This is a genomic window from Amycolatopsis sp. NPDC058340, from assembly GCF_042723975.1.
Taxonomy (GTDB): Bacteria; Actinomycetota; Actinomycetes; order Mycobacteriales; family Pseudonocardiaceae; genus Amycolatopsis.
In genome coordinates this window covers 329,402-384,340 of sequence record NZ_JBHXIB010000001.1, presented here as the reverse complement: position 1 = coordinate 384,340, position 54,939 = coordinate 329,402, and the positions used below count along the sequence as shown (strand labels likewise).

59 protein-coding genes and 2 tRNA genes (1 of these 61 running past the window's edge) are annotated in these 54,939 nt (G+C 68.4%); 29 read left to right on the top strand and 32 right to left on the bottom strand.

The genetic code is table 11. From position 1 onward, the window contains the following. The 7 genes from ACFWIW_RS01865 to pknB all read left to right on the top strand — a co-directional run. On the top strand, positions 1–798 hold the 3' portion of the coding sequence (locus ACFWIW_RS01865; protein ID WP_378366652.1) for a DUF3662 and FHA domain-containing protein. The gene continues 456 nt to the left of window position 1, outside the view; 798 of the gene's 1,254 nt are visible here — the last part of the coding sequence; the start codon falls outside the window, past its left edge; it ends in the stop codon at positions 796–798. A 160-nt stretch (positions 799–958) separates the two neighbouring features. Beyond that, positions 959–1,426 (top strand): FHA domain-containing protein, encoded by a 468-nt coding sequence (locus ACFWIW_RS01860; RefSeq protein ID WP_007030429.1) that lies wholly within the window; start codon positions 959–961, stop codon positions 1,424–1,426. Then, positions 1,423–2,811: a PP2C family protein-serine/threonine phosphatase gene (locus ACFWIW_RS01855; protein ID WP_378366651.1), complete on the top strand. Its 1,389-nt coding sequence runs from the start codon at positions 1,423–1,425 to the stop codon at positions 2,809–2,811. The genes ACFWIW_RS01860 and ACFWIW_RS01855 overlap by 4 nt, the downstream gene beginning before the upstream one ends. Beyond that, on the top strand, positions 2,811–4,289 hold the full coding sequence (locus ACFWIW_RS01850; protein ID WP_378366650.1) for an FtsW/RodA/SpoVE family cell cycle protein: 1,479 nt from the start codon (positions 2,811–2,813) through the stop codon (positions 4,287–4,289). The genes ACFWIW_RS01855 and ACFWIW_RS01850 overlap by 1 nt, the downstream gene beginning before the upstream one ends. Continuing rightward, the gene (locus ACFWIW_RS01845) at positions 4,286–5,749 is read left to right on the top strand and encodes a peptidoglycan D,D-transpeptidase FtsI family protein (protein WP_378366649.1); all 1,464 of its coding nucleotides are present in this window, start codon (positions 4,286–4,288) and stop codon (positions 5,747–5,749) included. The genes ACFWIW_RS01850 and ACFWIW_RS01845 overlap by 4 nt, the downstream gene beginning before the upstream one ends. Positions 5,750–5,752: 3 nt before the next feature. After that, positions 5,753–7,048, top strand: a complete 1,296-nt coding sequence (locus tag ACFWIW_RS01840; RefSeq protein WP_378366648.1) for a protein kinase — start codon at positions 5,753–5,755, stop codon at positions 7,046–7,048. Further along, positions 7,045–9,006, top strand: a complete 1,962-nt coding sequence (gene pknB / locus ACFWIW_RS01835; RefSeq protein ID WP_378366647.1) for a Stk1 family PASTA domain-containing Ser/Thr kinase — start codon at positions 7,045–7,047, stop codon at positions 9,004–9,006. Before ACFWIW_RS01840 ends, pknB begins: the two co-directional genes overlap by 4 nt. A gap of 154 nt (positions 9,007–9,160) precedes the next feature. On the opposite strand, the gene ACFWIW_RS01830 is transcribed toward pknB, so the two are convergent. The 4 genes from ACFWIW_RS01830 to ACFWIW_RS01815 are packed head-to-tail and all read right to left on the bottom strand — an operon-like array spanning position 9,161 to position 11,782. Then, a complete protein-coding gene (locus tag ACFWIW_RS01830) occupies positions 9,161–9,703 on the bottom strand; it encodes an AAA family ATPase (protein WP_378366646.1) in 543 nt (180 codons plus the stop codon). Further along, positions 9,703–10,347, bottom strand: coding sequence for a hypothetical protein (locus ACFWIW_RS01825; RefSeq protein WP_378366645.1), 645 nt, complete (start codon positions 10,345–10,347; stop codon positions 9,703–9,705). The genes ACFWIW_RS01830 and ACFWIW_RS01825 overlap by 1 nt, the downstream gene beginning before the upstream one ends. Continuing rightward, positions 10,335–11,141 (bottom strand): ABC transporter ATP-binding protein, encoded by an 807-nt coding sequence (locus ACFWIW_RS01820; RefSeq protein WP_378366644.1) that lies wholly within the window; start codon positions 11,139–11,141, stop codon positions 10,335–10,337. The genes ACFWIW_RS01825 and ACFWIW_RS01820 overlap by 13 nt, the downstream gene beginning before the upstream one ends. Next, positions 11,138–11,782 carry an aminodeoxychorismate/anthranilate synthase component II gene (locus tag ACFWIW_RS01815; RefSeq protein WP_378366643.1) on the bottom strand — a complete coding sequence of 215 codons (645 nt, stop codon included), beginning with the start codon at positions 11,780–11,782 and terminating at the stop codon, positions 11,138–11,140. Before ACFWIW_RS01815 ends, ACFWIW_RS01820 begins: the two co-directional genes overlap by 4 nt. 111 nt (positions 11,783–11,893) lie before the next feature. Between ACFWIW_RS01815 and ACFWIW_RS01810 the strand changes: the two genes are divergently transcribed. Beyond that, on the top strand, positions 11,894–13,213 hold the full coding sequence (locus ACFWIW_RS01810; protein ID WP_378366908.1) for an FAD-dependent oxidoreductase: 1,320 nt from the start codon (positions 11,894–11,896) through the stop codon (positions 13,211–13,213). A 53-nt stretch (positions 13,214–13,266) separates the two neighbouring features. Here ACFWIW_RS01810 and ACFWIW_RS01805 read toward each other — a convergent pair whose 3' ends face one another. Together ACFWIW_RS01805 and ACFWIW_RS01800 are read right to left on the bottom strand one after the other, a co-directional pair. Further along, positions 13,267–13,923, bottom strand: a complete 657-nt coding sequence (locus tag ACFWIW_RS01805; protein ID WP_378366642.1) for a response regulator — start codon at positions 13,921–13,923, stop codon at positions 13,267–13,269. Further along, on the bottom strand, positions 13,863–15,638 hold the full coding sequence (locus tag ACFWIW_RS01800; RefSeq protein ID WP_378366641.1) for a sensor domain-containing protein: 1,776 nt from the start codon (positions 15,636–15,638) through the stop codon (positions 13,863–13,865). Before ACFWIW_RS01800 ends, ACFWIW_RS01805 begins: the two co-directional genes overlap by 61 nt. 133 nt (positions 15,639–15,771) lie before the next feature. On the opposite strand from ACFWIW_RS01800, the gene ACFWIW_RS01795 reads away from it, so the two are divergent. The 3 genes from ACFWIW_RS01795 (at position 15,772) to ACFWIW_RS01785 (ending at position 17,735) form a co-directional block, all read left to right on the top strand. Then, entirely contained in the window at positions 15,772–16,482 is a 711-nt protein-coding gene (locus ACFWIW_RS01795; protein ID WP_378366640.1) for an ABC transporter ATP-binding protein, read from the top strand. A 15-nt stretch (positions 16,483–16,497) separates the two neighbouring features. Further along, positions 16,498–17,232: an ABC transporter permease gene (locus tag ACFWIW_RS01790; protein ID WP_378366639.1), complete on the top strand. Its 735-nt coding sequence runs from the start codon at positions 16,498–16,500 to the stop codon at positions 17,230–17,232. 110 nt (positions 17,233–17,342) lie between these two features. Beyond that, entirely contained in the window at positions 17,343–17,735 is a 393-nt protein-coding gene (locus ACFWIW_RS01785) for an SCO5389 family protein (RefSeq protein ID WP_378366638.1), read from the top strand. Here ACFWIW_RS01785 and ACFWIW_RS01780 read toward each other — a convergent pair. The 3 genes from ACFWIW_RS01780 to ACFWIW_RS01770 are packed head-to-tail and all read right to left on the bottom strand — an operon-like array spanning position 17,732 to position 19,763. Then, complete coding sequence (locus tag ACFWIW_RS01780) at positions 17,732–18,709, bottom strand: LLM class flavin-dependent oxidoreductase (protein ID WP_378366637.1); 978 nt, start codon at positions 18,707–18,709, stop codon at positions 17,732–17,734. The genes ACFWIW_RS01785 and ACFWIW_RS01780 overlap by 4 nt on opposite strands. A gap of 2 nt (positions 18,710–18,711) precedes the next feature. Continuing rightward, positions 18,712–18,867, bottom strand: a complete 156-nt coding sequence (locus tag ACFWIW_RS01775; RefSeq protein WP_005161850.1) for a hypothetical protein — start codon at positions 18,865–18,867, stop codon at positions 18,712–18,714. After that, positions 18,867–19,763, bottom strand: a complete 897-nt coding sequence (locus ACFWIW_RS01770; RefSeq protein ID WP_378366636.1) for a class E sortase — start codon at positions 19,761–19,763, stop codon at positions 18,867–18,869. Before ACFWIW_RS01770 ends, ACFWIW_RS01775 begins: the two co-directional genes overlap by 1 nt. Positions 19,764–20,172: 409 nt before the next feature. Here ACFWIW_RS01770 and crgA point away from each other — a divergent pair, with 409 nt between their 5' ends. Both crgA and ACFWIW_RS01760 read left to right on the top strand, forming a co-directional pair. Continuing rightward, positions 20,173–20,439, top strand: coding sequence for a cell division protein CrgA (gene crgA / locus ACFWIW_RS01765; protein ID WP_005161856.1), 267 nt, complete (start codon positions 20,173–20,175; stop codon positions 20,437–20,439). A gap of 118 nt (positions 20,440–20,557) precedes the next feature. After that, positions 20,558–20,935, top strand: a complete 378-nt coding sequence (locus tag ACFWIW_RS01760) for a PH domain-containing protein (RefSeq protein ID WP_378366635.1) — start codon at positions 20,558–20,560, stop codon at positions 20,933–20,935. Positions 20,936–20,973: 38 nt separating this feature from the next. On the opposite strand, the gene ACFWIW_RS01755 is transcribed toward ACFWIW_RS01760, so the two are convergent. Next, positions 20,974–21,936: a rhomboid family intramembrane serine protease gene (locus ACFWIW_RS01755; protein WP_378366634.1), complete on the bottom strand. Its 963-nt coding sequence runs from the start codon at positions 21,934–21,936 to the stop codon at positions 20,974–20,976. 43 nt (positions 21,937–21,979) lie between these two features. Next, entirely contained in the window at positions 21,980–22,534 is a 555-nt protein-coding gene (locus ACFWIW_RS01750) for a peptidylprolyl isomerase (RefSeq protein ID WP_037333946.1), read from the bottom strand. A gap of 89 nt (positions 22,535–22,623) precedes the next feature. On the opposite strand from ACFWIW_RS01750, the gene ACFWIW_RS01745 reads away from it, so the two are divergent. Continuing rightward, complete coding sequence (locus ACFWIW_RS01745; protein WP_378366633.1) at positions 22,624–23,331, top strand: hypothetical protein; 708 nt, start codon at positions 22,624–22,626, stop codon at positions 23,329–23,331. Between the two features lie 67 nt (positions 23,332–23,398). Here the strand turns inward: ACFWIW_RS01745 and ACFWIW_RS01740 are convergent, their stop codons facing one another. Together ACFWIW_RS01740 and ACFWIW_RS01735 are read right to left on the bottom strand one after the other, a co-directional pair. Then, positions 23,399–23,608: a heavy-metal-associated domain-containing protein gene (locus ACFWIW_RS01740; protein ID WP_378366632.1), complete on the bottom strand. Its 210-nt coding sequence runs from the start codon at positions 23,606–23,608 to the stop codon at positions 23,399–23,401. After that, positions 23,605–24,006 carry a nuclear transport factor 2 family protein gene (locus ACFWIW_RS01735; RefSeq protein ID WP_378366631.1) on the bottom strand — a complete coding sequence of 134 codons (402 nt, stop codon included), beginning with the start codon at positions 24,004–24,006 and terminating at the stop codon, positions 23,605–23,607. The genes ACFWIW_RS01740 and ACFWIW_RS01735 overlap by 4 nt, the downstream gene beginning before the upstream one ends. A gap of 79 nt (positions 24,007–24,085) precedes the next feature. Between ACFWIW_RS01735 and ACFWIW_RS01730 the strand changes: the two genes are divergently transcribed. After that, positions 24,086–24,673 (top strand): TetR/AcrR family transcriptional regulator, encoded by a 588-nt coding sequence (locus ACFWIW_RS01730; RefSeq protein ID WP_378366630.1) that lies wholly within the window; start codon positions 24,086–24,088, stop codon positions 24,671–24,673. Positions 24,674–24,755: 82 nt separating this feature from the next. On the opposite strand, the gene ACFWIW_RS01725 is transcribed toward ACFWIW_RS01730, so the two are convergent. Both ACFWIW_RS01725 and ACFWIW_RS01720 read right to left on the bottom strand, forming a co-directional pair. Beyond that, complete coding sequence (locus ACFWIW_RS01725; RefSeq protein WP_378366629.1) at positions 24,756–25,208, bottom strand: DUF6918 family protein; 453 nt, start codon at positions 25,206–25,208, stop codon at positions 24,756–24,758. A 167-nt stretch (positions 25,209–25,375) separates the two neighbouring features. Then, positions 25,376–25,900, bottom strand: coding sequence for a DUF2020 domain-containing protein (locus ACFWIW_RS01720; RefSeq protein ID WP_037333956.1), 525 nt, complete (start codon positions 25,898–25,900; stop codon positions 25,376–25,378). A gap of 49 nt (positions 25,901–25,949) precedes the next feature. Here ACFWIW_RS01720 and ACFWIW_RS01715 point away from each other — a divergent pair, with 49 nt between their 5' ends. From ACFWIW_RS01715 to ACFWIW_RS01705, 3 genes are all read left to right on the top strand, one after another. Further along, positions 25,950–26,699 carry a hypothetical protein gene (locus ACFWIW_RS01715; RefSeq protein ID WP_378366628.1) on the top strand — a complete coding sequence of 250 codons (750 nt, stop codon included), beginning with the start codon at positions 25,950–25,952 and terminating at the stop codon, positions 26,697–26,699. Beyond that, positions 26,699–27,340, top strand: coding sequence for a pyridoxal 5'-phosphate synthase (locus ACFWIW_RS01710; RefSeq protein ID WP_378366627.1), 642 nt, complete (start codon positions 26,699–26,701; stop codon positions 27,338–27,340). Before ACFWIW_RS01715 ends, ACFWIW_RS01710 begins: the two co-directional genes overlap by 1 nt. 94 nt (positions 27,341–27,434) lie before the next feature. Then, a complete protein-coding gene (locus tag ACFWIW_RS01705) occupies positions 27,435–28,712 on the top strand; it encodes a M14 family metallopeptidase (RefSeq protein ID WP_378366626.1) in 1,278 nt (425 codons plus the stop codon). Here ACFWIW_RS01705 and ACFWIW_RS01700 read toward each other — a convergent pair. Next, positions 28,693–29,886: a DNA glycosylase AlkZ-like family protein gene (locus ACFWIW_RS01700; RefSeq protein WP_378366625.1), complete on the bottom strand. Its 1,194-nt coding sequence runs from the start codon at positions 29,884–29,886 to the stop codon at positions 28,693–28,695. The two genes, ACFWIW_RS01705 and ACFWIW_RS01700, sit on opposite strands and share 20 nt — an antisense overlap. Before the next feature lie 53 nt (positions 29,887–29,939). Here ACFWIW_RS01700 and ACFWIW_RS01695 point away from each other — a divergent pair, with 53 nt between their 5' ends. The 6 genes from ACFWIW_RS01695 to ACFWIW_RS01670 all read left to right on the top strand — a co-directional run bounded on the left by ACFWIW_RS01695 (position 29,940) and on the right by ACFWIW_RS01670 (position 34,972). Further along, entirely contained in the window at positions 29,940–30,938 is a 999-nt protein-coding gene (locus tag ACFWIW_RS01695; protein ID WP_378366624.1) for an AraC family transcriptional regulator, read from the top strand. 10 nt (positions 30,939–30,948) lie between these two features. Beyond that, positions 30,949–31,800, top strand: coding sequence for an ADP-ribosylglycohydrolase family protein (locus ACFWIW_RS01690; protein WP_378366623.1), 852 nt, complete (start codon positions 30,949–30,951; stop codon positions 31,798–31,800). A gap of 60 nt (positions 31,801–31,860) precedes the next feature. Further along, positions 31,861–32,922, top strand: coding sequence for a sensor histidine kinase (locus ACFWIW_RS01685; protein WP_378366622.1), 1,062 nt, complete (start codon positions 31,861–31,863; stop codon positions 32,920–32,922). Then, a complete protein-coding gene (locus tag ACFWIW_RS01680) occupies positions 32,913–33,572 on the top strand; it encodes a response regulator (protein ID WP_378366621.1) in 660 nt (219 codons plus the stop codon). Before ACFWIW_RS01685 ends, ACFWIW_RS01680 begins: the two co-directional genes overlap by 10 nt. A gap of 64 nt (positions 33,573–33,636) precedes the next feature. Beyond that, on the top strand, positions 33,637–34,560 hold the full coding sequence (locus tag ACFWIW_RS01675) for an alpha/beta hydrolase (RefSeq protein ID WP_378366620.1): 924 nt from the start codon (positions 33,637–33,639) through the stop codon (positions 34,558–34,560). 19 nt (positions 34,561–34,579) lie between these two features. Continuing rightward, positions 34,580–34,972: a MerR family transcriptional regulator gene (locus ACFWIW_RS01670; RefSeq protein ID WP_378366619.1), complete on the top strand. Its 393-nt coding sequence runs from the start codon at positions 34,580–34,582 to the stop codon at positions 34,970–34,972. Here the strand turns inward: ACFWIW_RS01670 and ACFWIW_RS01665 are convergent. The 16 genes from ACFWIW_RS01665 to dnaA form a co-directional block, all read right to left on the bottom strand. Further along, positions 34,893–36,353: a DHA2 family efflux MFS transporter permease subunit gene (locus tag ACFWIW_RS01665; RefSeq protein WP_378366618.1), complete on the bottom strand. Its 1,461-nt coding sequence runs from the start codon at positions 36,351–36,353 to the stop codon at positions 34,893–34,895. The two genes, ACFWIW_RS01670 and ACFWIW_RS01665, sit on opposite strands and share 80 nt — an antisense overlap. Before the next feature lie 88 nt (positions 36,354–36,441). Beyond that, a complete protein-coding gene (locus tag ACFWIW_RS01660; protein WP_378366617.1) occupies positions 36,442–36,939 on the bottom strand; it encodes a YbaB/EbfC family nucleoid-associated protein in 498 nt (165 codons plus the stop codon). 2 nt (positions 36,940–36,941) lie between these two features. Further along, positions 36,942–37,970: a hypothetical protein gene (locus tag ACFWIW_RS01655; RefSeq protein ID WP_378366616.1), complete on the bottom strand. Its 1,029-nt coding sequence runs from the start codon at positions 37,968–37,970 to the stop codon at positions 36,942–36,944. A 4-nt stretch (positions 37,971–37,974) separates the two neighbouring features. After that, positions 37,975–38,346 carry a hypothetical protein gene (locus tag ACFWIW_RS01650; RefSeq protein WP_378366615.1) on the bottom strand — a complete coding sequence of 124 codons (372 nt, stop codon included), beginning with the start codon at positions 38,344–38,346 and terminating at the stop codon, positions 37,975–37,977. A 97-nt stretch (positions 38,347–38,443) separates the two neighbouring features. Then, positions 38,444–38,884 (bottom strand): hypothetical protein, encoded by a 441-nt coding sequence (locus tag ACFWIW_RS01645; RefSeq protein WP_378366614.1) that lies wholly within the window; start codon positions 38,882–38,884, stop codon positions 38,444–38,446. A gap of 65 nt (positions 38,885–38,949) precedes the next feature. Next, positions 38,950–39,022: transfer RNA gene (locus ACFWIW_RS01640), tRNA-Ala, on the bottom strand. A gap of 37 nt (positions 39,023–39,059) precedes the next feature. Beyond that, positions 39,060–39,248 carry a DLW-39 family protein gene (locus ACFWIW_RS01635; protein ID WP_034321928.1) on the bottom strand — a complete coding sequence of 63 codons (189 nt, stop codon included), beginning with the start codon at positions 39,246–39,248 and terminating at the stop codon, positions 39,060–39,062. A 153-nt stretch (positions 39,249–39,401) separates the two neighbouring features. Continuing rightward, positions 39,402–39,475: transfer RNA gene (locus ACFWIW_RS01630), tRNA-Ile, on the bottom strand. A 47-nt stretch (positions 39,476–39,522) separates the two neighbouring features. After that, positions 39,523–40,209, bottom strand: coding sequence for a DUF3566 domain-containing protein (locus ACFWIW_RS01625; RefSeq protein ID WP_378366613.1), 687 nt, complete (start codon positions 40,207–40,209; stop codon positions 39,523–39,525). Positions 40,210–40,245: 36 nt separating this feature from the next. After that, positions 40,246–42,771 carry a DNA gyrase subunit A gene (gene gyrA / locus ACFWIW_RS01620; RefSeq protein WP_378366612.1) on the bottom strand — a complete coding sequence of 842 codons (2,526 nt, stop codon included), beginning with the start codon at positions 42,769–42,771 and terminating at the stop codon, positions 40,246–40,248. A 50-nt stretch (positions 42,772–42,821) separates the two neighbouring features. Further along, positions 42,822–44,789 carry a DNA topoisomerase (ATP-hydrolyzing) subunit B gene (gene gyrB, locus ACFWIW_RS01615; protein WP_378366611.1) on the bottom strand — a complete coding sequence of 656 codons (1,968 nt, stop codon included), beginning with the start codon at positions 44,787–44,789 and terminating at the stop codon, positions 42,822–42,824. Between the two features lie 206 nt (positions 44,790–44,995). Further along, entirely contained in the window at positions 44,996–45,502 is a 507-nt protein-coding gene (locus tag ACFWIW_RS01610) for a DciA family protein (protein ID WP_378366907.1), read from the bottom strand. Between the two features lie 259 nt (positions 45,503–45,761). Then, entirely contained in the window at positions 45,762–46,916 is a 1,155-nt protein-coding gene (gene recF / locus ACFWIW_RS01605; RefSeq protein ID WP_378366610.1) for a DNA replication/repair protein RecF, read from the bottom strand. 9 nt (positions 46,917–46,925) lie between these two features. Continuing rightward, positions 46,926–47,816 (bottom strand): phosphogluconate dehydrogenase (NAD(+)-dependent, decarboxylating), encoded by an 891-nt coding sequence (gnd, locus tag ACFWIW_RS01600; protein WP_016330461.1) that lies wholly within the window; start codon positions 47,814–47,816, stop codon positions 46,926–46,928. A 37-nt stretch (positions 47,817–47,853) separates the two neighbouring features. Then, the gene (dnaN, locus tag ACFWIW_RS01595) at positions 47,854–48,987 is read right to left on the bottom strand and encodes a DNA polymerase III subunit beta (RefSeq protein WP_020632653.1); all 1,134 of its coding nucleotides are present in this window, start codon (positions 48,985–48,987) and stop codon (positions 47,854–47,856) included. A gap of 1,055 nt (positions 48,988–50,042) precedes the next feature. Continuing rightward, positions 50,043–51,677: a chromosomal replication initiator protein DnaA gene (dnaA, locus tag ACFWIW_RS01590; protein ID WP_072029365.1), complete on the bottom strand. Its 1,635-nt coding sequence runs from the start codon at positions 51,675–51,677 to the stop codon at positions 50,043–50,045. 602 nt (positions 51,678–52,279) lie between these two features. On the opposite strand from dnaA, the gene rpmH reads away from it, so the two are divergent. From rpmH to ACFWIW_RS01565, 5 genes are read left to right on the top strand one after another with little or no spacing between them, the layout of a single operon-like run. Continuing rightward, positions 52,280–52,423, top strand: coding sequence for a 50S ribosomal protein L34 (rpmH, locus tag ACFWIW_RS01585; protein ID WP_005154511.1), 144 nt, complete (start codon positions 52,280–52,282; stop codon positions 52,421–52,423). A gap of 23 nt (positions 52,424–52,446) precedes the next feature. Further along, positions 52,447–52,830: a ribonuclease P protein component gene (rnpA, locus tag ACFWIW_RS01580; RefSeq protein ID WP_037333978.1), complete on the top strand. Its 384-nt coding sequence runs from the start codon at positions 52,447–52,449 to the stop codon at positions 52,828–52,830. 4 nt (positions 52,831–52,834) lie between these two features. Further along, positions 52,835–53,140 carry a membrane protein insertion efficiency factor YidD gene (yidD, locus tag ACFWIW_RS01575; RefSeq protein ID WP_378366609.1) on the top strand — a complete coding sequence of 102 codons (306 nt, stop codon included), beginning with the start codon at positions 52,835–52,837 and terminating at the stop codon, positions 53,138–53,140. Positions 53,141–53,144: 4 nt separating this feature from the next. After that, on the top strand, positions 53,145–54,248 hold the full coding sequence (gene yidC / locus ACFWIW_RS01570; protein ID WP_378366608.1) for a membrane protein insertase YidC: 1,104 nt from the start codon (positions 53,145–53,147) through the stop codon (positions 54,246–54,248). A 30-nt stretch (positions 54,249–54,278) separates the two neighbouring features. After that, positions 54,279–54,836: a R3H domain-containing nucleic acid-binding protein gene (locus ACFWIW_RS01565; protein ID WP_007032243.1), complete on the top strand. Its 558-nt coding sequence runs from the start codon at positions 54,279–54,281 to the stop codon at positions 54,834–54,836. The last annotated feature ends 103 nt before the right edge of the window (positions 54,837–54,939 follow it).

Here is a 54,939-nt window from a genome sequence, read left to right as displayed (position 1 = left end):
TACGGCCAATACGACCAGGGTGACCCGTACGGCCAGCAGGGCCAGTACGGCTACGGACAGCAGGCTGGCCAGCAGCAGCCCGGGTACGACCAGGGTTATGGCGGCCAGCAGCAGGGCGGCTACGACCAGGGTTACGGCGGCGCGCAGCAGCCCGGCTACGACCAGTACGGCGGCCAGCAGCAAGGCGGCTACGACCAGGGCTATGGCGGTCAGCAGCCTGGTTACGACCAGTACGGCGGTGGCCAGCAGCAGCCCGGGTACGACCAGGGCTATGGCGGCGGCGCACAGCAGCCCGGCTACGACCAGTACGGCGGTGGCCAGCAGCAGCCCGGGTACGACCAGGGTTACGGCGGCGGCGCACAGCAGCCGGGTTACGACCAGTACGGCGGCCAGCCGCAGCAGGGCGGCTACGACCAGTACGGCGGCGGCCAGCAGCAGTACGGCCAGCCCGCCGCGGATCCGTACGCGCAGGGTGGCGGCTACGGCGGCCAGCCGGCGGCGGGCCGTGCGCTCACCGCGAGCCTCCAGCTTGACGACGGCTCGAACCGCTCGTACTCGCTCAAGCAGGGCGGGAACGTCGTGGGCCGCGGCCAGGACGCCGACTTCCGGCTCCCGGACACCGGTGTCTCCCGCCGTCATCTGGAGATCACCTGGGACGGCCAGAGCGCGACGCTCGCGGACATCGGTTCGACGAACGGCACCACCGTCAACGGCACCCCGGTGCAGACGTGGCAGCTGGCCGACGGCGACGTGATCCGCGTTGGCCACTCGTCTCTCGTGTTCCGTACGCAGGGCTGACCGGCGGCGTCCGGAGGGGGTATCGCAGAATTGCGGTGCGGGACCTGTGGTGGATCGGCACCGCGGGTCGTACGCGGAGAGCAAGGCCGTTCGGAGCCGACCATCCCGGACGGCACGGGCTCTCCGCGGCGTACAGGAGAAACGGGAGCGGACACAACAAGTGCCAGAGCTGGTCGTTCAACTCACCAGGGTGGGCTTTCTCGTGCTGCTCTGGCTCTTCGTGTTCGCCGCGTTGCGTGTCGTCCGTTCGGATCTTTACGCGGCCTCCGGGCTGCGCGTGGCCGTCCCGACGTTCGGCCGCAAGAAGAAGGAAAACAAGAAGCCGCGCGGCGGGAAGTCGCCGCAGCAGCTGCTGGTGACCCATGGTGCGCTGGCGGGAACCAGGATCGCCTTGGACGGCAGGCCGATCCTGATCGGCCGCGCCGACGACTCGACTCTGGTGCTGGACGACGACTACGCGTCGACCCGGCACGCCCGGATCGCCCTGCGCGGGGAGGATTGGTACGTGGAAGATCTGGGTTCGACGAACGGGACGTACCTCGACCGGGCTAAGGTCACGGCACCCCTCCGGGTCCCGCTCGGAGTCCCCATCCGGATCGGCAAAACGGTGATCGAGCTTCGCCCATGACTCTCGTCCTCCGCTACGCGGCTCGCAGCGACCGGGGCCTGGTGCGTTCCAGCAACCAGGACTCCGTGTACGCAGGTCCCCGCCTGCTCGCCCTCGCCGACGGCATGGGTGGGCACGCAGCGGGTGAGGTGGCCAGCAAGGTCGTCATCGCCTCCCTCGCGCCCCTAGACGACGACGATCCCAGCGACGATCTTCTCGCTCAGCTGCGTGAGGCCGTCCAGAACGGCAACGCCGCCATCGCCGAGCTCGTCCAGCAGGACCCGGACCTCGACGGGATGGGCACGACCCTGACCGCCGTGCTGTTCGCCGGTTCGCGGATGGGTGTCGTGCATGTCGGCGACTCGCGGGCGTATCTGATGCGCGGCGGTCAGTTCTCGCAGATCACGCGGGACGACAGCTTCGTCAACGAACTTCTCGAACAGGGCCGGATCACGCCGGAAGAGGCCGCGGTGCACCCGCAGCGGTCGCTGCTGCTGAAGGCGCTGACCGGACACGAGGTCGAGCCGAGCCTGACCGTGCGCGAGGCCCGCGCCGGCGACCGGTACCTGATCTGCTCGGACGGCCTGTCCGGCATGGTCAGCGACGAAACGCTGTCCGAGGCGATCCAGATCCCGGATCCGCAGGCCTGCGCGGACCGGATGATCGAGCTGGCGCTCAAGGGCGGCGGCACGGACAACGTCACGGTGATCATCGCCGACGTCGTCGACGTCGACTTCGGTGAGGACGCGCCCATCGTCGGCGGCGCAGCCGGGGACGGCAGTGACGAATTCCACCAGGGCGACTCCCCCGCCGCCCGCGCTCGTGCGCTGACCCAGCCCGCGCCGCAGCCGCGGCCGGAGGTCCAGCCCCAACAGGAGGACCCGAAGGTCAAGCGCCGGAGGCGATTTCGCTGGCTGGCGGGAGCGGTGGTCGTCCTGATCGTGCTGGCCGCGGCGGCGATCGCCACGCGGTACTTCGTGCTGAGCCAGTACTACGTCGGCGAGGGGCCCGGCGAGGAGGTCGTGATCTACCGCGGCGTCCCCGGCAGCATCCTCGGCATCGACCTGCACGCCTACGAGCAGGGCTCGTGCCCGCCGGGCGGGCTGTGCACCGACAAGCTCCTGGTGCCGGCGCTGCAGGAGGACGCGCGGATCGCGGTGAAGAACGGCGTCAAGAAGGACAACCTCGACGACGCCCGCAAATACATCGACGACTTCCTGCGGCCGCACAAGCAGCTGGCCGACTGCAAACCGGCCGCCAGCTCGACTTCCACGCCTCCCGCGTCGTCGCCGCCCCCTGCGTCGTCGGCATCCCCTTCGACCCCCGCCTCGCCGAGTTCGGCGAACCAGCCTGCGGGGAGGGACTGCTCGACGCCGGCACCGGCAGCACCAGGGGGCGGTAATTGATGAGCACGCCGCTCGCCGATCCGGCTTCGGCCCAGTTCGCCACGAATCCTCCGCGCGAACTGCCCAAGCGGCGCGGGACCGAACTCGTCCTCCTTGCGTTCGCGACCTTCATCGTCACCGTCGCGCTCGTGCTGGTGGAGGCGAACCAGGAGCAGGAACTCACCAGCTCGATCATCTGGCTGGGCCTTTCGTACCTCGCGGTGCTGACGGCGGCGCATCTGGCGGTCCGCCGCTGGGCGCCGTACGCGGACCCGGTGATCCTGCCGTGCGTCGCGCTCCTGAACGGGCTCGGCCTGGTGATGATCCACCGGATCGACCTGGCGCTCGCGGAACGCGCGGTGCAGCAGGGCAAGGAGTACACGCCGGACGTCACCAAGCAGGTGCTGTTCACGGCGATCTCGCTGGTGCTGTTCGTGGTGGTGCTGGTCGTGATCAGCGACCACCGCACGCTGACCCGCTACGGCTACACCTGCGGTCTGGTCGGCATCGTGGCGCTCGCGCTGCCCGCGGTGCTGCCGTCGAGCCTTTCCGAGGTCAACGGCGCGAAGGTCTGGATCAAGCTGCCGTTCTTCTCGATCCAGCCCGGCGAGTTCGCGAAGATCCTGCTGATGATCTTCTTCGCTTCGTTCCTGGTGACGAAACGGGACCTGTTCATGGTCGCGGGCAAGAAGATCGTCGGCGTCGAGCTGCCGCGTGCCCGTGACCTCGGCCCGATCCTGATCGCGGCGGCGGCCTGCCTCGGCGTGCTGGTGTTCGAGAAGGACCTCGGGACGTCGCTGCTGTTCTTCGGCGTCACGCTGATGATGTTGTACGTCGCGACCGAGCGGATCATCTGGGTGGTGCTGGGCGTCGGTTTCTTCGCCGCCGGCGCGATCATCGCCTACAACCTGTTCACACACGTCCAGCAGCGCGTCCGCAACTGGATCGACCCGCTCGCCACCTACGACGACGCGGGCGGCGGGTACCAGGTCGCGCAGGGGCTGTTCGGCCTCGGCACCGGCGGGGTCGGCGGCACCGGCCTCGGCGCCGGGCGGCCGGATATGGTCCCCGAGGCCAAGACGGACTTCATCACCACCGCGATCGGCGAGGAGCTGGGCTTCATCGGCCTCGCCGCGATGCTGATGCTGTACCTGATCCTGGCGACGCGCGGGATGCGCAGCGCCCTCGCGGTCCGCGACACCTTCGGCAAACTCCTCGGCGGCGGCCTCTCGTTCGCCATGGTCATGCAGATCTTCGTCGTCGTCGGCGGCGTCACGAACCTGATCCCGAACACCGGGATCACCGCCCCGTTCCTCTCGCGCGGTGGTTCTTCACTGCTCGCGAACTACATCCTGGTGGCCCTCCTGCTCCGAATCTCCGACGCCGCCCGCAAACCCGCGGCGCGGCCGAAGCCGCAGCAGCCTCAGGCACCGCTCGCCGAAGCCCACACGGTGATGGTGCAGCGGCCGTCCGCGAACGGTGAGGGGAGCGCCTCGTGAACACCCCGCTCCGCAAGGTCGGTATCGCCATGCTCGTCATGGTGGTGCTCCTGCTCGCCAACGCCACCTACATCCAGGTGGTCAAGGCCGACGACTACCGCACGGACTCGCGCAACCTGCGGGTGCTCTACGACGAGTACTCCCGCCAGCGCGGCCTGATCGTGACGCCGGACGGCACGGCGCTCGCGAAGGTCGAACCGTCGAACGACAAGTACAAGTTCATCCGGACCTACGCCGACGGCCCGATGTACGCGCCGGTCACCGGCTACTACTCGATCAACTACGGCTCGGGCGGCCTGGAGCGGTCCGAGGACGAAGTGCTCAACGGTTCGGACCCGCGGCTGTTCGTGCGGCGCCTGTCGGACATGGTCACCGGCCGCGACCCGCGCGGCGGGAACGTGCGGCTGACGATCAACCCGGCCGTGCAGAAGGCCGCGTACGACCTGATGACGCAGAAGGGGTACACCGGCTCGGTGGTCGCGATCGAGCCGAAGACCGGACGCATCCTGGCCATGGTCTCGACGCCGTCGTACGACCCGAACAAGCTCGCCTCGCACGTCGGCAAGGAGCAGATCGCGGCCTGGGGCCAATGGCGCGACGACCCGAAGAAGCCGATGCTGAACCGCGCGATCTCGGAGACCTACCCGCCCGGTTCGACGGCCAAGCTGCTGGTGACCGCGGCCGCGCTCGAGAACGGCAAGACGGCGGACATGCCGGTCAACACCGCGCCGAACGTGAAGCTCCCCGGCACGCAGACGACGCTGGAGAACTACGGCGGCGCGGCCTGCAAGGGCAGCACGCTGAAGGAAGCGCTGCGGTACTCCTGCAACGTGCCGTTCGCCGAGCTCGCCGGCGAACTCGGCAAGGACAAGCTGAACGCGACGGCGAAGAACTTCGGTGTCGGCGAGGATCTGGCCGTGCCGATGCGGGTCGCGGCTTCCTCCCTCGGGCCCCTCGAGTCGAAGGCCGCGCTGTACCAGAGCGCCATCGGGCAGCGCGACGTGCGGCTGACCCCGATCCAGGACGCCCTGCTTTCGGCGACCATCGCCAACAACGGGATGGCGATGAAACCGCAGCTCGTGCAGGCGCTGCTGGCGCCGAACCTGTCGACCATCGAGGACTACAAGCCGACCGAGCTGACCGGCGACGCCGCGATGTCCAGCGCGAACGCCGCGATCCTGCGCGACATGATGCTGGCGTCGGAGGAGAACACGAAGGGTGCGGGCAAACGAGGCGACATCCAGATCGCCTCCAAGACCGGCACCGCCGAGCACGGCAACGACCCGAAGAACACCCCGCCGCACGCCTGGTACACCGGGTTCGCGCCGGCCATGGACCCGAAGATCGCCGTCTCGGTGATCGTCGAATCCGGGGGTAACCGCGGGCTCGAAGCGACCGGTGGCACCGTGGCCGCGGAGATCGGCCGCGCCGCCGTCAACGCCATGCTCGGGGGTGGATAGCGGATGCTGTCCTCGGGTCAGCTGCTGGCCGACCGGTACAAGCTGACGAACCGGATCGCCGTCGGCGGGATGGGCGAGGTCTGGCAGGCCAGTGACACGCGGCTGGACCGGACGGTCGCGGTCAAGATCCTCAAGGCGGAGCTGTCCGGCGACGCCGAGTTCCTGCACCGGTTCCGGACCGAGGCGCGGATGACCGCGTCGCTGAACCACCCCGGCATCGCCGCGGTGCACGACTACGGCGAGACGGTCGCGGACGAGCTGTCGATCGCGTATCTGGTGATGGAGCTGGTCGAAGGCGATCCGCTGGCCGCGATCATCACCCGCGAAGGACGGCTGAACGCCGAGCGCACCTTGGACATCCTGGAGCAGGCCGGTAACGCGCTGCAGGCCGCGCACGAAACCGGTCTCGTGCACCGCGACGTCAAACCGGGCAACATCATGGTGACCCCGGCCGGCCAGGTGAAGATCACCGACTTCGGCGTCGCGAAGGCCGCCGACGCAGCCCCGGTCACCAGGTCCGGCATGGTGATGGGCACCGCCCACTACATCGCCCCCGAGCAGGCGCTCGGGCACAACGCCGAACCCGCGAGCGACGTCTACTCGCTGGCCGTGTGCGGCTACGAATGCCTCACCGGGCACCGGCCGTTCCTCTCGGAGAACGCGGTGACGGTCGCGATGATGCATATCCGCGACCTCCCGCCGCCGCTGCCGCCGGACGTGCCGCCGGGTGCCCGCGCGGTGATCGAAGCGACCCTGATCAAGGATCCGAGACAGCGGTACAACAGCGGCGGCGAGTTCGCGGCCGCTGTCGCAGCGGTCCGCGCGGGGCTGCCCCTGCCGACCCCGTCGGGGCTGGTCAACGTGGCGTACTCCACGGGGCAGCCGGTGATGCAGCCCGGCCCGCACTCGCCGCCGAACCCGATGGTGGCCGTGGGGCCCGCGTCGCATCCCGCGATGCACCCGGTGACCGGACCGCCACCCATGGCGGTCCGCCGTCTGCCCGGCAGACGGCCACAATGGGGCTGGTGGCTGCTGCTCGCGGTGATCCTGATCGCAGTACTGGTGGCAGGGGCCTTCCTCATCGTGAGACTGGTCGGTTCGGGCAACGGACCGCAGTCGGGCGGCGTGGAAACGAGTGAACACGTGCCGGCTCCGGGTAAGAAGTCCGAAGGTCCTCCGCCGACATCCGCGTACCCCGCGGTTCCGACGGAGGGCGGCACCGAGGAGCCGGCCGGACAGGCGAATCCAGGAATGATGAGCAGCAAACCTTGGACGGAATGGAACGGCACGCAGAGATGAGCACACCAAGACTGCTCAGCAACCGCTACGAGCTGGGCGAGACGCTCGGCTACGGAGGCATGTCCGAGGTCCACCACGGCCACGACGTGCGCCTGGGCCGGGAGGTGGCGATCAAGATCCTGCGTGCCGACCTGGCGCGGGATCCCCAGTTCCAAGAACGATTCCGTCGCGAGGCACAGAACGCGGCGGCACTGAACCACCCGGCCATCGTCGCCGTCTACGACACCGGCGAGACGAACACCGAGTTCGGCCCGCTGCCCTACATCGTGATGGAGTACGTCGAAGGACGGACTCTGCGCGACATCGTGAAGACCGAAGGCCCGATGTCGCAGAAGCGGGCCATGGAGGTCATGGCCGACGTCTGCGCGGCACTGGACTTCTCGCACCGGCACGGCATCGTGCACCGCGACGTCAAACCGGCGAACGTGATGATCACGAAGAACGGCGCCGTCAAGGTGATGGACTTCGGCATCGCGCGCGCCATGCACGACGGGCAGTCCGCGATGACGCAGACCGCCGCGGTGATCGGCACGGCGCAGTACCTCTCGCCGGAGCAGGCCCGCGGTGAGTCCGTCGACGCGCGTTCCGACGTCTACGCCGCCGGCTGCGTGCTGTACGAACTCATCACCGGCGAGCCGCCCTTCACCGGCGACTCGCCCGTGGCGGTGGCGTACCAGCACGTCCGGGAAGACCCGAACCCGCCGTCGTCGGTGAACCCGGCCGTGGCGCCCGAGCTCGACGCCGTCGTGCTCAAGGCGCTCGCGAAGGGCCCGGCGAACCGCTACCAGTCGTCCGCGGAGATGCGTTCGGACCTGGTCCGGACGCTGTCCGGTCAGCGCCCCGCCGCGCCGATGGTGATGTCGGAGGACGAGCGCACCCAGGTCATGGACTCCGACCGCCGGGTGCCGCCGCGCTACGACCAGTACGAGGACGAAGACGAAGACCCGGCCGCGAAGAAGAAGCGCCGGGCCTGGCTCATCGCCGGTCTCGTGGTCTCGCTGGCCGCCGTGGTGCTGCTGATCATGTGGCTGTCGAACGCCTTCAACAGCGACAGCGCCGAAAGCAAGGCGATCCCGAAGGTCACGGGTCAGTCCGAGGCCTCGGCGAAGGACACACTCCGGGGTGCGGGGTTCAATTCGTTCGAGCCCACCAAGAAGATCCCCTGCACCGGTGAAGCCGTCAACGGTTTGCCCGCCTGCGACGAGAACATGATCGACAAGGTCATCGCGATCAACCCGGCCGAGGGCCAGGTGACGCCGACCACGGACAAGATCACGCTGACCGTCGGCGCGAAGCCCGAGAAGGTCAAGACCCCGGACCTCAAGGGCAAGACCGTGGCCGAGGCCACGGCCGCGCTGACCCAGGCCGGTCTGAAGCTCGGCGCGACCACCGAGGAAGAGACCGAAGACACGAACCAGGCCGGCAAGGTCATGTCGCAGAACCCGAGCGCGCAGGCCGAGGTGGACCAGGGCTCGAAGGTCGACATCACGGTCGGCAAGGGCAAGGAACTGAAGACGGTCCCGAACTACAAGGGCAAGACTCAGGCCGAGGCCGAAGCCGGGTTGAAGGCGGCCGGGTTCACCCCGCAGGTCACCAACGTGGACTCCGACCAGCCCAAGGGCACCGTGATCGACCAGACCCCGAACGGCGGCAAGCTGCCGGTCGGCAGCGTGGTCAAGCTGTCGGTGTCGAACGGCAACCAGGAGACCTTCGACATGCCGAACCTGAAGGGCATGACCGAAGATCAGGCGACGCGGCAGCTGCAGCAGCTGGGCTGGAACGGTCAGCTGGACACGCAGGCCGACAAGAACGGTGACCGGGATCAGGCGGGCAAGGTCAGCAAGACCAACCCGCAGGCCGGTTCGAAGGTCGCGAAGAACGCGCCGATCACGCTGTTCATCGTCGAAGGCGACGAAACGTCGACGACGTCGAGCTCGCGGCTCTTCCCGCCTCCGTGATCCAGCGCTGACGTGAGCAGGGCCCCGCACGGTTTCGTGCGGGGCCCTTTTGCGCTGAGTCCGGGCGCGGCCACGACTGTCCACATGTCGTGAGTGATAAAGAGGGTTAGAACGCTCTTTATCACTCACGACCCCATCGCAAGACCACCCCTCATCAGGACGTCAGGCCGCGCAGCAGTCCCTGGTAAGCCTGCGTGATCCGTCCGGCGCTCGTCCGCACCACGACCGCCTTCGGTCGCGTGGCGATGAGCGCCACGAGCCGGTCGTACATCTCCGCCAGCCGTTCTGGCCCGCCCAGCATCTCGTGCGCCTCGACGTGTTCGGGCTCCGCCGCCGCGCGTGTGCGTTCGGCGAACCGCCGGAGCACGTTGTCCTTGGTGTCGAGGAGGACGATCTCGTGGAACTCAGCGGCCGTTTCGACGGCGAGCGTTTCGAGCCGTTCGAGGAGATCGGCGCGGCCGAGGAATTGCGGGACGATCACGTCGTGGCCCGCGAGCAGCTGGGTGCGAGCGGCGCTCACGGCGAGGTCGCGGGCGAGCGTCCCGGCTTTCGCGGCGTTCTCGCGCCAGGCGCCGAGCAGGCCGCGGAGCCGGTCGATGTCGAGGTTCAGCGTCAGCGGATGGTCTTCGGCGTACAGCCGGGCGAGGGTCGACTTCCCGCAGGCGGGCGGACCGTTGAGCACGATGAGCCGCGGCATCAGGCGTTGCGCCGGAGCAGATACCCGACGGCCGTGGCGCTCAGCAGCAAGGCGGCCACCGCCGCCACGACGGCCACCACGAACGGGCCGGTCAGTGGTTGTTGCGAGGTCAAGGCCCGCAGCAGCGGGTTGGCCAGCGGCAGCCATTTCACCAGGAGCACCGCCGCGAGGGCGAAGATCGCGGCCAGGACGGACCAGCCGACGCGCGGGACCAGCAGCCGCGAACACGGCAGGCCGATCGCGATCCCGAACAGCGCGCACAGCGCGTGCGCAGCCGTCCCGAGGGCGAGCGCGCCGATCGGGAAGCCGCCTGAACGCAGGCCCGACCACAGCACCGTCACGAGGATCAGCACGGCCGCGCAGCCGAAGACGGCCAGCGTGGCGCCGCCGAGAACCGACCGCCAGCGTCGTGCGTGGCTGAAGGTCACCAGCCGCTGCACCGGGTCTTCGACGTCGAGCATCGCGATGGTCAGCCAGCACGAGACCACCAGGAGCGAACCCGCGCTGATCCCGTACTGCGGTAGCAGCGGCGACTTCGGATCCGTGTAGAGCACGGTGTTCACCGCGATGTACGCGAGGATCGCGGGCAGGTAGCGCTGGGAATGGCCGAGCAGCGCGAGGTAGTAGCGGGTCATGGCGAGCACGGCGCCACCTCCCGGACCGAAAAGCCGCGGTTGAGCGCGCGGAGCAAGACCGCGTCGGCGTGCCCGGCTTCGACCGTCAGGACGACCTTCCCGTCCTCGGCCACGACGTGGCTCACGCCAGGTTCCGAAGACCAATCGCCGCCGGGTCCGTGAAGCACGATCCTTGTCGCGTTTTCGGCTCTTGTTTCGACACGGGTCAGGACGCCGTCGTCGATCCGGTAGACGTCGTCGGCGTGGGCGTGCACGACGGAGGCCCGGTGGTCGGTGAAGACCACGCTCGCGCCCCGTTCCTTGGTCTCGGCGACGAGTTCGCCGAGCACGGTGTGCGCTTCGACGTCGAGACCGGACCAGGGCTCGTCGAGGATCAGCAGGTCCGGCTCGGCGAGGACGGCCTGGGCGAGGCCGACCTTCTGGGCGTTGCCCTTCGACAGTGTCCGCAAGGGCGCGTCCGGGCCGCCGACCAGCGCCAATCGGTCCAGCAGGGGATCGATCGCCGACAAGTCGACATGGCCGTCGATGCGGGCCATATGCCGCAAGTACGCCCTGGCGCTCATCCGCTGCCCCGCCGGGAAGCGGTCCGGCAGGTAGCCGACACGCGGATCGCCCACGACGGTTCCCGAGGTCTCCCGGGAGAGTGCCGCGAGGATCCTGAGCAGCGTCGACTTCCCCGACCCGTTCGAGCCGAGGACGCCGAGCACGCGCCCCGCCGGAACGTCGAGGTCGACGCCGGTGAGCACGGGTTCGCCGCGGCCGTAGCGCTTACCGACTCCTTCGAGCCGGATCAGCGAGGTCACGCAGCAGCGGCCTTCTGCAGCGCGCGGGTCGCCTGTTCGAGCTCGTTGACCGTGGCGTCGGGGACCGGGTGCCCGGCCGCGGCCATCCAGTTCGCGAGCATCCGGTGCCCGCCCTGGGTGAGCACGGACTCGGGGTGGAACTGGACGCCTTCGAGCGGCAGCTCGCGGTGCCGCATGCCCATCACGACACCGGACTCGGTGCGGCCTGTGATCTCGAACACGGTCTCGTCGATGGTTTCCGGCAAAACGGTCAGCGAGTGGTACCGCGTGGCGGTGAATTCCGCGGGGAGCCCGGCGAGCACTCCGTCGCCCGAATGGTGGACTTGACTGGTCTTGCCGTGCAGCAGTTCCGGGGCGCGGTCGACGGTGGCGCCGAAGACGACTCCGAGGGCCTGATGGCCGAGGCAGACGCCGAGCATCGGGATGCGCTTCTCGGCGCATTTGCGGATGACGTCCATGCTCTGACCAGCGCGTTCCGGGGTTCCGGGGCCGGGAGAGACGAGGACCGCGTCGAACTCGCCGAGCTTGTCGATGTCCACCACGTCGTTACGCCAGACGGTGCAGTCGGCGCCGAGCTGGGCCAGATACTGGACCAGGTTGTAGACAAAACTGTCGTAGTTGTCGACGACGAGCACGCGCATGTGGCCAGCTTAGCGGCTCCCACCAGGTGGACCGTACGCCAGATCACAATGATTGTTAGGGCTGCCTAACTTACCGTGGTAGGAGTGAGCCGTTCTCTTCGTGTAGCCATCGTGGGTGCCGGTCCGGCCGGCATCTACGCCGCCGACATCCTCGACAAGTCCGACGCTGACGTGACGATCGACCTGTTCGAGCGCATGCCGGCGCCGTTCGGGCTGATCCGGTACGGCGTCGCGCCCGACCACCCCCGGATCAAGGGCATCGTCACCGCCCTGCACAAGGTGCTCGACAAGCCGAACATACGGCTGCTGGGCAACGTCGACTACGGGACCGACCTGAAGCTCGACGACCTGCGCCAGTTCTACGACGCGGTGATCTTCTCGACCGGCGCCATGGCCGACCGCGCGCTCGACATCCCCGGGATCGACCTCGACGGCAGCTACGGCGCCGCCGACTTCGTCTCCTGGTACGACGGGCATCCGGACGTGCCGCGCACCTGGCCGCTGAACGCGACCTCGGTCGCGGTGCTCGGCGTCGGGAACGTGGCGCTCGACGTGGCGCGGATCCTCGCGAAGACCGCCGACGAGCTGCTCAGCACCGACATCCCGGACAACGTCTACCAGGGCCTGAAGGCCAGCCCGGTCACCGACGTGCACGTGTTCGGCCGCCGCGGCCCGGCTCAGGCGAAGTTCACGCCGCTGGAGCTGCGGGAGCTGGATCACTCGCCGAACGTCGAGGTCATCGTGTACCCCGAGGACATCGAGTTCGACGAGGGCAGCATCGCCGCGCTGCGGGCGTCGAAGCAGATCGACATGGTCGTGAAGACGCTTCAGGAGTGGGCGATCCGCGACCAGGGCGACCGGCCGAAGCGGCTGCACCTGCACTTCCTGCACTCGCCGTGCGAGATCGTCGGCGAGGACGGCAAGGTGACCGGCCTGCGGACCGAGCGCACCGAACTGACCGGTGACGGCAACGTGCGCGGCACCGGCGAGTTCCACGACTGGGACGTCCAGGCCGTCTACCGCGCGGTGGGCTACCTGTCGTCGCATCTGCCGGAGATCCCGTTCGACCACACCACCGGGACCGTGCCGAACCAGGCCGGCCGGGTGCTGGACATCGACGAGGAGCAGGTGCCGGGCGTCTACGTGACCGGCTGGATCAAACGCGGTCCGGTCGGCCTCATCGGCCACACCAAGGGCGACGCGGCCGAAACCATCGCGAGCCTGCTGGCCGACGCCGACAACCTCACGGCCCCGTCCGTCGAGGACCCCGACGCGATCCTCGGCTTCCTGACCGAACGCGGCGTTCCCTTCACCACCTGGGAAGGCTGGGGCAAGCTCGACGCCCACGAGAAGGCGCTGGGCGTCCCGCACGGCCGGGAACGCGTCAAGGTCGTGGAGCGCGACGAAATGACCCGCATCTCGCGAGGCTGAACAACTGCGCGTGAAGGCCCCCTTCCCTCGGCTGAGTCGAGGGAAGGGGGCCTTCACGGCGTTCCGAGGTAAGCCAGGACCGCGAGCACCCGGCGGTTGGTGTCGTCCGAGGCGACGATGCCGAGCTTCGCGAAGATGTTCGCGGTGTGCTTCCCGACCGCTCCCTCGCTGAAGTGCAGCCGCGAAGCGATGGCGGCGTTGGAGCAGCCTTCGGCCATCAGCCCGAGCACCTCGCGTTCGCGCGGGGTCAGCGCGGAAAGCGGGTCGGACGCGTTGCCCGCCACCAGTTTCGCGATCACCTCGGGATCCATCGCGGTGCCGCCGCCCGCCACTCGCCGCACCGCGTCGATGAACTGGTCCGCGTTGAACACCCTGTCCTTCAACAGGTAGCCGATCGCGCCTGCCCCGTCGGCCAGGAGTTCCCGCGCGTAGAGCTGCTCGACATGTTGAGACAGAACGAGAATCGGCAATCCGGGGATATCGCGCCGCACGGCCAACGCGACCTGGAGTCCTTCGTCGGTGAGCGTCGGCGGCATCCGGACGTCGACGACCGAGACGTCGGGCCGGTGCGTGCGCAGCGCCCGCTCCAGTTCCGGTCCGGTGCCCACCGCCTCGACGACGTCGAAACCGTGCGCGGTCAGCAAATGCGTCAAGCCGTCTCGGAGGAGGTACTGGTCCTCGGCGACGACGCATCGGGGTCGAGCTGGCACGGGATCTCCATGATCGCCTTCGTCGGCCCGCCGGGCGGGCTGGTCAGAGCAAAAGTACCGTCGAAGGCGCCGAGCCTGCGTTCGATCCCGCGGATCCCGCTCCCCCGCGCCGCGTTCGCGCCGCCCTTGCCGTCGTCGGTCACCTCGATCCGCAACAGACCGTCGTCGTAACCCAGTTCGACCGACACTCGCCGCGCCTCGCCGTGTTTCGCGGCGTTGCCAAGCAACTCGCTGACCGCGAAGTACGCGCACGCCTCCGCGGGCTGCTCCAGCCGAGGCAGGGTGCCGTTCACCGAAGCCCGCAGCGGGCTGTCGAGCGCCATCGCGCGCACGGCGTCACCGAGCCCGCGCTCGGACAACACCGGCGGGTGAATCCCGCGCACCAGCAGCCGCAACTCGGTCAGCGTTTCGGACGACGTCTGCCGCAGCTCGGCGGCCAGCCGTTTCGCCGCGGCCGGGTCGCTGTCGATCAGCGCTTCGACCGCGCCCAGCTTCATGCCCATCGCGACCAGCCGCGACTGGACGCCGTCGTGCAGGTCCCGCTCGATGCGCCGCAGCTCGGCGGCCTGCGCGACCGACGCGTCGGTCCGCGTCTGCTTCAACCGCTCGACACGCTGCCCCAGCCGCGAAGCCTCTGTCGGCCCGAGAAGCAGCTTCGCGAAACGCGCTCCCGAGCGGGCGAGCCATGGCGCCACGGCCAGTCCGGCGACGATCGCCGCCACGGCGACGGGAGTCAGTGCGAGCGCTTGCCCGAACGGCCGCAAGACCCACAGCGCCACCACGCCACAGATACCGCCGAACACCAGCGCCGCCGTCGGCACCGCCAGCAGCCCCAGCACCACGGAATTGGCCATCGCGCCCGCAAGGTCGCGCCAGGTCGCGCGGTCACGCAACGCCCAGCGCAAACGGGCCAGCCGCGCCGGCCACCACGGTGTGTCGTACAGCTGCCGTCCGTGCCGGTACATCCCGTCCGCACGCGGCACGGGGAACGACGGCTCCGGCAGATACGGGCGATCGATCCGCACGCCGGTCCAGTTCTTGGCCTCGCGGCGCAGGGTGTCGGTCACCGAACGACCGGCGACGACCATCGCCGGGAACAGCGGCGCCGGCCAGATCAGGGCCAGCAGCGTCGGGATCGCCATCCCGAGCTGCGCGGCCGAAAGCCCGAACAGGCCCAGCTGGAACCCGAGCGCCTTCAGCCTCGTCTGGACCCAGCCGTCCCCGGTGCGAGCCGGGCGGGGCCCGAGCCACCAGCGCGTCCATTTCCCGTAGAGCCGGAGCGCGCGCGGCCCGGCCAGCAGAACGGCGGGCATCAGCAGCAGGCCCGCGAGCGGATTCCACAGCTGCCAGCCGAGGTCGCGGCCGGTCGCCGGATCGTCGGAGATCCATTCGAATCGTTTGGTCCACCGGATGAACCACGACCGTTTGAACAGGCTGTTCCCGTCGCGATACCAGCCGTCGCGCTCGCGTTCCGGTTCGGGCGGCGCCGGCCGATAGGGCGATTCGACCTCGACACCGCACCAGCGTCCGGCCAGGCGACGGGTGAGCGCGGCACGCGGACGCGTCCCTTCGAGCGCGAGGGTGTAGGCGAAGACCAGGCCGACACAGAGCAGGCAGAAACCCACCAGTTCGAGCAGCAGGTCCAGCCAGCTCACCAGTGCCAAACCCGCGAGCACGAAGCCCCGGCGCACGGAGGTGAGGTAGGTGCGGATCATGCGACGAAGTCTTCCCCACCGCCGCGGCCCGGCACAGTGACCACAGGCCCTCGATCAGGGTGGGTCCAGCCCCACCCCAGCTGTGGGTTCAGCGCCATTCTGGCCAAGTCCGTTGCGCCATAGCGTTTTTCGCATGCCACTCATCGAAGTCACCAACCTCCGCAAGACGTACGGGGAGCACGTCGCGGTCGACGACGTTTCGTTCCACGTGGAACAGGGCGAGATCTTCGGGATCCTCGGGACCAACGGCGCGGGCAAGACCACCACGGTCGAATGCCTCCAGGGACTGCGCACACCGGACTCCGGCACCATGTCGGTCCTCGGCCTCGACCCCGGCAAGGACCACAACGCCCTGCGGCAGCGCCTCGGCTCGCAGCTCCAGGAGAGCCGGCTGCCGGACAAGATCAAGGTCCACGAGGCGCTCGACCTCTACGCGTCCTTCTACGCGAACCCCGCCGACACCGGCGACCTGCTCGCGAAACTCGGCCTCACCGGGCAACGGGACAAGTACTTCGGCAAGCTTTCCGGCGGGCAGAAACAGCGCGTCTCGATCGCGCTCGCGCTGGTCGGCCGCCCCGAGGTCGCCGTCCTCGACGAACTGACCACCGGACTGGACCCGCATGCCCGCCGCGACACCTGGAAGCTCGTCGAGGCCGTGCGCGACACCGGTGTCACCGTCCTGCTCGTCACGCATTTCATGGACGAGGCCGAACGCCTTTGCGACCGCCTCGCGATCTTCGACGCCGGGCGCGTGGCCGCCACCGGCACCCCGGCCGAACTCCGCGACCGCGCCGGTAAATCCACTTTGGACGATGCCTTCGTGACCCTGACCGGCCGCGACTGAGCCAGGAGACGACAAATGAACACACTAGCCAAGATCACCATCACCGAAACGAAACTCGCCCTCCGCACACCCGGTTTCGTCATCGGCGGGCTCGTCCTCCCGACGGCCATCACGGCCGTCCTCGGCGCCATTCCCGCCATCCGCGCGGACAGCGAAACACCGACGGGCCTGCGCTTCCTCGACGCCTGGGTGCCGTCGATGGTCGTGCTCACCATCGCCATGATGGGCCTGCAAGCGATCCCCGGGATCATCGCTTCCTACCGCGAACAGGGCATCCTCCGCCGCTTCGCCACCACTCCGGTGCACCCGGCCCAGCTGCTGGTGGCGCAGCTGATCATCAACGTCACCGTGACGATCGGCGGGGTCGGCATCCTCCTCGTGACGGCGGGCGCCGTCTTCGACGTCCCCACCCCTCGTCACCCGCTCGGTTTCCTGCTGACATTCGTCCTCGGCACGACCGCGATCTTCGGCCTCGGGCTGATCGCCGCCTCGGTCGCCAAGACCAGCCGCGCCGCGGGCGGCATCGCGCTGATCGCCTACCTCCCGATCATGTTCCTCGGCGGCGTCTACCTGCCGCGCCCCTTGCTTCCGGAGGCCATCCGCGACATCGGCGCGTACATCCCGCCGGGCGTCAAAGCCCTCGAAGACGCCTGGACCGGTACCGGCGCGCAGCCGCTGCAACTCGCCGTTCTGGCGGCTTTCGCGGTGGGCAGTTGTGTCGTGGCGGCGAAGCTTTTTCGCTGGGAGTGACGACGGCTTCCGCCAAAGTGGTGATGATGATCGTTTTCTCTTGTGGCTCGGGCCGCGGGTGGGTAGTCAGGTAGACGGCCCATGTTCACCGTGTCTCTCTCGGAGGTTCGATGTCTCTGGATGTATCGCCCGCGCTGCTGGAGAAGGCCGAGCGCGGGGAGGTCTCCGACGCCGAGTTCGTCGCCTGTGTCCGGGAGTCCCTGCCCTACGCCTGGACCGTGATCACCGGCGTCATCGCGGAGGCCGAGGGCGCGGCCGACGGGTTCGCCGACAACGAGACGCCGCCCCCGAGCGAGGCCGAACGCGGCCAGCTGCTGCGGGCGCTGGCCTCGGACGCCATCCGCGGCGGGCTGGAACGACACTTCGGCGTGAAGCTGGCGTTCCAGAACTGCCACCGCGTCGCCGTGTTCAAGAAGTCCCAAGTGGACAGTGACCGCTACCGCGCGTTCGTCTCGGCCCGCGGCCAGCTGCTGAACCAGAGCCCGGAACTCCGCGACTGCTAGCCGCGGCGCAACGCGGGTAGCACTTCTTCCCCGATCCGCGCGATGTTCTCGAGCGTTCCCTCCGGCGTACCGGACGCTTCCACCATCATGATCACGTGGGAGACCCCGGTACGCCGGATGCTCGTCCCCAGCCTGTCGACGCAGTACTCCACTCCGCCGATCGGGTGCATCTCGCACAGTCGATCGGTATAGGCCACCGGGTCCTTGTCCAGGCCCTGTCTGCCGTCGAGGTACACGTGCCCGGCGAAGCCCTCTTTCAGGGAACCGGGCAACGCGGACCGCACGACGTCCAGCGCGTCGTCCCCGACCTGGCACATCACCGTCGACACGTGCTCGGCGGCGGAATCCCCGTACGCGGCAAGGGTTTCGATTTTGCCGTCGTCGTCGGTGTGCAGCCCGAGCAGCATCGGCAGCCCGCGATCGGCGGCGAGCCGCACCGCCCGCGAGCCGGCGTCGCCGCAGGCCACCACCGGACGCGGGGCGCGTTCCGGCCGCGGCACCATCGGCACCTCACGGAACCGGAAGTGCTCCCCGTCGGCCGAGACCGTCTTCGACGTCATCGCCGCGAGCATCAGGTCGAGGCTCTCCTCGAACCCCGTTTCGTAGCGGGACGCGCCGGTGCCGAAGACCTCCAGGTCCTGCCAGGGCCCACCGCGCCCGACGCCGATCCGCAGCCGCCCGCCGGACACGGCGTCGAGCAGCGACCACTGTTCGGCGAGCGCCACCGGATGCGCGACGGACAGCACGCTCACCGCGGTGCCGACGGCGATCCGCTCGGTGCGGCCGAGCACGTGCGCGGCGAGGGTGATCGCGGACGGGCAGACGCCGTACGGCATGAAGTGATGCTCGGCGAACCACACGTCGTCGAACCCGGCCCGTTCCGCGGCGACGGCGGCGTCGACCGACCGGCGCAGCACATCGGCGTCCTCCTGGCCGGGAAACCGGCCGGAGACGAGAAAGACCCCGAATCGCACGTCTACTGGACCGAAACCTCGTTGAACCAGAGCCGGGGCTCCAGCCACGGGAAGACGACGAACATCAGCAGCGCCACGATCCCGAGCGCCAGCACGACCGCCGTCGCCAGTTTCACCGCGAAGGGGCCTGGCAGCTTGCGCCAGATCCAGCCGTACATCAGCGCGCCTCCGAGATCTTGGGCAGGAGTTCGGCGTAGGTGCCGACCTGGTTCTTCGGCACCTGCTGGGCCAGCACCGCGTGGATGATGAGCCGTTCCTTGGCCGAGAACTTCGGGTGACATGTCGTCAGCGTGAGCAGTGAGACCTGATCGGCCTTCGGCAGGATCTCCGGGTCCTTGTACGGCACCGGGTTCACCGTGTCGCCCTTGGTCGGGAACACGATACGGCGGCCGTTGGTCTCGCCGTAGGGGCCGCCGTCGGCGGCGTTCGGGTTGCGCAGCGTCCCGACGTTCTTGCACTTCGGCTGCGCGCCCTTGCCCTCCGCCCAGCCTTCGACCTCGTCCTTGTACGGCAGCACCTTGTAGATGTAGAAGTCGGTCTGCGTCTCGATGATGATCTGGTCGCACGAGGTGAGGTTGTCCAGGTCGTTGAACGGCGCGCCCTTGCCGACCCGGTGGCCCGCGATGGCGAAGTTGCCCGGCTCGCCCGGCAGCGCCGTGCCCTTGTAGTGGCCGGGGCCGACTTCGAGCGCCGCCTCGGTGGTGCCTTCCTGGATGGTGAAGTTGAAGTCGGCGCCGAACACCGGGATGTGGATCCTGGCGAACGCCTTCCCGTCGACCAGGTCCGGGTGCAGCTTCCGGTCCTTGCCCCACTCGCCGTCCAGCTCGGAACTGGCCTCGGACTGTTTGCCCGCGGAGAAGAGGTCCGTCACGTAGACCTCGTAGACCATGAACAGCAGCACCACGAGGCCCGCGGTGATGAGGAGCTCGCCGACGGTCCGGATGGCGACGCCGCCCTTGCCGAGCTCACGCGGTGGCGGACGTTCCTCGGTCGCGGTGCCACCGCCGACCGGTTCGAAGACGACCGTCTCTTCGTTCGACCCCGGCGGCGGCACGGGACGACGGCGCGGCGGTGGCGCGTCGCTCCGGCGGCGCGGCGGAGGTCCGTCGTACGCCCTGCCGTCCTGCGGCCGCCGTCGAGGCGCCTCTCCCGGGGCACGACGCGGCGGAATTGCGTCCTCCGGCCTACGCCGGGGGGCCGGACGGCCTCCGCCGGGTGGTCGTTCGGAGTACCGCCGTCGGTCCCCGCCCGGCTCTTCCCGCTCAGCCACGCAAAGCTCCTAAGTCTCGAACGAAGCCACTGCCGAACCGTGTGTGACACCATTGTCACAGTGCGGGAAATCGACCGGTCCCGGACGGTGCCCAGCGGCGCTCGTTTACGTTAACGTGTGCACGTGGCGCTGGTTGCGCACCCGAAAGCGGGTCATCGCCACCAGGGAAGCCGAACAGTACGCGAGGAACACGATGCCGAAGTCCAAGGTCCGCAAGAAGACGGCGTACACCCCGCCGACCGATCGCCGCACGCCGGTGAAGGTCAAGGCGGCGGGCCCGTCGAACCTGTTCTACAAGATCGTGATGTTCGGCCTCATGCTGATCGGCCTGTTGTGGCTGGTCGTCAACTACATCGCGGGCGACAAGATCCCCTTCATGGCGGATCTGGGCAACACCAACTTCGCCATCGGTTTCGTGCTGATGATCGCCGGGTTGCTCATGACGATGCGGTGGCGGTGAGCATTACCCCGGATGGCGGCTTGACGCCGAATTACACCGGTGTGACTCATCCCCAGTGTGGATAACCCCTGTGGATAACTACCCCACCTCGTGGGCGCCCCAGCAGAACGTTGTGGTAGTGGCCTGGGTGATCACCCTGTTGTTGCTGGCAGGCGTGCTGTGGCTGGCCATCGGCGGCGACGTCGGCGGCACCGTCCTGACCGGGGTCGCGATGCTGTCCGTGGGCGCTCTCGCGCTGCACGGCACCCTGCTCCGTCCCCGGCTGGCCGCCGGGCCAGGCGGACTCCTGGCCAGGACCGTCGGCGGGGCGCACCGCTACTCCTGGACCGAAGCCCGGCTCCGGCTGCGCACCACGCGACGGCTCGGCCGGGACAGTGTGACCCTGGAGGTCGAATCCGGCGATCACCTGCTGGTGTTCGGCCGGATCGACCTCGGCGAGGACCCCCGCGACGTGCTGGACGTCCTCACCGCCCTCAAGGGTCAGGCGTTGTCGTAGTAGTCGGGTAAGGCGAACGTGGCGTGACCACCCGACGGCTACTCCGGGTAACAGGCGTACGAGGGCACGCCTCGGCTGGTGGTGAGCTCGCAGGTCGCGGAGATCGTTTGCGAGTCCTTCCAGACGACGAGCCCGATCATCGCCACCACGACGATCGCGATCCCGCCGAGCTGCCATTTCAGCCGGTTCTTGTCCGGCGCGTACAGCAGCGCGAAGGTGGCCAGGAGCCCCGCGACGAACCCGCCGGCGTGCCCGAGGATGGAGATACCGGGCACCTGGAAGGTGATGAAGACGTTCAGGCCGAGGATCACCAGCAGCCAGGTCGGATTGAGCCGCAGCTTGATGACGATGACCGTGTACGCGCCGATGAGCCCGAAGATGGCGCCGGACGCGCCGACCACCGGGACGGCGTCGAGGTCGCTGAAGACCAGGTTCGCGGCCGAGCCGCCGAGCAGGGAGACGAAGTAGAGCACCGTGAACGGGACGCGGCCGAGCGCGGTCTCCAGCGGGCGCCCCACGAACCACAGTGAGAACGCGTTGCTCGCGATGTGCAGCAGGCCGTACTGCAGGAAGCCCGAGGTGAGGATCCGCCACCACTCGTCGCCTGCCAGCGTCGCGGGATTCCACAGCTGCCCGTACTGGAACAGCTCCGAGAAGTTGTTGTTCGCGAGGCTGCCGGACTGGACGACCGTGATGAGGAAGATGAGGACGTTGAGCGCCAGCAGGACCGGCGTCACGACAGCCGTCCGAACGGGCTGGGCGCCCGCGAGCGTGCGCGAGCCGTAGCCGGCGTCGCGGTACTGCCTCTGCTGGGCGCGATCCTGCTGGCGGCCCGCCTGGACACAGTCCGTGCACTGGAAGCCCACGGCGGCTTCGCGCAGGCAATCCGGGCAGGCCGGACGCTCGCAGCGTGAACAGCTCAGCCCGGTCGGCCGGTTCGGGTGCCACCAGCAGCCGGGCATGGCTGCCTGCTGGTACTGGGGATTCGGTGGTTGGCTCACGATGCCACCAACCTACCGAAATCCCCAGTGACAGGCTCTGCGATCAGCGGCTGATGCTGACCTTCTCGATGACGATGTCCTGCAGCGGACGGTCGGCCGGACCGGTCGCCGTGCGGCCGATCGCGTCGACGACGTCGCGGGAAGCCTGGTCCGCGACCTCGCCGAAGATGGTGTGCTTGAAGTTCAGGTGCGTCGTCGGCGCGACGGTGATGAAGAACTGCGAGCCGTTGGTGCCGGGTCCGGCGTTGGCCATGGCCAGCAGGTACGGCTTGGAGAACTGGAGCTCCGGGTGGAACTCGTCGCCGAACTTGTAGCCGGGGCCGCCGCGGCCGGTGCCGGTCGGGTCGCCGCCCTGCAGCATGAAGCCGTCGATGACGCGGTGGAAGATCGACCCGTCGTAGAACGGGCCCGAGTTCGTGCCCTGCGCGTTGGGCTGGGTGTACTCCTTGCTGCCCTCGGCGAGCCCGACGAAGTTCGCGACCGTCTTCGGCGCGTGGTCGGGGAACAGGTTCAGGTTGATGTCACCCTGGTTGGTGTGCAGAGTGGCCTTCAGCGCGCCACCAATGAGGGATCCCTTGCTTTCAGTCACGAGCTTCATCGTGCCATCTGCGGCAAGATCTGGGGAAAAGGGGCACGATAGGTTACAAGCAACGAAGCAGAATCAAAACGATTGATGAGGTGAAGGCCATGACCCGGGCCGCAGATTCGGTGAGCGAGTCGGCGAAGGCCGGCGCGCTCGGCCTGCGCAAACGTGCTGTCGAGGCGGGTAAGGAAGCCACCGCCCACGCCGTAGAGGTAGCCGAGCAGAAGCTCTCCGAGAGCGCCGGTGAGATCGCTAAGACCAGCCGTCGCGCGCGCAAGAAGCTCGCGAAGAAGACGGAACTGACCCGCAAGGAGCTCAAGCGGAGCTCGAAGGCGGCTCGTAAGGAGGCGCTGGCCAGGATTTCCGAGATGCGGAAGCCGGGCCGCAAGGCACGCAAGGCCGCCATCCAGGCCGCGAAGTCCGCCGGTGAGTCCAAGCGCCGGGGCAAGAAGGACTTCAAGGCGGCGAAGAAGGACTTCAAGGCCGCGCTCATCGAGGCGAAGACCGCCGCGAAGGGGACGCGCAAGCGTCGTCGCTGGCCGTGGGTGATCGGTATCGCGGTCGTCGGTGCCGGTGCCGCCTACGCCCTGCGTTCCAAGCAGGAGCCGCCGGTCGCGCCCGCGCCGCCGAAGGCTCCGCCCGCTCCTCCCGCTCCTCCCGCCAAGCCGGCCGCTCCGGCCGCGGCCGCTCCGAAACCGGCACAGCCCGCTCCGGCGAAGCCCGCCGCTTCCGGTCCCGCTCCGGCGAAGCCGACGGCTCCGAAGAACGGGCACCAGGCTTCGAACGCGGGCTCCGCCGACAAGAAGAACTGACGCCTCACCCTCTTCTGCTTGTCGCGAAGGGCCGCCCAGGACCACTTCTCGGTCCCGGGCGGCCCTTTCACGTCCTGGTGAGCTCGTAGCCCGCCTCTTCGACGGCGGCGCGGACTTCGGCCACGTCGAGCTTCCGGTCGCTGGTCACGGTGACCGTGCCGTTCTCGACGTCGACCGCCACCGCGGTGACCCCGGCGATGGTTTCGATCTCCTCGGTGACGAATCCCGCGCAATGCCCGCAGACCATTCCGCTCACGGCGTAGGTGCTCTCGCTCATGCCGTCGCCGTTTCGCCGGGCAGGGTGCGGGTGAGCGTATGTCCCCGGCGCATCCGGCCGTCGGGGGTGAACTCCCCGAAGAAGTACACCTCCATCGTGAGGTCCCGCTTGCGATTCGTCACGTACAAGGTGCTCCGGGCGGCGATCCGGTCCCCGCCCGCCACCGCTTCGTGCACCTCCCATCGCGCGGTGGGCCGGTTCTTGCGGACCGGCCGGGTGTGCGCGATGAGCTTGTCCCGGTCCATCCGATGCCCGTCGGCGATCTGCACGATGTCCGGCGTGTGATAGCGGTCGACGATCACGCCCGCGTCTTCGTCGCTGTTCACCAGTTCGTCGTGGAAGGACAGGTTGAAATCCGCGATGAACTTCTTCGGGTCTGTGCCGTGGAAGGGTTCCATGATTGCTCCCAGCCTCACGAACGATCTCTTACAGGCTGTAAGATATCCACCGGCCATCAATTCTGACAAGGTGTAAGAGATGCCTCGACCCCCGGCGCGGAACCGGCGTTCCGACGCACAGCGCAGCAGGGCTTCGATCCTGGACGCGGCGCTCCAGACCCTCGGCGCGGATCCCGACGCGGGCGTCGAAGCCATCGCCACCACCGCGGGCGTGACCCGACAGACGGTCTACGCCCATTTCCCTTCACGAGGGGAGCTTCTGGCCGCGGTACTCGACCGCATCACCGAGGAGGCCGTCGCCGCGATGGACGCCGCGGACCTCGACGACGGCCCGGCCGCCGAGGCACTGGTGCGGCTGATCGAAGCCGGACGCCGCACGTCCGGGCGGTATCCGGCCTTGCTCCGGAAGATCACTTCCCTGCCGGTGAACCCGGACGACGACCGGCGGCGCCACTCACCGGTCGCCGAGCTGCTCGAGCGCGTCATCCGGCGGGGCAAGGCGACGGGCGAGTTCGACGATCGGCTGCCGACCGGCTGGCTGGTGGCGGTCACCGTGAAACTCGGTCACGCCTCCGGCGAGGAGGCCGACTCCGGCCGGATGTCCACCGACGAAGCCGCGGACGCACTGCGCACGAGCCTGCTCCGGGTGCTCGGCGCGACACCGTGAACATGACGAAGGGGCGCCTCTCCACCTCCCGTGAGCGGGAACCGGATCGACGCCCCTTCGGCGCGTTTACGTCAGCGCGAGATCAGGCGGACGCAGCGTGCTTGTCGATCAGCTGGCCGAGGCGGGGCAGGGCCTCCTCGACGTTCTTCTTGCCGTTCGGGCGCAGCTTCGAGTACACCTTCTTGATGCTGTCGCGGCTGCTCTTCTCGGCGCGCGAGTCGGTGACCGACAGGAGCGCGTCCGAGGCCTCGTCGCCGCGGCCGGCCAGGTAGGCGCCGAAGTCGTTGCCGCCCTTGGCCTTGAAGTCGCCGTAGAACGGCTCGAGGGCGACGGTGAAGTCGTCGAGCAGGGTGTCGACGGCGGCGGGGATGATGCCCGGCTTGATCTTCTTGACGGCGGCGAAGCCGGTCTTCACGACGGCACCCGAAACGCCGCCCTTGTCCGAGACCTCGGCGTCGACGAGGCCTTCGAAGTCGCTCACGACCGCCGGGCGACGGCTGGAGTCGAGCAAGATTTCCTTGAGGGTGTCAGCCACGAAACCTGTCCTTTTGTCTTATGGGGAGAAATGATCTTTTGTGCCGCCGAGCCACACCGCAAGGCGGCCTCCGCCGGATCTGGCGTCGCGCTGGTCCCGCGAAACCTCGCGCGTGCGGCACAGGGTAGTACAAGATCAACTTCACTCTGACGTGTGGATACCACTACCTAGAGCTTCAGCTCACCGATAGCCTCCTTCGCCACCGTACGTGCCTTGATGCTCTGCTTCTGGTTGGTGGTCACGACTACCGCGTTCCCGCCCTTCGCGACGGCGTAAACGGCGCCTTCGCCGGAAGGTTGGTAGCCGCCTTTCCAGCCCGCCGGTTCGTCGGCGGGGTTGGAGGTGTCGATGGGCGCCGCCTGATCAACCAGCGCCTTGGCCACGGCGGGTTCCCCGACGTACACGCGCACGGTGAGCTGCAGTTTCCCGCTGAGCGCGTAGAAGAAACAGGTCGGATGCGGCTGATCGGCCGAGGTCTTGACCTTGGAGACCTTCTGCCCGTTGGCGTCCGAGACGAACTCGTTGCCCAGATACGGGCACGGGCCCTTGCCGGTGGGTTCCGGGGCGGGCGGGATGCTGGGCGCCGGGGTGTTCGACGGCGCGGGCGAACTCGCCGCGGGCGGCGGCTGTTCCGTCGGCCCGCAGGCCGCCAGCAGCGGCACGACGAGCGGCAAGATCAGAAGACGTCGCATAGTGGCGTCCAGTGAAGCAGATCGCCGTTTCGTGCGACGATGGCGCTGCGTGAGGAATCTTCGGGAGGCATCGGTGCTCACCAAGGAGCAGTACCTGGGTGCGGTGGCAGAGCGCATCCAGCGCAGCGGGGGCAGGCTGAACACCGTCCAGATCGGCCCGAGCACCGCCGTCGTGGGCCTGTTCACCGAGTCCGTGATGATGTCGACGATGAACTATTGCGTGGTCGCCGCGGCGATCCCGGAGGTGACGGCACCCGCGTTGTACGACTTCACCAGGCTGGCGACGCAGCACGCGCGGGCGAACGTGATGGGCACGGTCGGCTGGACGGCCGCTTCGGTGGTCATCGCCGGGCTGATCGGCGACCGCGTGTACCCGGACGCCGCGCAGGCCGCGTCGGCGAAATCCGGCAACCAGTTCGGCGGCGAGACGCGCATGGTGGCCGTCGACGTGTCGGCGGCGCAGATGTACGCGTTCGTCGGCGGGAAGCTGTGGGGCGCGGCGGTACAGGGTTCGGTCAACGCGAAGCTGACGTTCTGTTTCCCGCAGCCGGCCGAGGTCTATCAGCAGGTGCAGTGGGCGCAGTCGCAGGGCCAGCAGCCGCCGATGCCACCAGGCCCGCCCGGACCGCCTCCCGGTCCGCCTCCCGGTCCGCAACAGCCGCCGCCCGGCTGGCAACCGCAGCAGCCGCAGTACCCGGTCGGGCCGCCGCCCGCGCAGGGTCCGCCGCCGGGCCAGCATCCGCCGCACTATCCGCCGCCCGCGCCCGGTTATCCGCCGCAGCGCCCGCCGGGGTACTGATGGATCGCACGCTGCGCGGCTGGCCTTCGTTCCCCGAAGAACTTCCGGAGTTCGACACCGAGGCCACTCCCGCGACCCCGCGCGAGCTTTTCCTGGAGTGGCTCGACGAGGCGGGTGAACACGTACTGGCGCCACACGCCGTCACACTGTCCACAGTGGACGCCGACGGGGTGCCGGACGCGCGGGTCGTGATCCTCAAGGACGTCGACGGCGACACCTGGGCGGTCGCGACGAGCTCCGAAAGCCCGAAAGGTGTTCAGCTGGCGAAGAATCCGTTCGCCGCGCTGACGTTCTTCTGGCCGGGACGAGGCCGCCAGATCCGGATGCGCGGCCCGGTCTCGGTCGCCGATCCCGAGGTGTCCGCGGCCGATTTCACCGCCCGGCCGCCGGCGTCCCGGGTGGAGGCGTTCATCGGCAGGCAGTCCCAGGTGCTCGAAGATCCGGCCGACCTCGACCGCGCGGCCGCGGAAGCGGAGCGATGGGTCGAGGAGAACCCCGGCGTGGCACCGGAAACGTGGACCCGCTACCTGGTGACGCCGTCCGAAGTGGAGTTCTGGCAGGCGAGCCACGACCGGCGGCACCGGCGGCTCCGCTACCGGCGCGCGGACGGGGCCTGGCACAAAGAACGCCTCTGGCCGTAAACGGTAACTGGGAACGACGATCGTCGGGTTGTCGTGGATGATTCACTTCGGCGACGGTGAACGACACCTTGTCCCCAGATCGTTCGGAGGCGAAATGTCCACACGCCGTCGCATCGGGGGCGCCTTGGCCGCCACAGGGCTCGCCCTGCTGGCCGTCACGACGCCCGTCGCGAACGCCCAGACCGGCGACCCGGCGAGAGGGCTGTACTCGGTGGAGGGCGCGGCCACTCCCGACAAGCGCACCGAGGTCGCCCGCACCGGCGTCGACGTCGCGGGTTCGCGCGGCGGCGCGCTGACCGTCGTCGCCACGCCGGGACAGGCCGCGGCCCTGCGCGCGAACGGCTTCGGCCTGAAGCCGCTCGGCGACTTCGACAGCATGCTGAAACAACGGAGCGGCCGGGCGGGCACCGCGGCCGTCGCGGGCGACTTCCCGCCGGGCGACGAGGCGTACCACACCTACGCCGAAACGACCGCGGAGCTGCAGAAGGCCGCGAAGGACCACAGCGACATCGCGACGCTGTCGAGCGTCGGCAAGTCGTATGAAGGCCGCGAGCTGAACCTGCTGAAGATCAGCGACAACGCGGGCACGGACGAGAACGAGCCCGAGGTCCTCTTCACCTGCAACCAGCACGCGCGCGAACACCTCACCACCGAGATGTGCCTGCGGATCGTGCAGCGGTTCACCAGCGGGTACGCGAGCGACCCCGCCATCAAGAAGATGGTCGACGAGCACGAGATCTACGTGATCCCGAACGTCAACCCGGACGGCTCCGAGTACGACATCACCGGCGGCGAGTACCAGGGCTGGCGCAAGACGCGGAAGCCCGTGCCGGGCAGCAGCGCGGTCGGCACCGACCCGAACCGCAACTGGGACTACAAGTGGAACTGCTGCGGCGGGTCGAGCAACAGCCCGTCCGCCGAGGACTACCACGGTCCTTCGGCGTTCTCCGAGCCCGAGACCAAGGCGGTCGCGGCGTTCGTCGACTCCCGCGTGGTCGGCGGCGCGCAGCAGATCAAGACGCACATCGACTTCCACACCTTCTCGGAACTGGTGCTCTGGCCCTACGGCTACACGAAGGCCGACACCGACACGGGTCTGAGCGAAGAGGAAGCGAAACGCTTCGCCGACGTCGGCAAGCAGATGGCCGCCACCAACGGCTACACGCCGGAGCAGTCCAGCGATCTGTACGTCACCGACGGCGACGTCAACGACTGGGCGTGGGGCAAGCACAAGATCCTCAGCTACACCTTCGAGATGTACCCGAAGGACGGCGGGATCGACGGCTTCTACCCGCCGGCTTCGGTGATCCCGGAGCAGACCGCCCGCAACGACAAGGCGGTCGACATCCTGATCAACGAGGCGAAAGCCTGAGATCGGCCACTCGCGACGCCCGGCTCTTCGGCGAATCCAAGCTGAAGCTCCGGGCGTCGCCCAGCTGGTCACGGACGAATTCCTCGGTCCTCGCGATCGTCTCGCGCAACGCGGCGTCCTCGTCGCCGAAGAATTTGTGGACGATCTTCCCGGCCTCGGTGTCGAACTCCCACAGGCCGACGATGCGGCCCCTGTCGACGATCACGTGACTCGGCGGATCCGCCTGCCCGCCGAGCGTCTCCCCCGCCCGGCCTCCGGGCACCGGCCGTTCGACGTCGGCGTCGGCGAGCAGTCGCGACATCTCGCGGTGCAGAAGATGGATGCCGTCGATCCCCGCGAGCAACGCGTACGACGGCTCCGCCGGCACGGTGAACGCGGCGAACTCGTCCGCGAGTTCCTTGGGCAGCAACAGATCGGTGCCGTCGAGCGGCACCAGCTCCAGCTCTTCCGCGATCTTCTTCGCGCTCGCCGCGGTGAAACCGGAGAACCAGCGGAAGTGCTTGAGCGACGCCGGAGCCGCCCACGAGAAGTACCGCCGGGCGAGCCCGGTGCGCGCGGTGTCCATATCGGACAGTCCGCCGCGCGGGGACGGCGTCCAGCGGACATAGCCGTAACGCTGCTGATCCAGCCTGCCGTCGACCGGGACCCGGCGGATGTCGCCGCGCGCCTGGAGCAGGCCGAGCGCGAGCGGCAACGTCGTGGTGGTGCCTCGTTTACGGCCGGCCTCCCCGAGATTGCGCACCGCGGCTCCGGCGGCGTCCTTGATCGCGGGCGGGCCGAGCGGTTCGTCCGACGCGTCGAGCAGGCCGGTGACGGTGACGCACAGCTGCTCGATCTCGGCCTGTGTGACGCCGAGGTACTTCTCCGCGGCCGCGAGCTCACCGGCGGGCGCCCCGGCTCCGACGGTCAGGCCGAGTTCGAAATCCGCCGATGGCAGGACGTAAGTGCAGCCGCGCGCCGAAGGCAGCTCATGGATGGCCAGCCGGGCGACGTCCGCGTCGACGGTCTCGCGATCGAGACGGGCTCTGGCGAACAGCCCGAGATAGGGCGCCGACCCGCCGACCGAGCGCATCCAGCCGGTCCGTTCCAGCACCTCGGCCGCCGATGACCCGTGCAGCGATCCGTCGAGACCCTGCCGATGTGCCCACCACGCGCGCAGCTTGTCGGTCGCCATGACTCCACGGTATGGGCATCCGGTGACACCCCGCAGCCTGGCACGATCGACAGGTGCGCAAGCGGTTCTCGGAAGGCTCCCCGATCGCGTCGACGGTGGTCACCGGCGACGACTTCGACGAACTCGAGCACACCTTCCAGGCGTTCCTCGCGCCGGACACGGTCAAGCTGCGCACCCCCGCGCCCACCGGGTTCTTCGACATCTCCCAGCTCAGCGGCCTGCGCGTGCCCGGAATCGACCCGAACGGCCTGTCGGTCTACGAGCTGACGCTGGACTCCGAGGCCGTTCTCCATGGCGAAGAAACCCCGGACGCGTACACCGTCGTCGTCACCCTGAACGGTCAGAGCCAGGTCGAGATCGAGGGCGAGGTCGTCCCGGCGCGACACGTCGTGACCGGCCCGGGCACCCGGTTCCAGACCGGCTACGACCATCCCGACATCTTGCTGCTCCGCTTGGGCAGGCAGCTGGTGACGGACACGATGCACGAGCGGCTCGGCGAGGCGCCGACGTCGACCCTGCGGTTCGATCCGGTGATCGCGCCGGACATGGACCCGTGGCTCACCCTGCTCCACACCTTCAGCGAGACCGCCGCGTCGGGGATGTTCGACCGGTCGCCGCTGGCCGCCGCGCATTTCGAGAAGCTGCTGCTGCACGGGCTGCTCGACAGTCAGCCGCATTCGCTGTCCGGCGACCTCGCCGAAGAACGGCACCGGCCGAAGCCGGCGGCGGTGCGCCGCGCGATGACCTACTGCGAGGAGCACGCCGCCGAACCGGTGTCGATCGGCGAACTGGCGATGGCCGCGCGGATCAGCGTGCGCGCGCTGCAACAGGCGTTCCGGACGGAGCTGGGGCTGACGCCGATGGAGTACCTGCGCCGGGTGCGGCTCGACCACGTGCACCAGGACCTGCTCGCGATCGCGCAAGGGCGCGCCGAGGGCACCGTCACCGACGTCGCGCTGCGATGGGGCTTCACGCATCTCGGCCGGTTTTCCGGTTTCTACCGCGACACCTACGGCAAACTTCCCTCGGAAACGGCACGTTTCACCGCTTGAAGGAGCCCGGATGCTGGTCGAGCTGGCCATCGGCGACGCGTACGGAGGTTCTTTCGAGCACGCGTACCCGAGCTTCGTCGCGGAGCACAACAACCTGACGGGCTACGTGCCGCATCACGGTCAGCCCGGTGCTCCGGCCGGGCGCTACACCGACGACACGCAGATGACGATCGCGATCGCCGAAGTGCTCGTCTCGGGCCTGCGCTGGACGCCGCTGCTGCTCGCCGAACAGTTCGTGCGGGCGTATCACCGCGACCCGCACGACGGCTACGCGCCGAGCTTCCATCGGCTGCTCAGCGAAGTCCGCGACGGCGAAGAGCTGCTGCGACGGCTCCGGCCGCAGAGCGACAAGAGCGGCGCCGCCATGCGCGCCGGGCCGATCGGGGTCCTGCCGACCGTCGACGACGTGCTCTATCACGCGAAGCTGCAGGCCAGGATCACGCACGACACCCCGGCCGGGATCGCCGCGGCGCAGGCGGCCGCGCTGGCCGTGCACTATTGCCACCATCGGGTGGGGCCGCTTTCCGAAATCGCGAGGTGGATCGAAGGGATCCTTCCCGAGGACGTCGGGCACGGCGGCTGGGCGCTGCCGTGGTCGGGCAAGGTCGGGCCGCAAGGCTGGATGAGCGTGCGCGCCGCGCTGACCACCCTCGCGAACGGCCGGAGCCTGAGCGGGATGCTCCACTCCGCCGTCGCGCTCACCGGCGACGTCGACACCGTCGCGACGATCGCGCTGGCCGCCGCGTCACGCTCGCCCGAGGTGGCGCAGGATCTGCCGCCGGTGTTGTGGCGCGACCTGGAGAACGGAGAGTTCGGCCGCGACCACCTGGCGGCCCTCGACGAGCGGCTGCTGCACATCTGACGTACCCGGGATCCACGGAACGCGGACGTGCGCGTGCGCCCGGTTCGGCAGACTGAGCCGGTGAGGTGGCTGAGCAGAGGTGGAGCCGTCGCCGCTTGGCTCGCGGTGACCGCGTTGCTCGTCGTCGGCACGGCGAACCTCGAGCCCGGGATCGGGGAACGGCCGGTCGACGCGTTCGGGTTCGCGATCGTCGCGTTCGCTTGTCTCACGCTGACCGCCGTCCGGCGGACACCGGTGGCGGCGGCCGGGGCGGAAGCGTTTGCGCTCCTGCTCTACCTGGGGTTCGGCTATCCCGACGGTCCCGTGCTGTTCGCCGGTCTCGTGCCGTTGTTCGCGCTGGGGATCCTGCGTCCGCGACGGCTCGCGTACGCCGTCGCGGCCGGTGTGGCGGCGACGGTCGTCAGCACGAACGTGGCCACCGGCGGGGCAGGCGTCCTCGATCTGGTCTTCGTCGGCTGGGCAGGCGTCGCGGTCTTCGCGGCCGACGCTCTTCGAAGTCGTCGCGAGCGGACCGCGGCCGCCGAGCGGGCGGAACGCGACCGCGTCCTCGGCGAGCGGCTGCGTATCGCTCAGGACCTGCACGACAGCGTCGGCCACGCGATGGCGGTGATCAACGTCCAGTCGGGGATGGCCCGGCACGTCATCGACGATCACCCGGAAGTGGCGAAGGAAGCGCTCGAAATCGTCCGCACGGTCAGCGGCACGATCCTCGACGAACTGAACGCCATGGTGCGGCTGCTGCGTGACGACTCCGCACCGCTCCGGCCACCGCCGGGGGTCGCGGACATTCCGGAGCTGGTCGCTTCGGCGAATCAGGCGGGCTTGACCGTCACGCTGGACCTCGACGCTCCCGGGATCGATCAGCCGGTCGGCGGCGCGGTGTACCGGATCGTCCAGGAGTCGCTCACGAACGCCGCGAAGCACGGCACGTCGGCGGTCGAGGTGAGGTTGCGGGCGGACGACGGTCTGCGGCTCGACGTGCTCAACGAGGTCGGCAAGCCCGGCCCGGACGTTCCCGGCGCCGGGATCAGGGGAATGGGTGAACGAGCCAGGGCGACCGGCGGCACACTGACCGCGGGCCGCGAGGACGGGAGGTTCCGGGTGAGCGCGCGATGGCCGTGATCAGGGTGGTACTCGCCGACGATCAGCTACTGGTGCGATCCGGATTCGCGGCATTGCTCCGGGCGGAAGCCGGGATCACCGTGGTGGGGGAAGCGGACGACGGCGAGGCGGCGGTGGCCGTCGTCGCGGAAACCGTGCCCGACGTGGTGCTGATGGACGTCCGGATGCCCAGCCTCGACGGAATCGAGGCCACCCGCCGCATCGTGGCGGACGAACGGCTGTCCGGCGTCCGCGTCCTCATGCTGACCACGTTCGACCTGGACGAATACGTTTTCGACGCCTTGCGCGCCGGCGCCAGCGGGTTCCTGCTCAAGCACACCGCGCCCGCGGATCTCCTCCACGCCGTCCGGGTGGTCGCCGCGGGCGACGCGCTCCTCTCGCCGAGCGTCACCAGGCGCCTGATCGCGGAATTCACCGCGCGACCGTCGCCTTCGCTGCCCCGCGCGGACGGTTCGGCGTTCACCGAGCGGGAGCACGAAGTCGTCCAGCGGGTCGCGCAGGGCATGTCGAACGAGGAGATCGCGCGGGAGTTCTTCATCAGCGCGGCGACGGTGCGGACGCATGTGAGCCGCGCGATGAGCAAGGTGCACGCCCGCGATCGCGCGCAGCTGGTGGTGTTCGCCTACCGGACCGGGATGGTGCGCGCCTGACGTAGCCGTCGATCTCCACATCGGCACGACGACGCGACCCGGGCCCGCGAGCGACGCTTTCGCCATGAAATCCATCGTGAAAGCCGCTCTGCTCACCGCGCTCCTCACCCTCCCGGGAACCACGACGGCCGTCGCCGCGGAACGACCGGCCCGCTGCGCCGAACAACGCTTTTCGGTACAGGTGAACGGTGAACACCAGACCATCGCGGGCGAACTCTGTGCCCGAGGGAAAGCCACCAAACTGCAGATCCTGCTGCACGGCGGGACCTACGACCGCTCGTACTGGGACTGGCCGTACCAGCCGCGTCGATACTCCTATGTGGACAGTGCCACTCGCGCGGGCTACGCGACGCTCAACCTCGACAGGCTCGGATACGGCCGCAGCAGCCGCCCGGATCCGGAGACCCTCGACTTCGACGCCGGCGGCGAGGCCGTCCATCAGGTCGTCCGGCAGCTGCGCCCGCGCTTCCGTGCCATCGTCCTCAATGGACATTCGATGGGCGGTCTCGTCGCGGAAAGGGCGGCCGAACGGGGCGGCGTCGACGCCGTGATCGTCAGCGGCATCCCCCGCGACCGGCCCGGCGACCGAGCCGCGGCCGCGTCCCCGTTCCACCCGGCCGAACTCGACCCGAAGTTCGCCGGAAAGCCTTGGGCCCGCGGCTATTTCACGACCCGTCCCGGCACTCGCGCCCAGACCTTCCATCACCCCGGCACCTACGACCCGGCGATCATCCCCGTCGAAGAAGCCCTCAAGGACACGCTGGCGTCGGCGGAACTCCGTTCGGTGGGGCCGGACGCGGCGAACCGGTCGGCGCCGAAGGTCCCGACGGCGTACGTACTGGGCGAACACGACACCCTGGTCTGCGGAAGCGGCGACTGCGGCGCCGACGAGATCGTGCGGGGCAGCGGTCATTCGATCAACACCAGCCTCGCCGCACGGAGCTTCTACCGGTGGACCTTCGCCTGGCTGGCTCGAAAGTTAGGGTAACCTAACCTAGACTGGCCGCATGGATTCCTTGACGCCGGTTCGCGAGGCCGCCGACCATTTCGGGCTGGCGATCTCGACCCTGCACTACTGGGAGCGCCGCGGGCTGATCACCGCCCGCCGCCGCTCGGGACAGCGGTACTACGACGACGATCAGCTGTATCGCATCGCGCTGATCAAGCACTGGCGGCGGATCGGCGGGCTGGGCCTGGCCAGGATCGCCGAACTGCTCGCCGAACAGCACCGCTGGCGGGAGGTGGTGACGGGACAGCTCGCCGAGATCGAACGGGAGCGTGCGCGGCTCGACACCGCGCACGACTACCTGGTCGAACTGCTCACCTGCCGCCGCGAGGGGAACCTTGAGGACTGCCCTTGGTTCCGCGACCGGGTCGACCTGCCCGCGGCGGCGAGCTGAGCCCGGGCATCGCCACCGCCGCGACCACCGCGGCCGCCGCGAGGCAGGCAGCGGAGGCGAGGAACGCGGCGGTGTAGCCGTGCACCAGCGCCTCCCCTTTCGGCAGGCCGGACGGTGAACTCGCGGTCACGGCCGCCGCGAGCGCGGTCAACGCGGCGAGCCCGAGGGCGCCGCTGGTCTGCCGGACCGTGTTCAGCAGACCGGCGGCCAGTCCGTTCTGGCGTTCCGGCACCCCGCTGGTGGCGGCCACGGTGATCGGGGTGAAGGCCGCCGCGGTCCCGAAGCCGAAGACCATTCCCGGCACCAGCACGGAAACGACGTAGGAAGCGTGCGCACCGGCCAGCGCCGCGATCCCGGCGAAACCCGCCGCGCCGACCGCGCAGTACAACGCCGCCGCGCGCCGGGGCCCGATCCGCACCGACAACCCGCCCGCCGACCGCGCGCCGGCGAACATCGCCACCCCCACCGGCAGGTAGGCCAATCCCGCCCGCATCGGCGAATAGCCGTGAACGTCCTGCAGGTACAGCGAAAGCAGGATCGGGCTGGCGAGGAAACCCAGTCCCAGCAAGAAGATCACCACGTTCCCGCTGCTGACCGAGCGCAGCCGGAAGATCCCGAGCGCGACCAGCGGTTCGTCCGCCCACCTGTCCTGGTGCACCAGGAAGACGGCGAGCAGGACGAGACCGCCCGACAGCGGAAGCAGCACGGCCCCGCTTCCCCAGCCCGCGGACGACGAACGCATCACCGCGTAGACCACGCCGACGAGTCCCGTCGCCGACAACACCGCGCCGGGCACGTCCAGCCTGCCGCGAGGACGGCTTCGGTCCCGGAGCGGCAACACCGCTCCGGCGACGACCACGGCCACCACACCGATCGGGACACTGACGAAGAACACCCAGCGCCAGCCCGCCCACTGGGTCAGCAGGCCGCCGATCACCGGTCCCGCCGCGGCACCGGCCGCGCCCACCGCGCTCCAGGTGCCCAAGGCCCGCGCGCGACGGGCGGGTTCGGTGAACGTCGTGGTCAGCAGGGACAACGTCACCGGCATCAGCAGCGCGCCGCCGAACCCTTGCACCGTGCGGGCGACGAGCAGCGTCTCCGGGGAACCGGCGAGGCCGGCGGCGAGCCGCGCGACGGTGAACAGGCTCATCCCGAGCACGAAGATTCGCCGGACCCCGAATTCGTCGCACAACCGGCCGCCCAGCAACAGGAAGCCGGCGAAGGCGAGCGTGTACGCGTTCACCACCCAGGTCAGCGCGCTGTCGGAGAAACCGAGCCCGAACCGGATCGCGGGCAGGGCGACGGAAACGATCGTCGCGTCGAGGATGACCACGAAGGAGCCGGCGCAGGCCAACCCGAGCACGATGCCTTCACGTTTCATACCGTCACCCTCCGCTCCGGCGGCGGATGATCTTCCGCCGCCGGGCCAGCGTGCCCGCTGAAGCGCGCTTGAGGGCAAGCCCGTTTCGCTACCAGGAAGGCCGGTACCGCAGGCCTTGCTCGTAGTACTGGTCCTCGGATTCGGGTTGCTCGTCCTGCGGGGGCCCGGCCGGTTCCTCCGAACGGTCTTTGAGCACGACGTTCTCGGCCCCCGCCGTCGCCCGGCGCGGCACCGGCGGCGCGACGGTCTCCCCGGTCTCCTGGAACGAAGGCGTGAACGCGAGCCGCCAGCGGAGGCGGTCCGTGATGTATCCGGCGTTGCCGATCGGCGCCATCAGCTCCGCGCTGCGTTTCGCGGATCCTTGCTGCGCTTCCTGATAGGTCCGCATGACGGTGCCCGCGATCTCGGCGGGCGACATCCGCGACGCGGCCTCGCCAAGCCGAAGCCGCGTCATCACACCGTCGGTGTTGACCGAAACGGAAACGGCACCGTCCGGCGAGGACGCGTCCACCGAGAGGGCGGCCAACGCCTCGAGCATCGCTTGCCGGTCGTTGGCCGGTTTCTTGGGTGCCGGTTTGTCGGCCACGCTCACTCCTTGAGGGGTGACAGCTCCCGCGGCGGTTCCTGGAACTTGCCGTCCTTCGAGATGTCGACGTTCTGGTCCCGGACCCGCTTTTCCGTTCCCTTGTCGGTGTTTTCGGTTTCGAAGTTGCCAGGGTCGAAGGTCTCGCCGGGGCTGACGTCCGGCGGTTCGGGGATGATCGGCAGGTTGTTGATCTCCGTGTTGATCTTCGAGATCAGTGATTCCGACGCGCGGAACATGGCTTCACGGATGTTGACCACACCGTCGTGGAAGCTGTTGTAGATCATTTCGGGGCTGTCCCCGACGATCGCGGCGTTCTCGGAGACCAGGGTCGAGAGCCCGGCACCGGCCGCCGCACCGGCGACCTGCACTCCGTTCGCCGTGGTGAAGAACGTCGCCGCGGTGAGGCCTGCCGGAGGCGCGGCGGCCACGAGCAGAGCGGTGACAGCGGCGGCGAAGGTCGCGGCCAACGCCTTCACCAAGGCGGATTCGTCCTGCCGTTCCTTGTCGTCCCGGTACTTTTCCGCCGCGGTCAGGAAGGAGGCGGCGAGAGTGCTCAGGTCGGCCCGTGCGGTCGCGATGGCGTCCCGCGCGGCCACGATGTCGGCTTCCAGCACGGTGAGTTTGGTACCCACGCGGGAATAGGTGTTCACGAGACCCTGGATGTAGCTCTTGGCGGTCTCGGCGCCTTCACCACGCCACTTGAGAAGCAGGACCAAGGACCGGTCGAGCGGCGCTTTCGTGTCCTGGAAAGCGTTCCAGAGACCTTCGTAGGCCTCGATCATGGTCTGCAGGCTGTTCTCGCCGACGAGCTCCGCCTCGGAGAACTCGATGAAGAAGTCGCGGACCTCTTCCTTCAGGCCGCCGCTCAAGTCCACGTCGCTGCCGAAGAACGGCGGGTAGAGGAGGTCCAACGCCGCGTAAGCCTTTTCGGCCCCCGCGGTGAGGTCGTGGGAGATCCCCTCGAGAAGTTTGCTGTTGTCGCCGAATCCGGCGGTGCTCTCCGCGTCCAGCGCGTTGAAGTACCCGTCCACGCCGCTACCCCTGGTTCCCATACGCAGCGCGGTTCACTCGCTGCTTGTTGTCCTCGTCCACCGATTCGTAGAGTTCGGCGACCCGCTCCAGGGCACGGGAGGCGTCCTGCGTGCTGCGGTGCAGCTTCGCGAGCATCTTCTCGACGGCCTGGCGGTGTTCCTCGTAGGCCGCCGAAACCCCGCGCATGCCCAGGGTCTTCCCGAACGCGGTGTCCGGCGCGAAAAGGCCGGGCAGAAGGCTTCCCGTCACCGGGTCGGGAGCGGGGACGTCCTGCCCGCGCACCCCGGTGTGGGCGGTACTGACGATGTCCGCGGCATTCTGCAGTTCCTTGCTCGACAACCTGAGATCGTCGAGGTCGGTTTCGAAACTGACCATGTTCACCTCGCTGTCCGGATTCCACCCCCATGTAAGCAGCGTTGACTTGGCTGAGCGCGCGACTTTGTCATCCGCGTACGGTGACGAACGTCACCGCTCAGACGCAGACCCAGCAGTAGAGACGGTCGCCCCTGGTCGTGGCGGTGCGGGCCAGTTCCGCGAAGCCGGTCAGCACGGTGACGAGGTCGTCGGGGTCGGCCCCGCCACCGAACTCCTCGGTCCGCGACCAGGGCTCGGCCACCTCACGCAAGCGCGGCTCGTCGGCGTCGGACAGCGCGGCGGACAGCTCATCGGTCAGCGCGACGACCAGCCGCGTGCCGCCGTCGGCCATCGCGACGGGGGCGATGTCGCGTTCGATGATGGTGTCGTAGCCGACGCCGGTGAGCAGGGACTCCAGCGTGCCCAGCTGCACGAACGGGTCCACACCTTTGAGCTGGACGGTCGGCAGGGACGCATCGGCGGGACCGCCGTCGAGGTCGATGGTGGCGGCCGCGGCGTCGTCGTCCGGCGCGGCGAAGTAGTCGAAGAGGACACCCATGCGCGCATTCTGCCCGGAAACGAAAAGGCCACCCGGAGTGCGGGTGGCCTTCGTGGATACCGGAGTGGAGCTGAGGGGAATCGAACCCCTGACCCCTGCCTTGCAAAGGCAGTGCTCTACCAATTGAGCTACAGCCCCGGGTCGCGGACGATCATGATAACCGCCCGCGCCGAAATCAGTTGTTGCGGGACGCGTCCGCGGCCTTGGCCGGGGCGCTTCCGTTGGTGGAAGCGGATCCCAGCGGACGCTCGGTGGGAGCGGTGGCCTCACGCCAGAGGTCGGCCTCGGCCTTGGCGGCCTTGTTGCGCTTGATCACGAACAGCACGCCGCCCGCGATGACCGCGAGTGCCAACAGCTTCTTCATCAGAAGCCCCCTCTTTCCGCCGAGTTGCTCCGCTTACCCACCGATGCTACTGCACGCGGTTCTCCGGACGCCCGCTGCCCGAGGTTCCACGTGGAACCAAGGTCCGGGCAACGAAAAAGCCGACCCGCGAGAATCGCGAACCGGCTTTCGGAGTGGGCCCACCAGGACTTGAACCTGGGACCTCTTCGTTATCAGCGAAGCGCTCTAACCGCCTGAGCTATGGGCCCGAACGAGGAGAAGATTACAGGACGTCTTTCGACGCCCTGCAACCGGGTCACTCTCGTTCGGAAAGGGTCACTTCCAGGCCTCCGGCGAGGTCGGCGGAGACGTTGTAGATGAAGGCGCTGACGGTGGCCAGCGCCGAGATCAGCACGATGTTGATGGCGCCGAGGATGGCCGCGATCCCGAAGACGCGGCCGGCGCTGATCAACGGGTCGGCCGGTGCGTCGGCACCTTCGCCGCCGACGAGCGACGAGTAGGTCCCGTTGAGTTTGTCCCAGACGCCCATGCCGTCGAGGACGGTGTACAGGACGCCGACGGCGACGAGCCACACGAAGAACAGCGCGACGCCGAGGACGAGGGACAGTTTCAGCACCGACCAGGGGTCGAAGCGTTTGATCTGCAGGCTGGCGCGACGCGGTCCGCGGCCGGGGCGGCGGAGCGCGGTGGGGGCGGCACGGGTGCGGGAGGCCGACGGGATGGCGGAGGGGGCGGGTTCGCCCTCTCCGCTGTCGCCGAAAAGCCTCTTCGCGGCCGTGCCGCTGACCCCGTGATAGTCGGTCACGGTGGTCGTGTCCCGCTTCGGGTCCGAGTGGGCCACGTCTTCGGTGGCGACCGAAGACACCGAGACCGTCTGCTCGCTGGAGCCTTCGGGTTCCCCGGCGCCGCTGTCGCGCTGCCAAGGCGGGCTCGACGAACCCGCCTGCGCGCCGCCTGCTTCGGGCTTCTCGGATGGTGTCACGAGGTGTCAGTCCTTACCCAGTACGTGGGGCGTCGTCTACTCCTGCTCCGACGCCGGGGTTTCTTCTCCTTCAGTACTACCTGCAGTGGCGACGTCTGAGGGCTCGTCCGCGTTGCGTGCGACCGCGAGAAGAGTTGTTCCTTCGTCGAGATTCATCAGCCGCACTCCCTTCGTCTGCCTGCCTGCCTTGCGCACCTGCCCGGCCGAAGTCCGGATCACCCCGCCGCTGGAGGTGATCGCGTAGAGCTCGTCTTCGGCGTCGACGATGACCGCGCCCACCAGCCTGCCACGTTTCTGGTCGTACTGAATGGTGAGCACACCCTTGCCGCCGCGGCCCTGCACCGGGTAGTCCTCGGTCGGGGTGCGCTTGGCGTAGCCGCCGCCGGTGGCGACGAGGAGGAACTTGTCCGGCTGGACGACGTTGATGCCGAGCAGCTCGTCGCCGTCGTTGAACCGCATGCCCAGCACACCGGACGTCGCGCGGCCCATCGGGCGCAGGGCCTCGTCGGTGGCGTGGAAGCGGATCGACTGGCCTTCCGCGGAAACGAGGAGCAGGTCGTCCTCGGCGGCCGCGAGGACCGCGCCGACCAGCTCGTCGCCTTCGCGCAGGTTGACGGCGATGAGGCCGCCGGCGCGGTTGGAGTCGAAGTCGGTGAGCTTGGTCTTCTTCACCAGGCCGCGGCGGGTCGCGAGCACGAGGTACGGGGCGACCTCGTAGTTCGGGATCTCGATGACCTGGGCGATCTGCTCGTCGGGCTGGAAGGCGAGCAGGTTCGCGACGTGCTGGCCGCGCGCGTTGCGGTTGGCCTCCGGCAGGTCGTACGCCTTGGCCCGGTACACGCGGCCCTTGTTCGTGAAGAACAGGATCCAGTCGTGCGTCGAGCAGACGAAGAAGTGCTGGACGATGTCGTCCTGTTTGAGGGTCGCGCCCTGGACGCCCTTGCCGCCGCGTTTCTGCGAGCGGTACAGATCGGTTTTCGTTCGCTTGGCGTAACCCGTGCGGGTGATGGTGACGACGACGTCCTCGACCGCGATGAGGTCTTCGACCGACACGTCGCCGTCGAACGGGATGATCTTGGTGCGCCGGTCGTCGCCGTACTTGTCGACGATCTCCTGGAGCTCCTCGGCGATGATCGCGCGCTGCCGCTCGGGCTTCTCGAGGATGTCCTTGAGGTCGGCGATCTCGAGTTCGATCTCGGCAAGGGTGTCGATGATCCGCTGCCGCTCCAGTGCCGCGAGGCGGCGGAGCTGCATGTCGAGGATCGCGGTGGCCTGGATCTCGTCGACGTCGAGCAGGCTCATCAGCGCGGGCCGGGCCTCCTCGGCCGAGGGCGAACGCCGGATGAGGGCGATGACCTCGTCGAGCATGTCCAGCGCCTTGACCAGACCGCGCAGGATGTGGGCGCGTTCCTCGGCCTTGCGCAGCCGGAAGCGGGTCCGGCGGACGATGACGTCGATCTGGTGCTTCACGTAGTGCCGGATCATCTGGTCGAGCCGCAGCGTGCGGGGCACGCCGTCGACCAGTGCCAGCATGTTGACACCGAAGTTCTGCTGCAGCTGGGTGTGCTTGTACAGGTTGTTCAGCACGACCTTCGCGACCGCGTCGCGTTTGATCGTGACGACGATCCGCATCCCGCTGCGGCTGTTGGACTCGTCGGCGATGTCGGAGATGCCGGTGAGCTTGCCGTCGCGGACCAGGTTCGCGATGTTCTCGACCAGGTTGTCCGGGTTCACCTGGTACGGCAGCTCGGACACGACCAGGATCGTGCGGCCCTTGGCGTCCTCTTCGACCTCGACGACCGCGCGCATGCGCACGGAACCGCGGCCGGTGCGGTACGCGTCCTCGATCCCGGAGTTGCCGAGGATCATCGCCTTGGTCGGGAAGTCCGGCCCCTTGATGCGGACCAGCAGCGCGGCGAGCAGCTCGTCGTCGGTGGCGTCGTAGTTCTCGAGCGCCCATTTGACGCCGTCGGCCACCTCGCGCAGGTTGTGCGGCGGGATGTTGGTCGCCATCCCGACCGCGATCCCGGAACCACCGTTGACCAGCAGGTTCGGGAACCGCGACGGCAGGACGTCGGGTTCCTGGGTGCGGCCGTCGTAGTTGTCGGAGAAGTCGACGGTCTCTTCTTCGATGTCCTGCAGCATGTGCATCGCGAGATGCGCCAGCCGGGACTCGGTGTACCGCATGGCGGCGGCGGGGTCGTTGCCCGACGAACCGAAGTTGCCCTGGCCGTCGATCAGCGGGTACCGCAGCGACCACGGCTGCGCGAGCCGCACCAGCGCGTCGTAGATCGCGGAGTCACCGTGCGGGTGGTAGTTGCCCATCACGTCGCCGACGACGCGGGAGCACTTGTTGTACCCGCGGTCGGGGCGGAAGCCGGAGTCGAACATCGAGTACAGCACGCGGCGGTGCACCGGCTTGAGGCCGTCGCGCACGTCCGGCAGTGCCCGCGACACGATGACGCTCATCGCGTAGTCGATGTAGGAGCGCTGCATCTCCTGCTGGATGTCGACCGGTTCGATCCGGTCGTGGTCCGGAGCCGGCGGCAAGGTTTCCGTCATGAGGTCCTTCTCGTGGGAGCAGTCCTAAGGGGACAAAGAGCGGGGCGTCGCTAGACGTCGAGGAAGCGCACATCCTTGGCGTTACGCGTGATGAAGGAACGGCGGGCTTCGACGTCCTCGCCCATCAGGACGGAGAACAGGTCGTCGGCCTGCGCGGCGTCGTCCAGGGTGACCTGGCCGAGCAGCCGGTTCGCCGGGTCCATCGTGGTCTCCCACAGCTCTTCGGCGTTCATCTCGCCGAGACCCTTGTAGCGCTGGATCGCGTCGTCCTTCGGCAGCTTCCGGCCGGCCTCGACACCCGCCTGGATGACGGCGTCGCGTTCCCGGTCGGAGTACGCGTACTCCGGGTCCTGCCGCGGCCACTTGATCTTGTACAGCGGCGGCCGCGAGAGGAACACGTGTCCGTGCTCGATCAGCGGGGGCATGAACCGGAACAGGAAGGTGAGCAGCAGCGTGGTGATGTGCTGGCCGTCCACATCGGCGTCGGCCATCAGCACGATCTTGTGGTAGCGCAGCTTCTCGATGTCGAACTCTTCGTGGATACCGGTGCCGAGCGCGGTGATCAGCGACTGGACCTCGGTGTTCTTGAGGACGCGGTCGATACGGGCCTTCTCGACGTTGATGATCTTGCCCCGGATCGGCAGGATCGCCTGGTACATCGAGTCGCGGCCTTCCTTGGCCGAACCGCCCGCCGAGTCACCCTCGACGATGTAGAGCTCGCATTCCGACGGATTGGTCGAGCGGCAGTCCTTGAGCTTGCCGGGCAGCCCGCCGATCTCCAGCGCGCCCTTGCGGCGGACCAGGTCGCGCGCCTTGCGGGCGGCCATCCGCGCCTGCGCCGAGGAGATCGACTTGTTGATGATCGTCTTCGCCTCGGTGGGGTTGCGCTCGAACCAGTCGGCCAGCCATTCGTTCGAGGTCTGCTGCACGAACGTCTTGGCCTCGCTGTTGCCCAGCTTGGTCTTGGTCTGGCCTTCGAACTGCGGCTCGGAGAGCTTGATCGAGACGATCGCGGCGAGACCCTCGCGCACGTCGTCACCGGAGAGGTTGGCGTCCTTCTCCTTGAGCAGCTTCTTCTCGCGCGCGTACGCGTTGACGACGCGGGTGAGCGCGGCGCGGAAGCCCTCTTCGTGCGTGCCGCCCTCGTGCGTGTTGATCGTGTTGGCGAAGGTGTACACCGACGGCGTGAAGCCGTTGTTCCACTGCATGGCGACCTCGACCTCGAGGCCGGTGCCCTTGGCCTCGAAGGAGATCACGGAGGCGTGGATCGGGTCCTTGCTGCCGTTGATGTGCTTGACGAAGTCTTCGAGACCGCCCGGGTAGCAGTAGGTCTTCTCCTTGACCCGCGCCGCCTGGCCGGAAGCGTCCGCTTCGGTCTCTTCGTCGGCGACGCGCTCGTCGCGCAGCGAAAGGGTCAGGCCCTTGTTGAGGAAGGCCATTTCCTGAAGACGACGGGAGATCGTCTCGAAGTTGTACGTCGTGGTTTCGAAGATGTCGCCGTCGGCCCAGAAGGTGATCGTGGTGCCGGTCTCGGTCGCCGGGCCGAGATCTTCCAGTTCGCCGGGGATCTGGTCGGTGTACACCTGGCGCCAGCTGCGCCCGCCGTATTTGACCTCGGCGACGAGCCTGGTGGAGAGCGCGTTCACCACGGAGACGCCGACGCCGTGCAGACCACCGGAGACCGCGTAGGAGTCGCTGTCGAACTTGCCGCCCGCGTGGAGCACGGTGAGCACGACCTCGAGGGTCGGCTTCTGTTCCTTCGGGTGCATGTCGACCGGGATGCCGCGGCCGTCGTCGACGACGCGGACCCCGCCGTCGGCCAGCAAGGTAACCTCGACCTTGGTGGCGTAGCCCGCCATCGCCTCGTCGACGGAGTTGTCGACCACCTCTTGGACGAGGTGGTGGAGGCCGCGTTCACCGGTGGAACCGATGTACATACCGGGACGCTTGCGGACGGCTTCGAGCCCTTCGAGCACCGTGATCGACGACGCGTTGTACTCGCTCTTGTTCTCGGTCACAGGCGTTGTTTCTCCTCGTCTCGCTCGAGCAGACGCTCGCTCATCACCAGTGTACTTGGCCGCGTTCGCAGACATGCGGCAAGGACACCCCTGATTTGCTCACAGACGCGCTAATTCGCTCAAAGAAGAGTCTTGACGTTCGCGAAGCACTCTGGGCGCGTTCTCGGCGCTTTAATGGGCACTGTCGCGGCGAAGCGCAACTCGGGTCAGCCGTACGTGTCACGCGGGCCGCGTCCCGGGACGTGCCGCGGCCCTTTCCGCCAGCTCGGCGCCGTCGGCCCCTGGATCCGCATCTTCTTCACCACGCCGTTCCCGACGCCTTTGGCGATCTTCGCCAGCAGCTGCCCCTGAAGCAGGCGAAGCTGCGTCGCCCACGCTGTCGAACTCGCGCGCACGGTCAGCTCGCCGTCCTTCAGAGCCACCGGCTGGGCGTGTTCGGCGACCTCTTCACCCACCAGACGTGCCCAGTGGCCGAAGACCTGACCGTTCGCCAGCCGCGTGTTCCAGCCGCGGTCGACGGCGATCCGGGAGGCGAGCCTGCCGAGCGGTTGCGGGTCGCGGGCGTCGGCGCCCGGCCCTGACCAGCGACGACGTCGCGGGCTTTGCCCGGCCGAACCGGCTCCCCCTCCGGTGATACGGCCACGGCGCACGCCCGGTTCAACCCCGCGGGCCTTCGCTTTGGCCTTCGCGGCGTCCAGAGCGGCCCGAGCCAGGTCACGACCTGTAGTCGGTTCCTTGCTTTCGGTATCAGTTGAGCCGTTCGATACCGCGGGGCGATCACTCCGCGTATCGAACAAGGCTCCCTCACTCGGGTTACCACCCGCGTGAGGGGTGTCAAGCCGCTTATCAGGCCCCTTGGTCACGCGGGGCGATAACGCGTTCACGGTGTTATCCACACTGTCCACAGGTTTGTCCCCAGATCGGTGGGCAACTGCTGTGGCGCCGATCACCCGGGGTGTCCGCTTCGCGGGATCACCCTCGGTTGATCTCACCATCCGCCACGAGGAATCGATGTCCGGCCAGTTCGGCTGGCACGTCCTCGTCCACGGCGGCGGTCACCAGCACCTGCTCGGCGCCTGCCGCCACCTCCGCCAGCCGGGCCCGGCGACGCCGGTCCAGCTCGGCGAACACATCATCCAGCAGAAGCACCGGTTCACCGGCCTCGCCACGCAGGAGCTCGTAGCTTCCCAGACGCAACGCGAGGGCGAACGACCAGGACTCCCCATGGCTCGCGTAGCCCTTCGCCGGCGCTTCGCCGAGGATGAGATCGAGCTCGTCCCGGTGCGGGCCGACCATGCTCACCCCGCGTTCGAGCTCCAGGTTCCGCGACCGTTTCAGCGCCTCGACCAGCACTTCCTTGAGGACCGCTTGGTCGGCGCGAGGACCGTCCGGAGTGCCGTAGCCCTCCGGCATCGCTTCGCCGAGGCTCGACTTGTACGCGATCTTCGCCGGTCTCGAATCGGGCGCGACCCCCATGTACGCGGAGGCCGCGTACGGCGCGAGGTCGGCGATCAGGTTCAGCCGGGCCGCCAGCAACGCGGCCCCGGCCACCGCCAAGTGGTCGTCCCAGACGTCGAGCGTCGACAACGCGTACGGGTCTTCGCGCCCCGTCCGCCGCTTGCCCGCCGTCTTGAGCAGGGCGTTCCGCTGTTTCAGCACCTTCTCGTAGTCGGCGCGGACCCCGGCGTACCGGGGCGCGCGCAGCACGAGGAGTTCGTCCATGAACCGGCGCCGTTCCCCGGGATCCCCGCGCACGAGTGCCAGGTCCTCCGGGGAGAACAGCACCGTGCGCAGGATCCCGAGCACGTCGCGGGGCTTACCGACCGCGCCGCGGTTGACCCGCGCGCGGTTCGCCTTGCCGGGCGTGATCTCCAGTTCGACCGTCAGCTCGCGATCCTCGTTGACCACCGCGACCCTGATCAGCGCGCGTTCGCACCCGTGCCGCACCAACGGCGCGTCGGTCGCGACGCGGTGCGAGCCCAGGGTCGCGATGTAGCCGATCGCCTCGAGGAGGTTCGTCTTGCCGCGGCCGTTCTGTCCGACGAGGACGGTCGGGCCGGGTTCGAGCGGGAGATCGGCCAGTGGCCAGGACCGGAAGTCGGTGACCTGCAGATGTCTTAAGTACAACCCTCTTGCCTAGTCGCCGGCCTTCTTGACCGAGTGCCCGCCGAACTGGTTGCGCAGCGCGGCGACGGCCCGCATGGCGGCCGAGTCCTCCTGGCGCGAGGCGAACCGCGCGAACAGCGCGGCCGAGATGACCGGCGCCGGGACCGCGTTGTTGATCGCCTCTTCCAGGGTCCACCGGCCTTCGCCGGAATCCTCGACGTAGCCCTCGAGGTCGTCCAGCTCCGGGTCCTCGTCGAGCGCGCGGACCAGCAGGTCGAGCAGCCACGAGCGGACGACGGTCCCCCGCTGCCAGCCCTTGATCACCGCGGGCACGTTCTCGACGACCTTCGCGGCTTCGAGCAGCTCGAAACCTTCGGCGAAGGCCTGCATCATGCCGTACTCGATGCCGTTGTGGATCATCTTCGCGTAGTGACCCGAGCCGACGGCGCCGGCGTGCGAGAAGCCCTCGTCACGCGGACCTTCGGGGCGAAGCGCGTCGAAGATCGGCATGGCCTTCTCGACGTCCGAAGCCGCGCCGCCGACCATCAGGCCGTAGCCGTTGTCCTTGCCCCACACGCCACCGGAAACCCCGCAGTCGAGGTAACCGATCTTCTTCGCGGCGAGCAGGTCGGCGTTGATCCGGTCGTCGGTGTACTTCGAGTTGCCGCCGTCGATCACGAGGTCGCCCTCGGACAGCAGGTTGCCGAGCTCCGCGACGGTCTGCCGCGTCGGTTCGCCGGCGGGCACCATGATCCAGACGATCCGGGGACCGTCCAGTTTGGACACCATGTCCTCGAGTGAGGTGGAGTCGGTGACGTCGGGGTTGCGGTCGTAGCCGACCACCTCGTGACCGGCCGCGCGCAGCCGCTCACGCATGTTGAACCCCATTTTGCCGAGGCCGATGAGTCCCAGCTGAGCCATGAAGATCCCCTTTGGTGCGAACAGAAGTGGCGGCCGGTCAGCCCGGGAGGCGGACCGGCATCAGGAGGTACAGGTAGCCGGGGACGACGTTGCCCTCCTCGTCGGCGGGCTTGATCAGCGCCGGCCGGTTCGGGGTGGTGAACGTCAGTTCCGCCCGGTTCGCGTTGAGCGCGCCGAGCCCGTCGACGAGGTAACCCGGGTTGAACGCGATGGTCACCGGCTCACCCTCGTAGTCGACCTGAAGCTCTTCCTCGGCCGAACCTTCGTCGTCGCCGCCGGCGGAAAGCCGCAGCGAGCCGTCGTTGAACTCCAGCCGCACCTGGGTGCCACGCTCCGCGACCAGCGAAACACGCTTGATGGACTCGGCGAGCGCGGAGACCTCGATGACCGCGCGCGACGTGTGCTGCGCCGGCAGCAGCTGCCGGTACGGCGGGAACTCCGCGTCGAGGAGGCGGGTCGTGGTGTAGCGACCGGAACCGGAGAGACCGAGGAGCCCTTCGCCGCTGGCGAGCGCGAGCCGGATCTTGGCACCGCTGGCGCCGAGCGTCTTCGCGGCCTCGGCGAGCGTGCGCGCCGGGACGAGGACGGCGGCGTCGGACAGGCCCTCGGCCGGCTCCCAGGTGAACTCGCGCATCGCGAGGCGGAAACGGTCGGTGGCGACCAGGGTCAGCGAGGAGCCGGAGATCTCCAGCCGCATCCCGGTCAGCATCGGGAGGGTGTCGTCCTTGCCCGCGGCGACGACGACCTGGGTGACGGCCTGGCCGAACGCGTCACCGGTGAGTTCACCGGCGAAAGCGGGCTGGGACGGGAGCTGCGGGTAGTCCTCGACCGGCATGGTCGGCAAGGAGAAGCGCGCGGAACCGCAGGTGATGGTCGCGCGGGCGCCGTCGACGGAGATCTCGACCGGCTGCGCGGGCAGCGACTTGGTGATGTCGGCCAGCAGACGGCCGGAGACCAGCAGGCGGCCGCCGTCGGCGATGGTGGCCGGGACGCCGACCGTTGCGGAGACCTCGTAGTCGAATCCGGAGACGGTGAGGGCGTCACTCGTCCCGTCGGATCCCGCATCGAGCAGGACACCGCCCAGAACCGGGACCGGAGGCCGCGACGGGAGGCTTCTCGCCACCCACGCGACGGCGTCGGCCAGCCCGTCACGCTCGACGCGGATCTTCATGCGCGCTTCCTTTCGACAGCCGAGCCCCTGACGGCTCGAAAGCTCAACGGGTCACCTCGGCCGGAGAGCGCGATGGCCAGGTGCCTCGCAGGTGTGTTCGGTCCGTGCGAGGACGCGAACGCACGTCGACACGCAGACCAGGTGCAGGGACCCACGTTAGGCCGTCCCCGGGGTCCGCGTCACCTCGGCCTCCCCTTGCTTTTGTCGACAAGACGACACGGCTCACCGGCTGTCCCCAGATTCGTCCTTCGCCTGTTTTTGTTTTGTTCTCTTCTAGAGAAGAAGAAAAGACAGCAGTAGTAATAGGTGTTGTGGATTGTGTGGACAAGGCTCGTTCGCGCAGGTCCGGGCGCCTGGAGGGCTGTGGACTCCGGGTGTGTACGGACGGTGGACAGCTCGGGGCGTCCGTGGATGGATTCGGGCGGCGCTCGATCTGTCCACAGTCATCCACAGTTGTCCCCACGGTTATCCCCAGTCGAACGCCGGTTTGTACCCAGGGTTGTGGGCGCCGTTCGTGACCGGAATCGCTCGGGAGAGTGATCCATGCAGCCTGCATCACCCTTGTGCACAAGATGTGGGCAACCTGGGGACAGCGTGTGGATCTTGGTGTGGAAATGCTGTGGATCGCCTGTGAGTGCGATGTGGACGGAAACCCGATCGCCGCAGCTCTGCGACCCGCCGGAGTTGTGCACAAGATACCCACAACATGTGGATTCCTTTGTACACAAGGAAAATCCCGAAGCATCCCGAGGCCTCCTTCGCGCGCTTCGCCGCTTCTTGGCCTACGCGCGCTTCGGGCCTATGTAGACACAAAGAAGGGCTCCCACGACCGCTGAGAGCCCCTGAAACCCTTATGCGCTAAGGAACTGATGCCCGGTGACCACAGAGGTCTCCCCAAGGGCGCCCCGCGCCCGACGGAGACTTCACCCGTCGAGCGCCCTCTTTCGGGCCGAAGGCCCACGAAAACGCGATGAAGGGGCGCCTTCCCGCTCACCTTGAGGTGGAAGCGGAACGACGCCCCTTCGGCGCGCTTTTCGTCAGCGCGAGATCAAAAACTACTGCCTTGCGCGCTGCTTGATCCGTGAAGTGAGTTCCTGCACCTGGTCGTAGATGCGCCGTCGTTCGGCCATCTCCTTGCGGATCTTCTTGTCCGCGTGCATGACGGTGGTGTGGTCGCGGCCGCCGAAGGTCTGCCCGATCTTCGGCAGCGACATGTCGGTCAGTTCGCGGCAGAGGTACATCGCGATCTGGCGTGCGGTCGCGAGCGCCTTCGTCTTGCCGGGGCCGCAGAGGTCGTCGAGGGTCACGTCGAAGAACTCCGATGTGACGCCCATGATGGTCGGCGCGGTGATCTCCGGTGCGTGTGAATCCGGGATGAGGTCCCGGAGCACGATCTCGGCGAGCGCGACGTCGACGGGCTGCTGGTTCAGTGACGCGAAGGCGGTGACGCGGATGAGCGCGCCTTCGAGTTCCCGGATGTTCGCCTCGACGCGCGAAGCGATGAACTCCAAGACCTCGCCGGGAACCGCGAGCCGGTCCTGCGCGGCCTTCTTGCGAAGGATCGCGATACGCGTTTCGAGTTCCGGTGGCTGGATGTCGGTGATGAGGCCCCACTCGAACCGCGTGCGCAGCCGGTCTTCCAGCGTTTCGAGGCGCTTCGGCGGACGGTCGGAGGAGACGACGATCTGCTTGTTCGCGTTGTGGAGGGTGTTGAAGGTGTGGAAGAACTCCTCCTGCGTACCTTCTTTGCCTTCCAGGAACTGGATGTCGTCGACGAGCAGGATGTCGATGTCGCGGTAGCGGCGCTGGAACGCGACCTTGCGGTCGTCTCGCAGCGAGTTGATGAAGTCGTTGGTGAACTCTTCGGTCGACACGTACCGCACGCGCATCCCGGGGAACAGCCGCTGGGCGTAGTGCCCGACCGCGTGCAGCAGGTGGGTCTTCCCGAGTCCGGACTCTCCCCAGATGAACAACGGGTTGTACGCGCGCGCCGGTGCTTCGGCGACGGCGACCGCGGCCGCGTGCGCGAAGCGGTTCGACGCACCGATGACGAAGGTGTCGAACGTGTACTTCTCGTTGAGCTTCGTCTTCGACGTCTGCGGCTGCGCCGGCGCGGTGTAGGGCTGGCCCGCGATCGGCTGACCGGAGAACGTCGGCCAGATCTCGGTCACGGCGGCGAGGGCCTCGCCCTCTTCGTCGACTTCTTCATCGCTGTCATCGCCATCGTTGAGGCTGTTGTCCACCGGCTGCTGCCGCGGCGGCCTCGGCTTCGGAGGCTCGGGCCGGGGCCTGGTCGGGGACAGCATGCCGTCACCCTCGGGCAGCGGAGGAGTACCCGGCACCGGGCCGGACCCGTTTTCCACCCGGCTGGGTGACGTCGGTTCGTAGCGAGGGCCCGGCGAAGGCGGGGGCATCGAAGTGTGGGGCTCGGTGCTGTCGACCTTCACCGCGAGCGAGACCGCGCGGCCGAGCCGTCGCGAAAGGGCTTCGGTGATCGCGCCGCGCAGGGCGCGTTCGATCGCTTCCTTGGCGAAGTCGCTGGGGGCGGCGAGCAGCGCGGTGCCGTCGAGCAGGCCGATCGGCCGGGTCACCCGCATCCAGGCGCGCTGCTGCGGGGAGAGGGTGCCATCGGACAGCTCGCGGACGACCTGCTCCCAGATGACGCCAAGATTGTGCTGGTGATCGGACACCTGCCTGACTCCCCTCCCCTCGTCGGTGCGCTGCGGCGAGATCACTCAGCGGCCCGAACGCCGGGTCGAGCGTCATCATGGCCCGGTCGGCTCATGCGCACAGCAAATATCCACATAGTTGTCCACAGCTGTGCACTAATGTACGGCGACCCGCGGTGACGCCACCTGCGGGATCGTCGTATGCCGACGGGACGCCTCCACATCCCCAAGGACACCCGGGCGCCTGCACCGTTCCACCTCGGCGAAAACCCGGGAGGGGCACGCTAACAAGCCCCGCTCGTTGCCACAAGGCATCCTCGCGCGCAAGCATTTCACGGTGTACGGCGTGTTGCCATTCGGTGCCCTCGCGTCGTCGGTGATCACTCTCCACGTACGGTCGCGGTCCGTGGTCGAGGGGGTGCTTGCCGGGCCCGGGCGGTGGGTGCGTACCCTCGTAAGGTCTCCCGTATACAGCGGGGGCGTTTCGCGTGCCCACGTTGTCGTCGCTCGACGTGACGAGGCCACACGTTGGTAGGAGACACCAGAGACTGCCGTGCGTCAGCACGACACGCCAGGAACGGGTCGAACCGTTCCCGGCGGCCGAGAAACAGGAGAAGTTAGTCGTGAGCAAGGGTAAGCGCACCTTCCAGCCGAACAACCGCCGCCGCGCCCGGGTCCACGGATTCCGGCTGCGCATGCGGACCCGCGCCGGCCGGGCCATCCTGGCGGCTCGTCGTCGCAAGGGCCGCGGCGCGCTGTCCGCCTGATCCGGCCGTCGTCGAGGGACGTCGTGCTGCCGGCCGCCGCGAGGTTGCGGCGCAGTGAGGATTTCCGTGCCGTGATGCGGCGTGGGGCCAAGGCAGGCAGGCGCCGCCTCGTCGTCCATGCGTTGACCACGGACCCGCCCGATGCCGCCGAAGCGGCGCGGGCGGGTTTTGTGGTGAGCAAGGCCGTGGGCAATTCGGTGGTCCGCCACCGGGTCACCCGCCGATTGAGGCATCTCGTTTCCGCCAGGATCGGAACACTGCCGCCGGGCAGCTCGTTGGTGATACGGGCACTACCTCCGGCCGCGGACGCGTCCAGCGCGGAACTCGGCTCGGACCTCGACGCGTCGTTGCGGCGTCTCGGACTGTCCCGCCAGACGCGACCCCCCGACCACGGATCAGCGGTGTAACGGCATGCGAGCCACCGAGAACGACACCACCGGAGAAGCCCGTCCCGGCCCGGTGGCATGGGTGCTGCTCCTGCCCATCAAGCTGTACCGCAAGGCGATTTCGCCCTTCCTTCCTCCGGCGTGCCGGTTCTACCCGAGCTGTAGCGCGTACGCCGTCGAGGCACTGACCCGGCACGGCGCCGGCCGCGGCACTTATCTCGCGGTCCGCCGTCTGCTGCGCTGTGGCCCGTGGACCATGCCCGGCCGCGATCCGGTACCCGAGACGTTCTCGTGGCGCCACCGCCGACCTGAAACACCGATCGAGGAGTAGCTCAGTGCTCGACTTCATCTACTACCCCGTGTCCTTCATCTTGTGGTGTTGGCACAAGGTCTTCGGGCTCGTGTTCGGTGAGGCGAACGCGGTTTCCTGGGTCTTGGCGATCATCTTCCTGACGTTCACGGTCCGCGGCATCATGTTCAAGCCGTTCGTGAACCAGGTCCGGTCGATGAAGAAGATGCAGGACTTCGCGCCGGAAATGAAGAAGATCCAGAAGAAGTACGCCAACGACCGGCAGCGCCAGGCGATGGAGATGCAGAAGCTCCAGAAGGAGCACGGCGTCAACCCGCTGGGCAGCTGCCTGCCGATGCTGCTTCAGATCCCGGTCTTCATCGGTCTGAACCACGTCCTGCGGATGTTCACCATCAACCCGTACGGCGGCCCGAAGACCGAGAACTACTTCTTCGACCAGGCCGGTGTCGAGTCGTACGTCAACGCGAAACTGTTCGGCACCAACCTCGGCGAGGCCATCTACACCGGTGTCGACATGGTCAGCGGCGGCAACACGGCCGCCGGCTTCCACTGGCACGTCGCCCCCGTCGCGATCCCGCTGATGATCGTCGCCAGCATCGCCACGCACCTCACCGCGCGTCACTCGGTCCAGCGTCAGAACCCCGAGTCGGCCACGCCGCAGACCGCGATGATGAACAAGCTGACGATGTACATCTTCCCGCTCGGTGTCCTCGTCTTCGGTGCCCTGTTCCCGATCGGTCTGCTCTTCTACTGGCTCGCCAACAACGGCTGGACCCTGATGCAGCAGCGGCTCGTCTACACGAAGATCGACAAGGAAGAAGAGGCCCGCAAGGCCGCCGAGAAGGAGAAGCGCTCCAACCTCGGCCCGAAGCCCGGTCAGAAGCCGACCGCGCCGCGCCCCGGCCAGAAGCCGGTCCAGCAGAAGAAGAACAAGCAGTCCTCCGGTGGTCAGGTCAAGAAGGCGGGCTCCCCGCACGGCTTCGCCCAGACCGGTTCGTCCGCCGCGGAGAAGAAGGACGCCAACGACGCAACAGCCGAGTCGTCGACGAACGGCTCGAAGGAGAACGGTGCGGACGTGCCCGGTCTCATCTCGGACTCGACTAAGAAATCGGGCCGGAAGCGTCGCTGACGCCGATCCGGTTCGGAGAGGAGACCAGTAATGGCGGAGACGATCGACACGATCGACGCCGAGGAGAACAGCGCGGCCGAGGTTGAGGGCGCCGCTGAAGAGACCGCTCGCAAGGGAGGTGTCGACGACGACGTCCTCGTGAAGGAGGGCGACATCGCCGGTGACTACCTCGAGCGGCTGCTCGACCTTTTGGACTACGACGGCGACATCGACCTCGATGTCGAAGCGGGCCGCGCGATCGTCAGCATCGACGGCGGCGAGGACCTCGAGAAGCTCGTCGGTCCCCGCGGCACCGTGCTGGAGGCGCTGCAGGAGCTGACCCGGCTGGCGGTGCAGCAGGAGACCGGTTCGCGGAGCCGGCTGATGCTGGACATCGCGGGCTGGCGCGCGGACCGTCGCGAGGAGCTCCGCGAGCTCGGTCGCTCGACCGCCGAGACGGTCGTCTCGTCCGGCGAGCGTGTCCGGCTGCAGCCGATGAGCCCGTTCGAGCGGAAGGTCGTGCACGACGCGGTCGCCGCCGTCGACGGGGTCAAGAGCGAGAGCGAAGGAGAGGACCCGAAGCGCCGGGTCGTCATCTTCCCCGCCTGACGGTTACTCGAACGAAGCGGCCCGCCGGGGATACCGGGGGGCGCGTGGTTTTTTGGGGGGGGTATTAAAAACCTGGCGGTTTAACTGAAAAAAGGGGAGGGGC

What these genes read in the sequence shown, in the direction of transcription:
- ACFWIW_RS01675 (WP_378366620.1), top strand. Translation starts at nt 33,637, where the DNA reads ATGAAATCCATCGTGAAAGCCGCTCTGCTCACCGCGCTCCTCACCCTC.
- ACFWIW_RS01565 (WP_007032243.1), top strand. Translation starts at nt 54,279, where the DNA reads ATGGCGGAGACGATCGACACGATCGACGCCGAGGAGAACAGCGCGGCC.
- ACFWIW_RS01740 (WP_378366632.1), bottom strand. Translation starts at nt 23,608, where the DNA reads ATGAGCGAGAGCACCTACGCCGTGAGCGGAATGGTCTGCGGGCATTGC.
- ACFWIW_RS01650 (WP_378366615.1), bottom strand. Translation starts at nt 38,346, where the DNA reads ATGGTCAGTTTCGAAACCGACCTCGACGATCTCAGGTTGTCGAGCAAG.
- ACFWIW_RS01745 (WP_378366633.1), top strand. Translation starts at nt 22,624, where the DNA reads ATGACCCGGGCCGCAGATTCGGTGAGCGAGTCGGCGAAGGCCGGCGCG.
- ACFWIW_RS01830 (WP_378366646.1), bottom strand. Translation starts at nt 9,703, where the DNA reads ATGCCGCGGCTCATCGTGCTCAACGGTCCGCCCGCCTGCGGGAAGTCG.
- ACFWIW_RS01700 (WP_378366625.1), bottom strand. Translation starts at nt 29,886, where the DNA reads ATGGCGACCGACAAGCTGCGCGCGTGGTGGGCACATCGGCAGGGTCTC.
- ACFWIW_RS01785 (WP_378366638.1), top strand. Translation starts at nt 17,343, where the DNA reads ATGTCTCTGGATGTATCGCCCGCGCTGCTGGAGAAGGCCGAGCGCGGG.
- ACFWIW_RS01735 (WP_378366631.1), bottom strand. Translation starts at nt 24,006, where the DNA reads ATGGAACCCTTCCACGGCACAGACCCGAAGAAGTTCATCGCGGATTTC.
- ACFWIW_RS01750 (WP_037333946.1), bottom strand. Translation starts at nt 22,534, where the DNA reads ATGAAGCTCGTGACTGAAAGCAAGGGATCCCTCATTGGTGGCGCGCTG.
- ACFWIW_RS01800 (WP_378366641.1), bottom strand. Translation starts at nt 15,638, where the DNA reads ATGATCCGCACCTACCTCACCTCCGTGCGCCGGGGCTTCGTGCTCGCG.
- ACFWIW_RS01815 (WP_378366643.1), bottom strand. Translation starts at nt 11,782, where the DNA reads ATGCGCGTGCTCGTCGTCGACAACTACGACAGTTTTGTCTACAACCTG.
- ACFWIW_RS01670 (WP_378366619.1), top strand. Translation starts at nt 34,580, where the DNA reads ATGGATTCCTTGACGCCGGTTCGCGAGGCCGCCGACCATTTCGGGCTG.
- ACFWIW_RS01680 (WP_378366621.1), top strand. Translation starts at nt 32,913, where the DNA reads ATGGCCGTGATCAGGGTGGTACTCGCCGACGATCAGCTACTGGTGCGA.
- gyrA (WP_378366612.1), bottom strand. Translation starts at nt 42,771, where the DNA reads ATGACGGAAACCTTGCCGCCGGCTCCGGACCACGACCGGATCGAACCG.
- ACFWIW_RS01720 (WP_037333956.1), bottom strand. Translation starts at nt 25,900, where the DNA reads ATGCGACGTCTTCTGATCTTGCCGCTCGTCGTGCCGCTGCTGGCGGCC.
- ACFWIW_RS01795 (WP_378366640.1), top strand. Translation starts at nt 15,772, where the DNA reads ATGCCACTCATCGAAGTCACCAACCTCCGCAAGACGTACGGGGAGCAC.
- ACFWIW_RS01645 (WP_378366614.1), bottom strand. Translation starts at nt 38,884, where the DNA reads ATGGGTGTCCTCTTCGACTACTTCGCCGCGCCGGACGACGACGCCGCG.
- gnd (WP_016330461.1), bottom strand. Translation starts at nt 47,816, where the DNA reads ATGGCTCAGCTGGGACTCATCGGCCTCGGCAAAATGGGGTTCAACATG.
- ACFWIW_RS01855 (WP_378366651.1), top strand. Translation starts at nt 1,423, where the DNA reads ATGACTCTCGTCCTCCGCTACGCGGCTCGCAGCGACCGGGGCCTGGTG.
- dnaN (WP_020632653.1), bottom strand. Translation starts at nt 48,987, where the DNA reads ATGAAGATCCGCGTCGAGCGTGACGGGCTGGCCGACGCCGTCGCGTGG.
- ACFWIW_RS01840 (WP_378366648.1), top strand. Translation starts at nt 5,753, where the DNA reads ATGCTGTCCTCGGGTCAGCTGCTGGCCGACCGGTACAAGCTGACGAAC.
- ACFWIW_RS01850 (WP_378366650.1), top strand. Translation starts at nt 2,811, where the DNA reads ATGAGCACGCCGCTCGCCGATCCGGCTTCGGCCCAGTTCGCCACGAAT.
- ACFWIW_RS01730 (WP_378366630.1), top strand. Translation starts at nt 24,086, where the DNA reads ATGCCTCGACCCCCGGCGCGGAACCGGCGTTCCGACGCACAGCGCAGC.
- ACFWIW_RS01775 (WP_005161850.1), bottom strand. Translation starts at nt 18,867, where the DNA reads ATGTACGGCTGGATCTGGCGCAAGCTGCCAGGCCCCTTCGCGGTGAAA.
- yidD (WP_378366609.1), top strand. Translation starts at nt 52,835, where the DNA reads ATGCGAGCCACCGAGAACGACACCACCGGAGAAGCCCGTCCCGGCCCG.
- ACFWIW_RS01635 (WP_034321928.1), bottom strand. Translation starts at nt 39,248, where the DNA reads ATGAAGAAGCTGTTGGCACTCGCGGTCATCGCGGGCGGCGTGCTGTTC.
- ACFWIW_RS01665 (WP_378366618.1), bottom strand. Translation starts at nt 36,353, where the DNA reads ATGAAACGTGAAGGCATCGTGCTCGGGTTGGCCTGCGCCGGCTCCTTC.
- ACFWIW_RS01690 (WP_378366623.1), top strand. Translation starts at nt 30,949, where the DNA reads ATGCTGGTCGAGCTGGCCATCGGCGACGCGTACGGAGGTTCTTTCGAG.
- pknB (WP_378366647.1), top strand. Translation starts at nt 7,045, where the DNA reads ATGAGCACACCAAGACTGCTCAGCAACCGCTACGAGCTGGGCGAGACG.
- ACFWIW_RS01790 (WP_378366639.1), top strand. Translation starts at nt 16,498, where the DNA reads ATGAACACACTAGCCAAGATCACCATCACCGAAACGAAACTCGCCCTC.
- ACFWIW_RS01710 (WP_378366627.1), top strand. Translation starts at nt 26,699, where the DNA reads ATGGATCGCACGCTGCGCGGCTGGCCTTCGTTCCCCGAAGAACTTCCG.
- crgA (WP_005161856.1), top strand. Translation starts at nt 20,173, where the DNA reads ATGCCGAAGTCCAAGGTCCGCAAGAAGACGGCGTACACCCCGCCGACC.
- ACFWIW_RS01705 (WP_378366626.1), top strand. Translation starts at nt 27,435, where the DNA reads ATGTCCACACGCCGTCGCATCGGGGGCGCCTTGGCCGCCACAGGGCTC.